This is a genomic window from Stenotrophomonas sp. 86156_Sma (genome assembly GCF_056481625.1).
This window is the reverse complement of the sequence record NZ_CM151157.1, coordinates 114,035-171,057: the sequence shown is the minus strand read 5'-3', so window position 1 is coordinate 171,057 and position 57,023 is coordinate 114,035. Positions and strand designations below refer to the sequence as shown.

48 protein-coding genes (2 of these 48 running past the window's edge) are annotated in these 57,023 nt (G+C 67.5%); 21 read left to right on the top strand and 27 right to left on the bottom strand.

Annotated elements, in window-relative coordinates; genetic code table 11:
• Window positions 1–605: the 5' portion of a two-component system sensor histidine kinase NtrB gene (locus tag ACZK33_RS00705; protein ID WP_279913420.1), read on the bottom strand. It extends 457 nt beyond the left edge of the window; 605 of the gene's 1,062 nt are visible here — the first part of the coding sequence; it begins with the start codon at window positions 603–605; its stop codon lies off the left edge, out of view.
• A gap of 169 nt (window positions 606–774) precedes the next feature.
• Between ACZK33_RS00705 and ACZK33_RS00700 the strand changes: the two genes are divergently transcribed.
• Window positions 775–978: a HigA family addiction module antitoxin gene (locus ACZK33_RS00700; RefSeq protein WP_414578382.1), complete on the top strand. Its 204-nt coding sequence runs from the start codon at window positions 775–777 to the stop codon at window positions 976–978.
• 156 nt (window positions 979–1,134) lie between these two features.
• Here ACZK33_RS00700 and ACZK33_RS00695 read toward each other — a convergent pair whose 3' ends face one another.
• The 4 genes from ACZK33_RS00695 to ACZK33_RS00680 all read right to left on the bottom strand — a co-directional run bounded on the left by ACZK33_RS00695 (window position 1,135) and on the right by ACZK33_RS00680 (window position 4,838).
• Window positions 1,135–1,449, bottom strand: coding sequence for a hypothetical protein (locus ACZK33_RS00695; protein ID WP_049435403.1), 315 nt, complete (start codon window positions 1,447–1,449; stop codon window positions 1,135–1,137).
• A gap of 183 nt (window positions 1,450–1,632) precedes the next feature.
• Entirely contained in the window at window positions 1,633–2,046 is a 414-nt protein-coding gene (locus ACZK33_RS00690) for a cysteine peptidase family C39 domain-containing protein (protein ID WP_423175368.1), read from the bottom strand.
• 39 nt (window positions 2,047–2,085) lie between these two features.
• Complete coding sequence (mltA, locus tag ACZK33_RS00685) at window positions 2,086–3,261, bottom strand: murein transglycosylase A (protein ID WP_423175369.1); 1,176 nt, start codon at window positions 3,259–3,261, stop codon at window positions 2,086–2,088.
• 65 nt (window positions 3,262–3,326) lie between these two features.
• The gene (locus ACZK33_RS00680) at window positions 3,327–4,838 is read right to left on the bottom strand and encodes an alpha/beta hydrolase (RefSeq protein ID WP_423175370.1); all 1,512 of its coding nucleotides are present in this window, start codon (window positions 4,836–4,838) and stop codon (window positions 3,327–3,329) included.
• Window positions 4,839–4,965: 127 nt separating this feature from the next.
• On the opposite strand from ACZK33_RS00680, the gene ACZK33_RS00675 reads away from it, so the two are divergent.
• On the top strand, window positions 4,966–6,675 hold the full coding sequence (locus tag ACZK33_RS00675; RefSeq protein ID WP_423175371.1) for a histidine kinase: 1,710 nt from the start codon (window positions 4,966–4,968) through the stop codon (window positions 6,673–6,675).
• Complete coding sequence (locus ACZK33_RS00670) at window positions 6,663–7,364, top strand: LytR/AlgR family response regulator transcription factor (protein ID WP_164080640.1); 702 nt, start codon at window positions 6,663–6,665, stop codon at window positions 7,362–7,364. The genes ACZK33_RS00675 and ACZK33_RS00670 overlap by 13 nt, the downstream gene beginning before the upstream one ends.
• Before the next feature lie 76 nt (window positions 7,365–7,440).
• Here the strand turns inward: ACZK33_RS00670 and ACZK33_RS00665 are convergent, their stop codons facing one another.
• The 4 genes from ACZK33_RS00665 to glnA form a co-directional block, all read right to left on the bottom strand.
• A complete protein-coding gene (locus tag ACZK33_RS00665) occupies window positions 7,441–8,187 on the bottom strand; it encodes an N-acetylmuramoyl-L-alanine amidase (protein WP_423175373.1) in 747 nt (248 codons plus the stop codon).
• A 229-nt stretch (window positions 8,188–8,416) separates the two neighbouring features.
• The gene (locus tag ACZK33_RS00660) at window positions 8,417–9,847 is read right to left on the bottom strand and encodes an ammonium transporter (RefSeq protein WP_423175374.1); all 1,431 of its coding nucleotides are present in this window, start codon (window positions 9,845–9,847) and stop codon (window positions 8,417–8,419) included.
• Between the two features lie 21 nt (window positions 9,848–9,868).
• A complete protein-coding gene (locus ACZK33_RS00655) occupies window positions 9,869–10,207 on the bottom strand; it encodes a P-II family nitrogen regulator (protein ID WP_004134334.1) in 339 nt (112 codons plus the stop codon).
• Window positions 10,208–10,550: 343 nt separating this feature from the next.
• A complete protein-coding gene (gene glnA / locus ACZK33_RS00650) occupies window positions 10,551–11,960 on the bottom strand; it encodes a type I glutamate--ammonia ligase (protein ID WP_004153533.1) in 1,410 nt (469 codons plus the stop codon).
• A 224-nt stretch (window positions 11,961–12,184) separates the two neighbouring features.
• Between glnA and ACZK33_RS00645 the strand changes: the two genes are divergently transcribed.
• Window positions 12,185–12,979, top strand: a complete 795-nt coding sequence (locus tag ACZK33_RS00645; RefSeq protein WP_012509682.1) for an undecaprenyl-diphosphate phosphatase — start codon at window positions 12,185–12,187, stop codon at window positions 12,977–12,979.
• Between the two features lie 73 nt (window positions 12,980–13,052).
• Complete coding sequence (locus ACZK33_RS00640) at window positions 13,053–13,880, top strand: META and DUF4377 domain-containing protein (protein ID WP_281056005.1); 828 nt, start codon at window positions 13,053–13,055, stop codon at window positions 13,878–13,880.
• A 137-nt stretch (window positions 13,881–14,017) separates the two neighbouring features.
• Here the strand turns inward: ACZK33_RS00640 and ACZK33_RS00635 are convergent, their stop codons facing one another.
• The 9 genes from ACZK33_RS00635 to ACZK33_RS00595 form a co-directional block, all read right to left on the bottom strand.
• Entirely contained in the window at window positions 14,018–14,629 is a 612-nt protein-coding gene (locus ACZK33_RS00635) for a YbhB/YbcL family Raf kinase inhibitor-like protein (protein ID WP_049423164.1), read from the bottom strand.
• Window positions 14,630–14,639: 10 nt separating this feature from the next.
• Entirely contained in the window at window positions 14,640–16,709 is a 2,070-nt protein-coding gene (locus tag ACZK33_RS00630) for a tetratricopeptide repeat protein (RefSeq protein ID WP_049398186.1), read from the bottom strand.
• Window positions 16,710–16,765: 56 nt separating this feature from the next.
• A complete protein-coding gene (locus tag ACZK33_RS00625) occupies window positions 16,766–17,755 on the bottom strand; it encodes a YheT family hydrolase (protein ID WP_050509830.1) in 990 nt (329 codons plus the stop codon).
• A gap of 52 nt (window positions 17,756–17,807) precedes the next feature.
• The gene (locus ACZK33_RS00620) at window positions 17,808–18,599 is read right to left on the bottom strand and encodes a lysophospholipid acyltransferase family protein (protein ID WP_049398187.1); all 792 of its coding nucleotides are present in this window, start codon (window positions 18,597–18,599) and stop codon (window positions 17,808–17,810) included.
• Window positions 18,600–18,719: 120 nt separating this feature from the next.
• A complete protein-coding gene (locus ACZK33_RS00615; protein ID WP_032128719.1) occupies window positions 18,720–19,154 on the bottom strand; it encodes a hotdog fold thioesterase in 435 nt (144 codons plus the stop codon).
• A gap of 10 nt (window positions 19,155–19,164) precedes the next feature.
• Window positions 19,165–21,216, bottom strand: a complete 2,052-nt coding sequence (locus ACZK33_RS00610; RefSeq protein WP_071228820.1) for a phospholipase D family protein — start codon at window positions 21,214–21,216, stop codon at window positions 19,165–19,167.
• Window positions 21,213–21,830 carry a YceI family protein gene (locus ACZK33_RS00605; protein ID WP_032128717.1) on the bottom strand — a complete coding sequence of 206 codons (618 nt, stop codon included), beginning with the start codon at window positions 21,828–21,830 and terminating at the stop codon, window positions 21,213–21,215. The genes ACZK33_RS00610 and ACZK33_RS00605 overlap by 4 nt, the downstream gene beginning before the upstream one ends.
• Before the next feature lie 4 nt (window positions 21,831–21,834).
• Complete coding sequence (locus ACZK33_RS00600; RefSeq protein WP_005407539.1) at window positions 21,835–22,311, bottom strand: SixA phosphatase family protein; 477 nt, start codon at window positions 22,309–22,311, stop codon at window positions 21,835–21,837.
• A 49-nt stretch (window positions 22,312–22,360) separates the two neighbouring features.
• A complete protein-coding gene (locus ACZK33_RS00595) occupies window positions 22,361–22,990 on the bottom strand; it encodes a ParA family protein (protein ID WP_010487235.1) in 630 nt (209 codons plus the stop codon).
• A gap of 123 nt (window positions 22,991–23,113) precedes the next feature.
• Between ACZK33_RS00595 and ACZK33_RS00590 the strand changes: the two genes are divergently transcribed.
• Window positions 23,114–24,598: an AAA family ATPase gene (locus ACZK33_RS00590; RefSeq protein ID WP_423175377.1), complete on the top strand. Its 1,485-nt coding sequence runs from the start codon at window positions 23,114–23,116 to the stop codon at window positions 24,596–24,598.
• A gap of 741 nt (window positions 24,599–25,339) precedes the next feature.
• Here the strand turns inward: ACZK33_RS00590 and ACZK33_RS00585 are convergent.
• Window positions 25,340–25,975, bottom strand: coding sequence for a tetratricopeptide repeat protein (locus ACZK33_RS00585; protein WP_032128715.1), 636 nt, complete (start codon window positions 25,973–25,975; stop codon window positions 25,340–25,342).
• 168 nt (window positions 25,976–26,143) lie between these two features.
• On the opposite strand from ACZK33_RS00585, the gene ACZK33_RS00580 reads away from it, so the two are divergent.
• The 3 genes from ACZK33_RS00580 (at window position 26,144) to ACZK33_RS00570 (ending at window position 31,571) form a co-directional block, all read left to right on the top strand.
• A complete protein-coding gene (locus ACZK33_RS00580) occupies window positions 26,144–29,830 on the top strand; it encodes an indolepyruvate ferredoxin oxidoreductase family protein (RefSeq protein ID WP_049421094.1) in 3,687 nt (1,228 codons plus the stop codon).
• A 157-nt stretch (window positions 29,831–29,987) separates the two neighbouring features.
• The gene (locus tag ACZK33_RS00575) at window positions 29,988–30,245 is read left to right on the top strand and encodes a helix-turn-helix domain-containing protein (RefSeq protein ID WP_004134030.1); all 258 of its coding nucleotides are present in this window, start codon (window positions 29,988–29,990) and stop codon (window positions 30,243–30,245) included.
• A 3-nt stretch (window positions 30,246–30,248) separates the two neighbouring features.
• Window positions 30,249–31,571, top strand: a complete 1,323-nt coding sequence (locus ACZK33_RS00570) for a type II toxin-antitoxin system HipA family toxin (protein ID WP_107431360.1) — start codon at window positions 30,249–30,251, stop codon at window positions 31,569–31,571.
• On the opposite strand, the gene ACZK33_RS00565 is transcribed toward ACZK33_RS00570, so the two are convergent.
• On the bottom strand, window positions 31,572–32,186 hold the full coding sequence (locus ACZK33_RS00565; RefSeq protein WP_423175380.1) for a DUF938 domain-containing protein: 615 nt from the start codon (window positions 32,184–32,186) through the stop codon (window positions 31,572–31,574).
• A 692-nt stretch (window positions 32,187–32,878) separates the two neighbouring features.
• Here ACZK33_RS00565 and ACZK33_RS00560 point away from each other — a divergent pair.
• Genes ACZK33_RS00560 through ACZK33_RS00520 form a run of 9 tightly spaced genes read left to right on the top strand, consistent with a single transcriptional unit; the run spans window position 32,879 to window position 45,236 of the window.
• Window positions 32,879–34,510 carry a TldD/PmbA family protein gene (locus ACZK33_RS00560; protein WP_049422409.1) on the top strand — a complete coding sequence of 544 codons (1,632 nt, stop codon included), beginning with the start codon at window positions 32,879–32,881 and terminating at the stop codon, window positions 34,508–34,510.
• Between the two features lie 30 nt (window positions 34,511–34,540).
• Window positions 34,541–36,175 carry a TldD/PmbA family protein gene (locus ACZK33_RS00555; protein ID WP_423175320.1) on the top strand — a complete coding sequence of 545 codons (1,635 nt, stop codon included), beginning with the start codon at window positions 34,541–34,543 and terminating at the stop codon, window positions 36,173–36,175.
• Window positions 36,176–36,196: 21 nt separating this feature from the next.
• Window positions 36,197–37,531 carry a TldD/PmbA family protein gene (locus tag ACZK33_RS00550; protein WP_019336350.1) on the top strand — a complete coding sequence of 445 codons (1,335 nt, stop codon included), beginning with the start codon at window positions 36,197–36,199 and terminating at the stop codon, window positions 37,529–37,531.
• Window positions 37,531–38,238, top strand: coding sequence for a DUF4159 domain-containing protein (locus ACZK33_RS00545; RefSeq protein ID WP_049422407.1), 708 nt, complete (start codon window positions 37,531–37,533; stop codon window positions 38,236–38,238). The genes ACZK33_RS00550 and ACZK33_RS00545 overlap by 1 nt, the downstream gene beginning before the upstream one ends.
• Window positions 38,239–38,254: 16 nt before the next feature.
• A complete protein-coding gene (locus tag ACZK33_RS00540; protein WP_049461571.1) occupies window positions 38,255–39,238 on the top strand; it encodes an AAA family ATPase in 984 nt (327 codons plus the stop codon).
• Window positions 39,239–39,245: 7 nt separating this feature from the next.
• Window positions 39,246–40,142, top strand: coding sequence for a DUF58 domain-containing protein (locus tag ACZK33_RS00535; protein WP_423175321.1), 897 nt, complete (start codon window positions 39,246–39,248; stop codon window positions 40,140–40,142).
• Window positions 40,139–41,260 carry a BatA domain-containing protein gene (locus ACZK33_RS00530; RefSeq protein ID WP_423175322.1) on the top strand — a complete coding sequence of 374 codons (1,122 nt, stop codon included), beginning with the start codon at window positions 40,139–40,141 and terminating at the stop codon, window positions 41,258–41,260. The genes ACZK33_RS00535 and ACZK33_RS00530 overlap by 4 nt, the downstream gene beginning before the upstream one ends.
• On the top strand, window positions 41,257–43,431 hold the full coding sequence (locus ACZK33_RS00525) for a hypothetical protein (RefSeq protein ID WP_423175323.1): 2,175 nt from the start codon (window positions 41,257–41,259) through the stop codon (window positions 43,429–43,431). The genes ACZK33_RS00530 and ACZK33_RS00525 overlap by 4 nt, the downstream gene beginning before the upstream one ends.
• A complete protein-coding gene (locus tag ACZK33_RS00520; RefSeq protein WP_423175324.1) occupies window positions 43,428–45,236 on the top strand; it encodes a hypothetical protein in 1,809 nt (602 codons plus the stop codon). The genes ACZK33_RS00525 and ACZK33_RS00520 overlap by 4 nt, the downstream gene beginning before the upstream one ends.
• Window positions 45,237–45,335: 99 nt before the next feature.
• Here the strand turns inward: ACZK33_RS00520 and ACZK33_RS00515 are convergent, their stop codons facing one another.
• Window positions 45,336–46,010, bottom strand: a complete 675-nt coding sequence (locus ACZK33_RS00515) for a hypothetical protein (RefSeq protein ID WP_423175325.1) — start codon at window positions 46,008–46,010, stop codon at window positions 45,336–45,338.
• Window positions 46,011–46,049: 39 nt separating this feature from the next.
• A complete protein-coding gene (locus ACZK33_RS00510) occupies window positions 46,050–46,568 on the bottom strand; it encodes a hypothetical protein (RefSeq protein WP_423175326.1) in 519 nt (172 codons plus the stop codon).
• A 212-nt stretch (window positions 46,569–46,780) separates the two neighbouring features.
• Here ACZK33_RS00510 and ACZK33_RS00505 point away from each other — a divergent pair, with 212 nt between their 5' ends.
• From ACZK33_RS00505 to ACZK33_RS00495, 3 genes are all read left to right on the top strand, one after another.
• The gene (locus tag ACZK33_RS00505) at window positions 46,781–49,270 is read left to right on the top strand and encodes a DEAD/DEAH box helicase (RefSeq protein ID WP_049461564.1); all 2,490 of its coding nucleotides are present in this window, start codon (window positions 46,781–46,783) and stop codon (window positions 49,268–49,270) included.
• Window positions 49,267–50,292: a ribonuclease H-like domain-containing protein gene (locus ACZK33_RS00500; protein ID WP_423175327.1), complete on the top strand. Its 1,026-nt coding sequence runs from the start codon at window positions 49,267–49,269 to the stop codon at window positions 50,290–50,292. The genes ACZK33_RS00505 and ACZK33_RS00500 overlap by 4 nt, the downstream gene beginning before the upstream one ends.
• Before the next feature lie 66 nt (window positions 50,293–50,358).
• Window positions 50,359–50,673 carry an I78 family peptidase inhibitor gene (locus ACZK33_RS00495; RefSeq protein WP_414577272.1) on the top strand — a complete coding sequence of 105 codons (315 nt, stop codon included), beginning with the start codon at window positions 50,359–50,361 and terminating at the stop codon, window positions 50,671–50,673.
• Window positions 50,674–50,740: 67 nt separating this feature from the next.
• On the opposite strand, the gene ACZK33_RS00490 is transcribed toward ACZK33_RS00495, so the two are convergent.
• The 5 genes from ACZK33_RS00490 to ACZK33_RS00470 all read right to left on the bottom strand — a co-directional run.
• Complete coding sequence (locus ACZK33_RS00490) at window positions 50,741–52,735, bottom strand: M56 family metallopeptidase (RefSeq protein ID WP_423175328.1); 1,995 nt, start codon at window positions 52,733–52,735, stop codon at window positions 50,741–50,743.
• Window positions 52,736–52,738: 3 nt separating this feature from the next.
• Window positions 52,739–53,125 carry a BlaI/MecI/CopY family transcriptional regulator gene (locus ACZK33_RS00485; RefSeq protein WP_004133922.1) on the bottom strand — a complete coding sequence of 129 codons (387 nt, stop codon included), beginning with the start codon at window positions 53,123–53,125 and terminating at the stop codon, window positions 52,739–52,741.
• A 104-nt stretch (window positions 53,126–53,229) separates the two neighbouring features.
• Window positions 53,230–55,485, bottom strand: a complete 2,256-nt coding sequence (locus ACZK33_RS00480; protein ID WP_423175329.1) for a TonB-dependent receptor — start codon at window positions 55,483–55,485, stop codon at window positions 53,230–53,232.
• A gap of 17 nt (window positions 55,486–55,502) precedes the next feature.
• Window positions 55,503–56,723: an MFS transporter gene (locus tag ACZK33_RS00475; protein ID WP_423175330.1), complete on the bottom strand. Its 1,221-nt coding sequence runs from the start codon at window positions 56,721–56,723 to the stop codon at window positions 55,503–55,505.
• A protein-coding gene (locus ACZK33_RS00470; protein ID WP_232528179.1) for a hypothetical protein crosses the window boundary here: on the bottom strand, window positions 56,713–57,023 show its 3' portion. 82 nt of this gene lie beyond the right edge of the window; 311 of the gene's 393 nt are visible here — the last part of the coding sequence; the start codon falls outside the window, past its right edge; its stop codon occupies window positions 56,713–56,715. Before ACZK33_RS00470 ends, ACZK33_RS00475 begins: the two co-directional genes overlap by 11 nt.

Sequence of the window (57,023 nt, the reverse complement as noted above, 5' to 3'; positions counted from 1 at the left end):
AGCACGCGTTCCAGCGCGGCGTGGATGTTCAGCTCGGCATGCGGTGCAGCCGGGGCCGGCGACAGCAGCTGGTCGAGCAGGCCGTTGAGGCGCTCGATCTCGGACCCGATTAATTCGATCAGCTCACGTTCGCTGGCATCGCGTTGGGCCGCGCGGCGGGCCAGCAGCTGGGCCGCGCCCTTCAGCCCGGCCAGTGGGTTGCGCAACTCGTGGGCCAGTCCCTTCAGCGCCGCACTGAGCGCACTGGGCAGGGCCTGGGTCGGGTCGAGCCCGGGGAATTCATCGACCGGATGCGCCTCCAGCAGCCAACCGCCATCGTCGCGGCGGCTCATCCAGCCCTCGGCGAAGCGCGGGGCCTCGCCGGGCACCGCCAGCGCCAACCGGTTCAGGCGCAGGCTGTCGCGCTCATCGCGGGCCAGGAAATGGGCCAGTGCCTCGCCCTGCACTTCCAGTGCGGCCAGCGGCCGCCCCAGCAGGCGCCGGACGCTGACGCCCAGCCAGCGGGCGAAGGCCGGGTTGCAGCCGGCGATGCAGCCATCGGCCCCGGCCCAGGCCAACGGCGTGCCCAGGGCATCGAGGGACGGCGGGGGTGCGGGGTCGGACATTGCACCAATGTAGTGCAAAACGCGGGTCCAGGGTCGGATCCCTTTCCGTCAGGAAAGGGCCCTGACCCCTCAGGCCGAATGCGTCGTACGTGGTCGCATAACCCAATTTCCGCAGGCACACGGGATTGCCACACTGCTCCCAGCGTCAATCTTCTGAGCGATCCACCCCATGCGAACCGCCCCCTACCCCGCTCCCGGCGAGATCCTGTTGCATGAATTCCTGGAGCCTCTGGGCATCACCCAATACCGGCTGGCCAAGGCAATTGGCGTCTCACAACGCCATATCGGCGAGATCGTCTCCGGCGATCGCGCAGTCACTGCGGACACCGGGCTTCGCCTATCCCGCTACTTTGGCGTTTCCGACAAGTTCTGAATCGGCCTGCAGGCCGACTTCGATGCCGCGATGACCAAGGAAAAGCTGGCCGACGTACTTGCCCGGATCGAACCCTACAACGCGGCTGCCTGAGCCTTGGCCCGGGGTCAGAGCCTTTTCCCTGTGGAAAGGGAACCGCCCCCGGGCCGGGCAGCGTTACACCGGGTAGCCGGTGGCTTCCCGGGCCTTCTTCCAGGCACTTTCGAATTCGCGCGCGGAGATTTCGTCGTCTTCGTCGAAATCCAGGAACGACACCGGCTGGTCGGCCAGCAGGAAGCGGTCATCGCTGTGGGCATGTTCGTCGGCCCAGACCATCTTGGTGCCGTAGATTTCCACCTGGCGCACGATCTTCTCGCCACGGGCTTCCATCAGCACGTTGCCCTTGCCCAGGCCCGATTCGGCCCAGTGCTTGTAGTACTTCTTCGCGGCGGATTTCGCGCCGGATTTTGCGTTGTGCTTTGCGTAGGTCATTGCAGGGGTCCTGGCCGCAGGCGCGGCCGGAAAGTTCGAAAAGGCCGCCGCGATGTGGTTCGCGGCACTGCCACAATTATCACCCAGTACGACGACCACCGCACTTTGAAGTGGCCATTTCCAAAACTCAGCTGGCTTTGGTCTCGGCCGCTAACCGACGAACAGAGGCGGCAGCCGCAGACACTAGTCCGCAACTGCAATGAAGTGGCCACTTCCCTTTAGCCCACGAAAGTCTCGGATCAAGTGCGTCTTGCCCGGCGTCGGATCGTGAACGACGAGCTCGTCCCTGCCTGCATCGAGGACAACCCAATGCCATCTCCGGCCCGACTGATAAGGATTAACTTTTACAATTGCATGTCGATCAATGGCCCGCCATGATCTGAAGCTCACGCGCTTGGTCGCGATACTGAACTGCGCCAGCATCTGCGCGATGTCAGTATGCGTAGTGAAGAAGCTGGTGCCTTTTGCCTTTCCCGGTAGCGTCCTGAATGCCTCAAGCGCTTCCTCATAGGAAACGCGCGCCAGCATGGCAACACACGCTATGCCGCAATCACCGTTGTTCCAGTCACGTTGGTGTACACGCCTCAGTGCGCTCATTGCTTGAGCTCCAATGGATGAGTAATGATCGATCAGGCATCACGGTCTCTGAGCCGGCAAGGCCACGCCCTTCGGCCACAGCATCCAGATGTTGCCCTTCTGCTTCATGTCGCCGGCCAGCTTGCCGGCGGCATCGCCGCTGCCCCAGTACAGGTCCGCGCGCACTTCGCCGGCAATGGCGCCGCCGGTGTCCTGCGCGGCCACCGGGCGCACCACCGGGGTGCCGTCCGGGCGCGTGGTGGACAGCCACAGCAGGCTGCCCAGCGGCACCACGCTGCGATCCACTGCGACGCTGTAGCCGGCGGTGAGCGGCACGTTCAGTGAACCACGCGGGCCTTCCGGGCTGTCCGGGTTGCGCACGAAGAACACGTAGCTGGGGTTGCTGCGCAGCAGTTCCGGCACGCGCGCGGGATTGGCCCGCGCCCAGGCGCGGATCGCATCCATGGTGACGTCTTCCTTCTTCAGCTGGCCCTGGTCGACCAGCCAGCGACCGATCGCGCGGTAGGGGTGGCCGTTCTGTTCCGCATAGGCCAGCCTCACCTGCGTGCCATCGGGCAGGCGCACCCGGCCCGACCCCTGGATCTGCAGCAGCTGCAGGTCCATCGGGTCGGTCAGCCAGGCCAGTACCGGCGCCTTGGCGCCCTTGGCCGCGATGGTGCCGGCGTCGTCATAGGGCTTGAGCACCTTGCCCTCGACGCGCCCGCGCAGGCGCTTGCCCTTCAATTCCGGGTAGACGCTGTCCAGCTGCACCACGATCAGATCATTCGGCGTGCCGTAAACCGGTACGGTGGCAGCAGCCGTGCGGGTGAGGCTGCCGGGGTAGATCGGCTCGTAGTAGCCGGTAATCAGCCCGTCGGCCTGGTGGCCGCCGGCACGCAATGCATAGACATCCAAATCGCGCTGCAGGAACTGGCGGATCGCCGCCGGGTCCTTGTCCGAAACCGTCGCGGCGGTGGCGCAGGGTTTGGCCCAGACCGCATCGTTCTTCAGGCGGGTGCAGCTGCTGCGCCAGGCGACGAAACCGGCCTGCAGGTCGCTGTCGGAGACCGGTGGCAGTGCACTCCATGCGGCCTTGGCATAGGTGGCCGCGGGCGGCGTGACCGGCGTCGGCACTTCGGTTCCGGTGCGGGGAGCGGTGGTGGAGCAGCCGGCGAGCACAGCCAGCGCAACAAGGCCCAAGCTCGTGCGGTTCAGGGGGGCAATGATGTCTTTCATTGCCCCAATGTAGAGGAAACAGCACGGTGCCGGACGCGCCGGGTGCCCGGCACCACGCTCTCCCTTCAGCGTCCGCCACTGCCGAGCAGGCCACTGTTGCTGGTGGCGAACACCGGCGGCGGTACGTCCAGCTCGGCATCGTTCACGATGCGACCGGCCAGGAAGTCGACGATGCTGCGGGCAATGGCAGGATTGCCGGTCCACAGCTCGTGGTGATGGCTGGCGTTGCGCACCAGCAGCGAGCGGCCATGGCTGAAGCCTGGACGCAGCGCATCGGCGTTGGCCGGTGGCGTGCGCCCATCCAGCGTGCCGCTGATGAACAGCACCGGCACGTCGCTGCGCAGCGGCCCGCGGAAGGATTCGCCCAGATCGGCCAGGCCCAGGCCGTTGCCGATGGCGGGGAACGGGAAGTTCAGGGCGTCGCCGAACAGGCTTTCGCGTGCCTGCGCTTCCACCCGCGCCAGGCGCTGCGGGCTCTGCCCGGAAGCCACGTCCATGGCCAGCCCCATCGCCGGGTACTGGGCGAACTGTGCGCGCACGATCAGCACCAGATCGGCCAGCGGGTCGTAGTTGCCGCGCTCGGCCTCGCGGAGTATCAACGGCAGCCACTGCTGGGTATGTCGCTGGCCAAGAGCATTGGCAATCAGGATCTGCGCATCGAATTCACCGATGGTCACCTGGCGACCGTCATGCATGCGGCTGCGACCCTGTCGCGGCTGCTCACGCAATGCCTGCAGCACGCGCTTTGCCGATCCGGCCAGATCATCGAAGCCGTCCCTGCGGGCCAGTGGCGTCAGTTCCTGTTGCAGCGCATCGCTGCTGAGCGGCAGCTTCAGTGTGTCATCGGGGCCTTCGGTGCCCATCAGCACGACGCGTTCCAGATCTTTGCCGTGCAGGCGCACCGTCGCAAGCGCCAGGTGGGTGCCGTAGCTCATGCCCCACAAGCTGATCCTGGGCACACCCAGTGCGCGCCGCAGATCATCCAGGTCATCGGCACTCTCGGCGGTCGTATAGGCGCCCAGATCGACGCCAGCCTGACGCCAGAATTCCACGCACTTGGCAGCCGTCGCCTGCAATGCGGCCAGGGCCGCATCGCGCTGCAGTGGTTGGCCATCGTCGAAGCGGGTTTCATGCGGACACTCCGGCGGTGGTTCAGACAGACCGGCACCTCGCTGGTCGAGCAGCAGCACGTCGGCTTCGCGTCGGACCTGGTCGAACACCGGCCAGCGCGGGCCGCGCGCGGTATCGATGCCGGAACCACCCGGGCCACCGGCCAGATAAACCACGGGGGCGCTGCGGCCATTGCCACCGGTTGCACGCAGGCGTACCACCTTCAGCCCCATGCGCGGTCCGTCTGGCTCGCTGTGTCGGCGCGGCACCTCCAGCACGGCGATCTCTGCAGGGATGGCGCCATGTGCTTTGGTCTGCAGCGTGTACGGCTCGAACACCAATGCCCTAGGCGTGGCCTGCGCCGGCATGGCCGCAGCGAGCGCCAGGCAGAACGTAGCCACCGTGGCGACCAGGGCAGAGCGACGAGGATGGAGACTGCTGGACGATGTGCTGGCGTTGCGGCTCATGGTGGGCTCCAAAGGAGGGACGTGCGCGGTCAGCATCGGCTCGATCACAGGGCTGTGGGGACACCCGCCTGCCGAACGTCTCCAAAAGGCGGTCCAATGGCTCCACGCAACCGATACGATGGCCGCCATGCAGATCCCACGTACCCTGGCTGTTCTTGCTCTGCTGCTTGCGGCGGTGGCCGCATGGCTGGTCGTGTCGACGCCACCCGCCGGCGTGGTGTTCGTGCAGGGGGCGCAGATGGCACCTGCGGACGCCGGGGCATCCAGCCCCCTGCCTGCGCGGCCGCCGCAGGACCTGGCCTGGCGTCCGCTGGATCAGCAGCTGCTGGCGCAGTGGCGCGGCCCGTACTGGCTGCGCTGGCAGGTGCCGGCGCCAACCGGCACCGACGATCATGACCGCACGTTGCGGCTGTCGCTGCGCGCTGCCAGCCAGCTGTACTGGAACGGCACGCCCTGGATCAGCAATGGCGTCGTGGGCCGCACCGCTGAAGAAGAACAACCAGGACGCATCGACCTTGTCCACGTGCTTCCCCCCGCTTCTGGCAATGCCACCGATGAGCTGGTCGTGCTTGCATCCAGCCAGCGACAACATTTCACCCTGCATGGCGCCGACGCGATGGCACTGATCGCGCCCGCAGCTGTGCTGTATGGCCAGATCATCCTGCCATGGCTGGTTGCGGCCTTCGCCATCGGCGCACTGGCGGCAGCCAGCCTGTATTTCCTGGCGGTACTGCGTGGCCAGACCCGCACGCCCGGCGCTCGCCTTCTGCTGGCACTGGGCGTGGTGGGACTGGCGTTGCCTGCAGTGGAAGCGTGGCGCTCCCTGCTGGGGTATGACTACCCGTGGCATGTCCCGCGCCTGATTGCACTGCTGGCATTGCACGTAGCCGCGGCCATGTTCCTGCCAGCCTATCTGGCGCGGCGATTCCAGGTGGCGGTTCCGCGTGCCGGGTGCTTCGTCTATCTGTCCGTGATCGCGGTGCTCGCCATCGTCCTGCCTGGCTTTGACACCCGCTCGGCGGCAGTGCTCTTGTTGAGCCTGCTCGCTTCGGCATTGCTGCTGCTGCGTGCGCGCGGCGACACAGAGGATCGATGGCCGATCCTGGCATTGCTGCTAGCCGGCCTGCTGGCGTTGCTGGTCGCGCGCGGCGCCTTCCTTGATGGGCCGTACTTCCTGCTGCTGGCGGTGCTGATGGTGTTCCTGCTGCTGCGTCATGCGGCACAGCTGCAGGCACTGGACCGGCACAATGCGTTGCTGCGTGAAGAGCGCGCACGGCTTTCATTGCAGCTGTTGCAGCGAGGCATCCAGCCACATTGGCTCATGAACACCCTCACAAGTCTGCAGGAACTGATCGAGCAGGCACCTTCACGTGCCAGCCGCCTGGTGGAGTCGTTGGCCGATCAGTTCGATCGGCTGCGTGACAGCAGCAGCCGGCAGAGCATTCCGTTGCAGGACGAGCTGGCCCTGTGCCGCAGCCACCTGGACATCGTTGGCCAGGCACTGGGCCAGCCCCTGGTGCTGGACGTGGATGGCGAGGATGCGCCGCTGTTGCTGCCGCCCGGCATCCTGCATGCACAGGTGGAAAACGCGCTGACGCATGCCGGTGCGCTGGCATGCGCGCAGCACCCGTTCCGTCTGCGCGTGCAGCGCGGCGGTGGACGTTGGGTGCTGGAACTGCACAGCGCGCACGGCTCATCCTCGCATCGCGGTCGCGGCACGGGCACGCGCTACATCGAAGCCAGTCTGGCGGCCGCCAGCCCCGGCGGATGGAGCTTCGTGCAAGGCATCGACGGCAACCAATGGTGCGGACGGATCGAACTGACATGCGCATCCTGATCGTTGAAGACGAACCGCTGGTACGCCAACGTCTGCAGCGGCTGTGCGCCGAGCTGGCAGGAACGCGCGCACGCTTCGATGCCGTGGCCGATCTGGAGGCAGCCGGCGACCGCCTGCAGCGCAATGTCTACGACGGCCTGCTGCTGGACCTCAACCTTGGGGGCGAGGACGGTTTCGAACTGCTGCGGCGTGCGGTAGCCGGCCGCTACCAGTGCGTAGTGGTGTCGGCCCACCGTGATCGTGCGCTGCAGGCATTTGAACACGGCGTGCTCGACTTCGTTCCCAAGCCCTTTTCGCGCGAACGCCTTGGTCAGGCGCTGGAACGCTTGTTCGATACCGGCGGTATGCGTTCAGGCCGGGCACGCTACCTGGGCATCTGGCGTGCGCAGGGAACGGCAACCGTCGAGCTCTCGGAAGTGATGTGGATCGCGGCAGATGGCGACTACAGCCAGGTGCGCATGCGCGATGGCCGCAGCGAACTGCATGACAAATCCCTGACTGCACTGGCCTCAGTACTGCCTCAGGATTTCGTGCGCTGCCATCGCTCGCACCTGGTCAACCTGCGGCACGTGCGTACGTTGCATGCTGGTTCCGGCAGCCGCTACTGGCTGGTGCTGAGCGACGGTAGCGAGCTGGTTGTTGGCCGCGCGCACATCGTGGCGCTACGCGATGCGCTGGGACTGGGGTGATCGCCAGAGGATGCCAGGCATGGTCTGGCACTACCGGGGAGCGGGAACGGCATGGAGCGAACGCGCCAGGCATGGTTCACGGCGTCTGCAGCAGCAGGGAATGCAGGATGCGGGCGTCTTCGGCATCCAGTGTCTTCGGCAGGTCGTCGCGGCCACGGAAACGGCGGTGGAAGGCTGCGACGGTGGCGTCCCGGTTGTCGAGCGGATAGCCGAAGCGGGCCAGCGCACTCCACGCGTCAAAGCCTTCCGGTGCCGCACCGTCGGCCGCGCGCGGCCAGACGCCGAAACCGGCCTCGGCCAGCTGCTGCCACGGGAAGAACCGGCTCGGATCCTGCTTGCGTGTCGGCGCCAGGTCGGCATGGCCGATCACCTGCCGCGGCGGAATGTTCAGGCGGGTGGTGAGATCGCGCAGCAGCACGATCAGCGATTCGATCTGCGCCGCACTGAACGGGCTGCGGCCGTCGTTGTCGAGCTCGATGCCGATCGATGCCGAGTTGAGGTCGGTGATGGTGCCCCAACGCCCGGCGCCGGCGTGCCAGGCGCGGCGCTCATCGGCAACCAGCTGATAGCGATGGCCATCGGCACCGATCAGGTAGTGCGCGCTGACCGGTCCACCGCTGTTGGCCGTGCGCAACGTACGCAGGCTCTGCTGGACTGACTTCTGCTCGGTGTGATGGATGACGATGATGACGGGCGTGCGCGCGTTCTGGTTCGGCGACGGCACCCAGGTGGCGAGCGGGTTGCGGGTTTCCTGCGGCGCGGAGGCACAGGCGGCCAGCAGCAGGCAGGCCGAGAGCATCAGGGCGGTGCGGATCGGGTGCATGGCCTGATTGTGCGCGATCAGGCGCGATGATGCATGTCACAAGGAGATTCTGTAGGTCCACGCCAGGCGTGGATGCGCCACTCCGGCTGTGCCGACCAACGGTCGGCACCCACCAGAGCAGACCCAGACCCCGTGCCAAGCAAGCTTGGCACCTACCAGAACGAGGACAGTGGAAGTGCCGACCAATGGTCGGCACCCACAACATCAATGCAATAGCTCTGCCGCTACTTCAGGCGTCGTAGGCGGATTCGCCGTGCGAAGTCACATCCAGGCCGGTGCGCTCTGCTTCCTCGGTCACGCGCAGGCCAACCACGCTGCGCACCACCAGCAGGATCAGCGTGGTCACCACCGCCGACCACACCACGGTGAGGCCGACGCTGACCACCTGCACCCAGACCTGATGGGCGATATCCAGATCGGCCTTGGTGCCGCCCAGCGACTGCGCACTGAACACACCGGTGAGAATCGCACCGACGATGCCGCCGACACCATGCACACCGAACACGTCGGCGGTGTCGTCCACCTTCAGCAGGCGCTTCAAGCCGGTCACACCCCACACGCAGACCACGCCGGCGACGAAGCCGATGATGATCGCGCCGAGCGGGCCGACGGTGCCGCAGGCCGGGGTGATGCCGACCAGGCCGGCCACGGCGCCCGAGGCCGCGCCCAGTGCCGACGGCTTGCCCTTGCTGATCGCTTCCACCAGCGTCCAACCGAGTACGGCAGCGGCCGTGGCCAGCACGGTATTGAGGAAGGCCAGCGAGGCGACGGTATCGGCGGCAGCGGCGGAACCCGCGTTGAAGCCGAACCAGCCGACCCACAGCAGCATCGCGCCGATATAGGTAAACGGCACGTTGTGCGGCTTCAGCGCGGTCTGGCCATAGCCCAGGCGCTTGCCGACGAACCACGCGGCGACCAGACCGGCCACACCTGCGTTGATGTGGACCACGGTGCCACCGGCGAAATCGATCGCGCCCATCTCACCCAGGTAGCCGCCACCCCAGACGATGTGCGCCATCGGGATGTAGCTGAGAGTGAACCACAGCGCCGAGAACAGCAGCACCGCACGGAACTTGATGCGCTCGGCGAACGCGCCGACGATCAGCGCGGTGGTGATGCCAGCAAAGGTCGACTGGAAGGCGACGAACAGGTAGTCCGGCAGGCCCTTGATCGGGGTGTTGCCGACCGACTCCTGAGTGAAGCCCTTGAGGAAGGCGAATTCGGTGAACGAGCCGAAGAATGGGTTGCCCGCGCTGAACACCGCGCTGTAGCCATAGGCCACCCACAGCAGCAGCACCAGCGAGAACACCACCAGGATCTGGCTGAGCACCGACAGCACGTTCTTCGAACGCACCAGGCCGCCATAGAACAACGCCAGGCCCGGCACCACCATCAGCAACACCAGCAGGGTGGACGTCAGCATCCAGGCCACGTCGCCATGGTCGTAGGTCGCGGCGGCTTCAGCCGCGGCCGGTGCGGCGGCCGCAGCGACCGGATCCTGCAGCGGTTCGACCGCCACGCTTTCGCTCGGCAGCGGCGAGATCTGGGCCTGAGCGTGGGCACTGCCCGGCCACGCACCGGCGGCCAGCGCGCTGAGCAGCATCAACAGGCACACGAAGTGGAACCGGGCTTGCCACCCGGTGAGAAGGCGCATCTTCATGGGGGAGTCTCCGGAAAGGGGTTACAGCGCGTCGGCACCGATTTCGCCGGTGCGGATGCGGATGACCTGTTCGACGGCGGTGACGAAGATCTTGCCGTCACCGATCTTGCCGGTGCCTGCCGACGACTGGATCGCTTCGATCACCGCGTCGGCACGCTCGTCGGTGACCACGGTTTCGATCTTGATCTTGGGCAGGAAGTCGACGACGTACTCGGCGCCGCGATACAGCTCGGTGTGGCCCTTCTGGCGGCCGAAGCCTTTCACTTCGGTCACGGTGATGCCCGACACGCCTGCGTCGGAGAGGGCCTCGCGGACCTCGTCGAGCTTGAACGGCCGGATGATGGCGGAGATCAGTTTCATGCGCATGTCCCGAGGGTGGATGGGGCCAGCGCGCCAGCGCGCGTTGGCATCAGGCAACCAGCGGCCATCAGGATGATGGCCGTGGCTGTTGCACCGGACACGTACAGGGCCGGGACGGCCGTGCCTCTCTCCTTGCACGACCGACGCGGGAGGGAGGGCGGCCCTGGTCGCGTATCCGGTCTCTCTTGCCCCTGTTTCAGCGGACCAACAGTCCGCTCTACTGCAGCGGGCCAGCGGCCCGCTCTACCACGGCGGGTCGGGGCCCGCCCTGCGGCTCCCCAGCCGCGAAGACGGAAGCGATGGCGGCGGGTGGGAGGGGGAAGCCCACCGCCATCGCCACCGGTCAGCTGGCGTAGTACAGCTGGTATTCCAGCGGGTGGGTGGCCGCGCGGAACTTGGTCACTTCCTGCATCTTCAGCGCGATGTAGCCGTCGATGAAGTCATCGCTCATCACGCCGCCGGCCTTCAGGAACTCGCGGTCCTTGTCCAGCGCTTCCAGCGCCTGGTCCAGCGAGGAGCAGACCTGCGGGATCAGCTTCTCTTCTTCCGGCGGCAGGTCGTACAGGTCCTTGTCGCTCGGTGCGCCCGGGTCGATCTGGTTCTTGATGCCGTCCAGGCCGGCCATCATCAGCGCGGTGAAGGTGAGGTAGCCGGACTGGATCGGATCCGGGAAGCGCATTTCGATGCGGCGTGCCTTCGGGTTGGACACCCACGGAATGCGGCACGAAGCCGAACGGTTGCGGGCCGAGTAGGCCAGCATCACCGGTGCTTCGTAGCCCGGCACCAGGCGCTTGTAGCTGTTGGTGCCCGAGTTGGCGAAGGCGTTGATGGCCTTGGCATGCTTGAAGATGCCGCCGATGTACCACAGCGCCAGCTGGCTCAGGCCACCGTAGCCGTCACCGGAGAACAGGTTGGTGCCGCCCTTGGACAGCGACTGATGCACGTGCATGCCGCTGCCGTTGTCGCCGACGATCGGCTTGGGCATGAAGGTGACGGTCTTGCCGTTGCGGTGCGCGACGTTCTTGATCACGTACTTCATGCGCAGCAGTTCGTCGGCCTTCTGCACCAGGGTGCTGAACTTGGTGCCGATCTCGCACTGGCCGGCGGTGGCCACTTCGTGGTGCTGCACTTCCACTTCGATGCCGACCTGTTCCAGGGTCTTGCACATCTCGGCGCGCAGGTCGTGCAGGGTGTCGGTCGGCGGCACCGGGAAGTAGCCGCCCTTCACGCCCGGACGGTAGCCGCTGTTGGCGCCGTCGTACTTGGCGCCGCTGTTCCACGCCGCTTCTTCCGAGTCGACCTGGAAGAAGGTGTGGCCCATTTCATTGGCGAAGCGGACCGAATCGAAGATGAAGAATTCCGGCTCCGGGCCGAAGAACGCGGTTTCGGCGATGCCGGAGGACTTCAGGTAGGCCTCGGCGCGCTTGGCGATGCCGCGCGGGCAACGGCCATACGGCTGCATGGTGGCCGGATCGAGGATGTCGCAGCTGATCACGATGGTCGGATCGGCGTAGAACGGATCGACGTAGGCGCTGGCGGTATCCGGCAGCAGCACCATGTCCGATTCGGCGATTCCCTTCCAGCCGGCGATCGAGCTGCCATCGAACATCTTGCCTTCTTCGAACAGCGACGGCTCGACGATGCTGACCGGGAAGGTCACGTGCTGCTCGACACCACGCATGTCGACAAAGCGCAGGTCGACGAACTCGATCTGGTTGTCCTTGATCAGCTTCTCAACGTTTTCCACGGACATCGGTACGACCTCGGATGGGGATGAATGCCTGCTGAGGTACAGCAACGACCGTGCCAACTTTTCGCAGTCTGCAAGTCATTGATTTCAAAAAGGCCGCCCCGCAGCGGTGCAGAACCGTGCGCACCAAATGGGTGCAGCCGACAGCGGACGCACCCGTTTGGTGCGGCAGTGATCGTCTATCCTCTCGACCTTCTTCCTTCCTGCCGCGCGTGCCCGCACCGTCCATGTCCGACCTGCTCTCCGCCCTGTTGCTGGGCATCCTCGAAGGCTTGACTGAGTTCCTGCCGATCTCCAGCACCGGCCACCTGCTCATCGCCCAGCACTGGCTGGGTGCCCGTTCGGACTTCTTCAACATCGTCATCCAGGCCGGCGCGATCGTGGCGGTGGTACTGGTGTTCCGCCAGCGCCTGCTGCAGTTGGCCACCGGCTTCGGGCAGCGCGAGAACCGCGAGTACGTATTCAAGCTGGGCGCGGCCTTCCTGGTCACCGCCGTGGTCGGCCTGGTGGTGCGCAAAGCCGGCTGGTCGCTGCCCGAGACGGTCAGCCCGGTGGCCTGGGCACTGATCATCGGTGGCATCTGGATGCTGCTGGTGGAGGCCTACACCGCGCGCCTGCCCGACCGCGACCAGGTGACCTGGACCGTGGCGATCGGCGTCGGCCTGGCGCAGGTGGTGGCCGGCGTGTTCCCCGGCACCTCGCGTTCGGCCTCGGCGATCTTCCTGGCCATGCTGCTGGGCCTGAGCCGCCGCGCGGCGGCTGCCGAGTTCGTGTTCCTGGTTGGCATTCCCACCATGTTCGCCGCCAGCGCCTACACCTTCCTGGAAATGGCCAAGGCCGGACAGCTGGGCAGCGAGAACTGGACCGAGGTGGGCGTGGCCTTCCTTGCCGCGGCCGTCACCGGCTTCGTCGTAGTGAAGTGGCTGATGGGCTACATCAAATCGCACAAGTTCACCGCGTTCGCGCTTTACCGCATCGCGCTGGGCGCCGCGCTGCTGCTGTGGTTGCCGTCCGGCAGCTGAACAGCGCCGGGGCACGGTAACCCCGTTGCCGGCCCCACCCCGTTTCCCCCACGGTTCCCCAAGGAGAATCACCATGAACCGCAAGCTCACCCTGCTCCTCCCGCTGGCCCTGATGGCCGCCTGCAGCCAGACCCCGGCCCCGGCCGGCACCGGCGGCGACGACGTGGCCCCGGCCGCGGCCAAGGCAGCAGACCAGCAGACGCTGGCGCACCTGGACGCGCAGCGCCTGCAGAGCCAGCACTGGCTGCTGCAGCAGGCCACCGCCGCCGACGGCAAGCGCATCGACGCGCTGTTCGCCCGCGAAGACAAGCCGGTCACCCTGGACTTCGCGGATGGCCGCCTGTCGGTCAGCAACGCCTGCAACCACATGGGTGGCGGCTACACCCTGGCCGACGGCAAGCTGACGGTCAGTGCGATGGCCTCGACCATGATGGCCTGCACTGACAAGGCGCTGATGGCGCTGGACGAGGCCGTGTCGAGCCGCCTGCAGGGCGAGCTGAAGGCCGAGCAGGATGCCGATGGCAAGCTGACCCTGACCAACGCGAAGGGCGATGTGCTGGTGTTCAACCCGGAACCGACCGCTGAAACCCGCTACGGCGGCGCCGGCGAAACCGTATTCCTGGAAGTGGCCGCCAAGACCGAGAAGTGCTCGCACCCGCTGATCCCGGACTACCAGTGCCTGCAGGTGCGTGAAGTGAAGTTCGACGACAAGGGCCTGAAGCAGGGTGAGCCGGGCAAGTTCGAGAACTTCTACGGCAACATCGAGGGTTACACCCACGAGGACGGCGTGCGCAACGTGGTGCGCGTGAAGCGCTACGAAGTGAAGAACCCGCCGGCCGATGCGCCGTCGCAGGCGTACGTGCTGGACATGGTGGTCGAGTCGGCCATCGAGAAGAAGTAAGACGACAGAAGGGCGGCCGCGAGGTCGCCCTTCTTCGTGGTGGGTGGAGCCGGCCGCTGGCCGGCCGCCCCTTTTCATGGTGGCTCGACTCTACGGAAGCAAAGCCGGCCAGCGGCCGGCTCTCCCCATCGTGCCGCTCAGCCCAGCGCCGGGTTCAACGTGTAGGTGCCATGCAGTGCGGCTTCGGCCAGCACGTGGCCGTGCATGGCGCGATATGCGTCGGCGGCGGTGAAGCGCGCCGGAAGCTCCAGCGAGGCCACATCCAGCGCGAACACGCGGAAGAAATAGCGGTGCACGCGTTCGTCGTTGAACGGCGGATAGGGGCCGTCATAGCCCAGGTAATCGCCGGCCATGTCCGGGTTGCCCGCAAACCAGCCGGTGAAGTCGTTCAGGCCCTGGCGGCTGCCCGCCGGGCCAGCCGGTGCGGTCTTGCCCTTCACCACGAAGCCATCGCTGCAGCTGCCGGCGGCGATCTCCTGCACCGAGGCCGGAATATCGGCCATCACCCAGTGCACGAAGTCGCAGCGCGGCTGGTCGCGCGGCACGGTCATGTCGCTGCGGCCGACCGTTTCCGCAACGGTCGGCACATCCGGGTCCACGCACACCAGCAGGAACGAACGCGTGCCTTCCGGTGCGCCGTTCCAGGCCAGGTGCGGATTGCGGTCCGGCGCGAAGCCGGTGGCATCGCCGGCGGCGAACGCGCGGTCGATCGGCGCGCCGTTGGTCAGGCTGTGGCTGCTCAGTTGCATCGGCTTCTCCTTACTCTTCCGGGTAACCCAGGCGCACCGCAATCGGGGTGAGCTTGGCAAAGGCGGCGCTCATCACGTCGCGGTAGTTGCGCCAGTGGCCCGGCGGGAAGCGCGGTGCGCCCAGCTGTGCGGCCGGCGGCATCTGCCGCTCGAACAGGCGTCCCAGCAGCTCGGCCATCGCGTGCGGATCATTGCCGATCTGGTCGATGCGCAGCAGCACGTGCGGATACAGTTCTTCCTCATGCAGGGTGGCAACCTGCGCCAGCCCGCGCGCCAGCCATTCGCTGGCTTCAGCCAGCGAGGTCATCGCCAGCGGAGCGGCAGCGCCGTAGGCCACCCAGTCCAGCAGCATGTCGCGCGGATCACGCAGCACGAGCACCAGTCGTCCCTGCGGCAGCTGCGGGCGCAGCGCCCACAGCAGGGCGTTGTCCCACCACAGCAGCCAGTCGATGACGGCATCGCCCTGCAGGCCACGCGCCGGCAGCTGCTCGCGCCAGCGCTGCACCAGCCGCTCCGGGGTCAGCACGCCGGAGGCGAGGTCCTGCAGCGTGTGGTAGTTCTGGAATGCATCATCCGGCGGATTGCTGGTGTAGCGGTCGCTGCGCAGCACCGGGCTGGCGGCCGCCAGGCCGGTCGCAACCCGCTCCACGCCCGAACCCGGCGCACCCCACAGGAAGATCGGCGCGGAGCTGGCATCACTGTCGATCTCGCCCTTCTCCGGCCAGCTCGGCGGCGCCTTGGCCTGCGGCGGAAGCGGCAGGCGCTGCGGTGCCTGGTCGGCCTGCAGCGCCATCCACGTCTGCAGCGCCTGTTCCGGCTGGCCAGCGCGGTCCTGGATTTCACCCAGCCAGGTACGCAGGTCGGCGCGATGGCCGTCCGGCGCCCTGTCGATCAGCGCCTGCACGCGCGCGATCGCGGCGACCGGATCACGCTGCAGCAGGCCTTCGACCAGGCGTGTTTCGCCACTGACGCGGCCCGGTTCGAGGCTGACGATACGTTCGGCGATGGCTTCGGCCTGTTCGTGTTCGCCCACCATGTCATGCAGGCGCAGGCGTGCTTCCAGTGCCGGCAGATGACCCGGCATCGCGTCCATCCAGCGCTCCACGGTCGCCGCGGCGGTCGGGCTGCCGACTTCTTCCACGGCCAGGCGTGCCAGCCACAGGTCATGCAGCTGCGGATGCTGTTCCAGGGCCGCGTCCAGGCGCGCGCGGGCCTCGTCTTCGCGGCCCAGGCGCTGCCAGGACATCAGCAGCAGCTGCAGCACCTGGCGATCGTCGGGGATCGATTCCAGCAACGGCAGCAGATGGTCCAGCGCCTGCAGCGGCTGGCCGCCGCGCAGCGACAGTTCACCGGCCAGGCGACGCATCGACGGCGTATCCATGCCTTCCTGCTGAAGCGCGATCTGCATCGCTTCGGCAGCCGCCTCCAGGTTGCCCTGGCGCAGCGCCAACTGCACTACCAGGCCATGCAGCGAGCTGATGGCCGGGTTCAGTTCCAGCACGCGGCGGAACGCCTGCTCGGCGAAGGCCAGCATGTCCTTGCCCAGGTAGGCGAAGCCCAGTGCGTACAGCACGCGGGTGTCGTTGGGCTGCGCCTGGTTGGCCGCCGACAGCAGCGTCAGCGCACGATCCGGGTCGTCGCGGCGCAGCGCGATCATGCCGTCGATGGTCAGCAGTTCCGGGTGGTCCGGCTCAACGCGCGAGGCCAGCGTGGACAGGCGCTGGGCTTCATCGAAGTCGTTGCGGCCGATCGCCAGGTGCGCCTGCATCAGATAGGCGGCGAATGAGTTCGGGTCAAGCCCGGTGGTACGTGCCAGCGCTTCGTCAGCGCCCTGGTACTGGCGCAGGGCGAGCAGCAGGCCAGCGTGCTGCAGGTGCAGCTGGGCATCATCGGGGGCCAGCTGCAACGCCTGCTGCAGCGCCTCCATCGCATCCTCGGCCTTGCCCTGCTGCTGCAGCGCAAGCGCCAGCCAGCGGTGGGCTTCGGCCTGGCCGGGTTCATCACGGGTCCACGCCTGGGCCAGCTGCACGGCCTGGTCGGCCTGGTTCTGGCGCAACGCTTGGATGATCTGGTCTTGCATGGCGGTCCGGTTCAAGTGCAAACCCGCATTGTAGCGGTCCACGCACCGGTGCCGGTTCAGCCCGCCAGCACCCGCTGCAGGCGCTGCGCCACCCAGCGCTCGGAGAAGCCGTCACCCCGCCAGTTTTCCAGGAAGCCGCAGTGGCCTCCCCAGCAGGCGGTTTCCAGGTGCGCCTGGCGCGGCAGCTGCCAATCGCTGAAAGTCGCGTACGGGATCACCGGGTCGTCCTGCGCCATCAGGATGTCGGCCGGCACCTGCAGGGTGGACAGGCGGTCACCGGCAATCGAATAGCCATCGAAATAGGCCTGCAGCGAGCCGAAGGTGGTGTGCCGTTCGACCAGCCAGGCAGTCAGTGCACGGATGTCCAGCTTCAGCACGCGGTCGTCGCAGTCGCTCAGCTCGGGAAACAGATCGCGCTTGCGGCGCAGCGAGCCGGCCCATTTGCGGCGGAAGTACCAGTCGTACATCGCCGGGCCGTTTTCGATGCTCTCCATCGTCAGCCCCGGGTCCAGCACCGGGCACACCGAGGCCACCCGCAGCAGCGGCACGCCGGCAGCCGGCGCGCGCAGGGCCAGGCGCAGCACGAAGTTGCCACCCAGCGAATAGCCGGCGGCCACCAGCGGCAGCTGCGGCCAGCGCTGGGCGATGTCACCCGCGGCATGCACCACTTCATCGATCAGGTTGGAGTGGAAGATGCCGGGGTTCAGATGGTGGGTGTTGCCATGGTCGCGGAAGTTCAGCCGCACCACATCGAAACCCTGTTCGATCATGCGCGCGGCAGCCATGCGCATGTAACTGGATTCGGCACTGCCCTCCCAGCCATGCAGCAGCAGGGCCATGCCCTTCGGTTCGCGGCCTTCGACATGGCTGTGCCAGCCCTGCAGGCGCACGCCATCACCGCCGTCGAGGATCAGCTCTTCGCTGACCGCACCGGTGGCGGCCAGCAGCAGCAGGCCGCGCTGCAGGCGCATGCGGCTGGAGCTGAGCATCGACTGCAGGTGCGGATTGCGCAGCCAGCGCGGCGGCTGGTAGTCAGTCGCATGCAACGTCGGTGTACCGGCGTCCAGGACGGGTGGCGGGACCAGGGCCACCGTGCCCTCAGCCGGTGCTCATGGCCGCCACGATGCGCGCGCGCGAGGTTTCCGCGATGCGTCGACGGCCTTCCAGGTCCTGGGTACCGATCGGCTCCAGGAAATGCACTTCGGTATGCCGCGCCGGCTCACCCAGCAGGCGCAGGAAATTGGCGGCGAAACTCTCGCCCGGGCCGAATGCCACGATGGTCTGTGCGTCACCCTTGAACCCATAGACCAGCGCCACAGGCTGCACCGGAACACCGGTTTCGACCGCGGCCTGGAAGATGCGGGCATGGAACGGCCCCACTTCATGGCCACCGCGGGTGCGCCCTTCCGGGAACACGCCTACTGCCTTGCCGGCACGCAGGCGATCGGCCATCACCTGCATCACGCCACCGAGCGATTCGGTGTTGCCGCGCTGGTGGAAGATGGTCTGCCCGCGCGCGGCGAGCCAACCGACCAGCGGCCAGCTGGCGATTTCGCGCTTGGCGACGAAGCCCATCATGCGCTGGCTGTGCAGGATGGAGATGTCGACCCAGCTGACGTGGTTGGCGACGAACAGCACGGCACCGGGCAAGGGCTGGCCCACCCGTGACAGGCGGAAGCCGAAGATCCACATCAGGCCGCCCTGCCACCAGTTCACCACCTTCGCCCCGAAGGTATCCTCGCCCACGCGCAGCTCGCCCCACGGCGGGAGCATGCCGATCAGGATCAGCGGCAGGAACACGATGATGTGGACCAACAGCAGCGGTACGCGGTACAGGTAACGGCACACACGCGCCACGCCGCCACGGGGGGCCGGAGTGGGGGAAGTCATCCGCGCACGATACCGGAGCGCCGCAGCAGCTGCCAGCCGATTTAGGCCATAACCGCCATTGACCGGGGCAATCGGCAGGGAACGCTGGGTTCTGCCGCCGTCAACACGCCCGCCGGGGGCTCAACCGTGGCCGGCGGCCACCACCGCCAGGGTCAGCCGAGAGATGCACACCAGCCGGCCCTGCTCGTCTTCGATGCGGATCTCCCACAGCTGGGTGCTGCGGCCCACGTGCAGCGCGCGGGCGGTGCCGGTGACCGTGCCCGAGCGCACGGCGCGCACGTGGTTGGCGTTGATTTCCAGGCCCACGCAGATCTGCTTGCCGGTATCCACGCACAGGTTGCCGGCGCTGCTGCCCAGGGTCTCGGCCAGCACCACCGAGGCACCGCCGTGCAGGATGCCGTACGGCTGCCGGGTGCGCTCGTCCACCGGCATGGTGGCCTGCAGCCAGTCTTCGCCCGCAGCACTGAAGACGATGCCGAGGGATTCGATCGCCGTGTTGCGGCTGAGCGCGTTGAGCTGCTCGATGGAAACGGCTTCGCGGAATACCTGGGTCATGCGGGCACCTTCAGAGGATGGGAACGAGGCCGGCGCCGAATGCAGTCAGCATGCGCACCAGCAGCCACTTCGGGCCGACGTTGACTTCGGGGAAGTCGCCGACGGCGACGTAGCAGTTGTGGAACGCCGGGTCCTGCCGTGGCAGCGGCTGCGGGCAGTCCGGACCGGGCTTGAACTCGTAGTCGGTGGCGTAGCGCCACGGCCAGAAGTCGAGGATCGGCAGCGCTTCGGAGGCTTTTCCGACGCTGTAGTTCAGGCCCGACAGCACTGGCGGCTTGGCCCGCGGCGCCACTGTCCACGAGTTCTGCGGATGGGTATCGCGCAGGATGCTCTCGGCCAGCTGCTCGGCAAACACCGGATCGTCGATGATCACCGCGCCTTCGGTGTTGTAGTTCTCGCTGCGCGGATCGAAGTTGTGGGTGCCGACCACGCCGATGCGGCGATCGACCACCAGCGACTTGGCGTGCAGGCCCATGCGGGCGCCCTTGCGGGTGACCGGCAACGGCTTGTTGACCGCCTTGCTGCCCAGGAACGACGGACGCGTCTCGGTGCGCAGCAGGCGCGTTTCCACCTCGCTGCCGGCGGCGCGGCGACGTTCGCGCGCGTTCTGGTAGGCACTGCCGGTACGCGGATGATGCACCGCCACCTGCTTGCGGGGCGCGGCCAGATCCCCGTCGCTGCCACCACCGGCATTGCTGCCAGCGGCGCTGCCGCCGATCAGCGGATTGCGCCCACCGTCGTCGTCGCCTCCGGGCGCGGCGATCGGGTCGGGCAGCAGATTGCGGTAGTCGACCGGTGCATCCAGCGGGAACGGCTTGTATTCGAAGATGTTGAAGCCCAGTTCGCGCATGTTGCGCCGCTTGTACTTGTACGACAGCGCATACACGATCGGGTTGTCGGTGGCCGCCAGGCTGTTGCTGGACACCACCACGCGCGGCGGCTGCGGGCGCTTGCGCAGCTCGCGGAACAGCTTCTGCGCCGGCTTGGACAGCACCAGGTACGGCGTCTGCAGGATCACTTCCTTCTGCGCGCCGGCGATCAGTGCATCCAGCTGCGGCTCGGTCACGTGCTGGCCGGCCAGCGGGGCATCGGCCTTCTCGCGGCGGTGCTTGCGCGGCAGGTCGGCGACGTAGCGCACCGAGGCCACCGGCAGCGCTGTATCCACGAAGGAACGGGTGACGAACTCCATGTCATTGGCTTCAGCGCTGACCCGCTGCACCCGCTCCGGGCGGCGGAACGTGGCGGGCGGCAGCACCGGCACGCCTTCGCGCAGCAGGGTGCGGCCCACGTCATTCAGGCGCTCGGCCGGCACGCTGCGCTTGGCGCGCCAGAACGCATCGAAGTTGGCCGCCATCGCCCGTGCTTCCGGGCCGGCGATCATGACGTCGCGATCGCGGAAGTTGTACTCGCGATCCCAGTCGTAATAGTCGTCCTGGTAGTTGCGGCCGCCGACCACGCCGATCGCATCGTCGATCACCAGCAGCTTGTTGTGCATGCGCTGGTTGAAGCGACGGAAGCAGCACAGCACGCTGCCGGCGTAATCGAAGTAGTTCAGCCGGGCCTTGCCGAAGGTCGGGTTGTAGACCCGCAGCTGGAAATTCTGGTGGGCACCGGACAGCGCGCCGAGGATCTCCAGGTCGGAGATCGCCGAGAGCTGGTCGATCAGCACCCGCACCTTCACCCCGCGCCGCGACGCGGCCAGCAGTTCGTCGATGACCAGCCGCGCGCTGTCGTCCTTGTCGAAGATGTAGGTCTGCAGGTCGATGCTGCGGGTGGCACTGCGCAGCAGGTTCAGGCGCGCCACCAGGGCGCCCTCCCCCTCGTCCAGCAGGGTGGCGTAGTGGCGCGGCTGCTCCGGGGTGGATTCGGTGAACGCCCGGCCGGCCAACGCCCGCAGCGGCGAATCCTGTGCGCAGCGGTCGGCGCGCTGACAGTCGACCTGGATCGAGCGCGCCTGCACGGCGATCGCTTCGGCGCGGTCGCGCTCGGCATTGGACAGCGATGCACAACCGCTGCCCAGCAACACGGTTGCCAGCGCCAGTACACGCAGCAGGAGGTTCACGGTTTCGGCGCCTCGCTCAGGCGCGCTCGCAATACGAAGGTCACTCGGTCACTCAAGGCAAGCTGCCAGCTGTCCATTCCATACCGGCCTCGCTGCACGGTACCGCGGCTGACGACGTCGCAATCATAGCCGGGTCGGGCGCAATCCGCCTTCTCGACCTTCAGTGTCTCGGGGTGGCTGATCCCGCGCAGGGTCAGCCGCCCGTTGATGTCGCCCCCGTCTTCCACGGTCTCCGGCCAGTACGGCAGCGAGTCGAACTCGACCACCGGGTGGCGGCCTGCGTCGAAGAACTCCTCGCCGCGCATCCAGCCGGTGTAGCGCGCCTTGCCGGGGATCTCGACCGAACGCGTGAACATCTTCAGGTGCACCTGATGGCGGCCGTCGGAGAGGATCTCGATGCGACCCTCGAAGTGCGGGAACAGGCCTTCGATGCGTTGCCCGAAGCGGGTCCGCACCTCGAAACCGATCTGCGAGCGCTGGGTATCCAGGTGCAGGACCCGGTGCGCTTCAGCGACCACCGGCGGCAAGGGCGTTGGCGGTGGCGCGGCAGCCCAGGCCGCGCCGGAAGCCAGCAGCACGGGCAGCAGGAAGCGGCTGCGCCGCGCCAGGCTCATTGGATCACGGCCACCAGAACGCGTTCAGGCTGGCCACGCCCGGCTCGATCGAGGCCTCGCGCGGGAAGCCGAGCACGGCAATGCCGGCCGGCGGCATGCCGCGATAGTCGCTGCTGGTGCCTTCCGTCATCAACGCCACCAGGCGCTCCAGGCCGGGGTTATGGCCGACGATCAGCACCCGGTCGAGGTCACGGCGGTCGTCCACCAGCGCCGCCAGGGTGCCGGGGGTAGCCTCGTAGATGCGGTCTTCCAGGCGCTTCTCGACATAGCCGATGGTGCCGAGCACGGCTTCCAGGGTCTCCCGGGTGCGCCGCGCCGGTGAGCACAGCACACAGTCCGGCAGCAGGTTGTTCTCCTTCAGCCACTTGCCGGCGGCTTCGGCTTCGGCGAGCCCCACCGGCGACAACGGCCGGTCGAGGTCGGCCTGGCCGGGGGTAGCCGGTTCGGCATGGGCATGGCGCAGCAGGATCAGTTCACGCATCGCGGGTTTCCATGAAGAAGAGGATGCAGCAGAAAGAGTGACGCAGGCATCAAAGCTTCAGCCAGGACAGCAGCGGCTCCCAGTCGGCCTGGTGCTCGCGCACCTGGGCCGAGCGGTAGTCGAACAGGCTGCGGCCCAGGCCGGTCATGACCACATAGCTCTGGCTGTCGCGCAGCTGCGCGACCACCGGGTACGGCCATTCACCCAGCATCTGCAGCGCCTGCTGCGAGGTCTGGGTCCATGGTTTGGTACGGTTGAGCACCAGCCCCACCGGCAGCTTGCGGCTGTGCACGCGCGGGTTCTGGGCCAGGCTGTTGAGGAAGCCGACGATCGCTTCGATGTCCAGCGCCGAGGGCAGCACCGGTACCACCACCGCGTCGGCTGCGTCGAGGAAATGGGGAATATCGTCAGCCAGGGCACCGGCCGGCGCATCGATGATGACGGTGTCGGTGCCGTCGGGCAGCTTCTGCGCCCACTGCTTCTTCCGATACACGTCGATGGGGAGCACCGCGCTTTCCAGCCCGGCACGGCGTTGTGCCCAGCGGGTGCTGGAACCCTGCGGGTCGGCATCGGCAATCACCGTGGCCTTGCCCTGCAATGCCGCGTACGCGGCCAGGTGGGTGGCGACGGTGGTCTTGCCCACCCCGCCCTTGGAACCGGCCACCAGGATCGTCTTCATGCCAGCCTCGCTTCCGGGTACGTGCCCCGAGCGTACACCGGTGATGGTGACGGGAGGTAGCGTCGTGCTGAACCAGCGGCCATCGCCTTTGCTATCGTGGCGCCCCCGAAGGATCGAACCGGCATGAGCGAACTGCAGGATCTGAGCGCGTTGATCCGCGCCAATACCCCACTGATCGTCATCGAGACCCAGGACGAGGGTCGCATCGTCGAGCTGTTCCGGCAGACGCTGATGCACGTCTGGCGGGCCCTGCACCGCTGGTCGATCACCGAGGGCCTGCGCCGGATCGACCTGGACAGCGAAGACCCGCCGGTCGGGCCGCCCGATGCCAGCGCGGCCCTGCAGATGATCCGCCAGGCCGACCAGCGCGGCGTCTACCTGCTGCTCGATTTCCATCCCTACCTGGGCTATGCCAGCCACCAGCGCGCCCTGCGCGACCTGATCCAGCGCCGCCACAGCGAGCCGCATGTGCTGGTGCTGATCGGTGCCAAAGTGGAGCTGCCGGCCGAGCTGGAAGCGCTGGCGGTGCGCTTCAACCCGCGCCTGCCCGATGCCAATGCCCTGCTGAAGATGCTGCGCGAGGAGGCCGACGCCTATGCGCGCGAGCATGGCGGCCGCCGGGTTGAAGTCGACAGCGAGGCGGTGAAGAAAATCCTGAAGAACCTGCAGGGCCTGAGCCTGGTCGATGCCCGGCGCATCGCGCGCCAGCTGATCTACGCCGACGGCGCACTGCGCGACGACGACCTGCCACAGCTGGCGCGGCTGAAATTCGAGCTGCTCAACCGCAGCGGCCACCTGTTCTTCGAACATGACAGCGCGCGCTTCGGCGATGTGGCCGGCGCCAACCGGCTCAAGCGCTGGATCAACCAGCGGCGGGTGGCGTTCATTGCCGGCTCCGCCCCGGCCGGGCTGGACCCGCCGCGCGGCATGCTGCTGCTGGGCGTACAGGGCTGTGGCAAGTCGATGCTGGCCAAAGCCACCGCCGCCGGCTTCGGCGTGCCCCTGCTGCGCCTGGACGTGGGCGCGCTGTACAACAAGTACCACGGCGAGACCGAAGCCAACCTGCGCCAGGCACTGGCCTCGGCCGAACAACTCGCGCCCTGCGTGTTGTGGATGGACGAGATCGAGAAGGGCCTGGCCAGCGGTGGCGAGGACGGTGGCGTATCGCGCCGCGTGCTCGGCTACCTGCTGACCTGGATGGCCGAGCGCAAGGCGCCGGTCTTCATCGTCGCCACCGCCAACCAGGTGCACGAGCTGCCCGCCGAGCTGCTGCGCAAGGGCCGTTTCGACGAGATCTTCTTCGTCGACCTGCCCACGCCCGAAGTGCGCGTGGAACTGCTGCGGCTGCACCTGGGGCGACGCCAGCTCAATGGTGACGACTTCGCGCTGCCGGCGCTGGCGGCGGCAGCCAACGGCTTCTCCGGCGCCGAGATCGAGCAGGCGATCGTGGCTGGCCTGTATGCGGCGCATGCCGAGGGCCGGCCGCTGGACACCGAGCTGCTGATGAACGAGATCCGTGCCACGCGGCCGCTGTCGGTGCTGATGGCCGAGCAGGTAGAAGCACTGCGTGCGTGGGCGTCGGGGCGGACGGTTTCCGCGGACGACTGAGGGGTTTCCAGCGAACGGCGCAGCCCCTCGTGGCGGCTGGTTGACTGTGAACATCAAAAGCCGCGCTTGGCCGGGCGGGATGGATTCGCGGGGGACGCCGTCAACCCGTCCATGGGGGCTTGGCCGCGGCATCCATGCCGCGGACACCCCCGCGAACCCATCCCGCCCGGCCTCTGACAATTTCCGAGTGCGTCCGCCACGGAAAAGAAAAAAGAAGAGCAGAAGCAAAGGCAAAAGCGCTTGGCCGGCCGCTCTTTGTAGAGCCGAGCCCACACTCGGCTGCATTTCGATCAGATATCGAATACTCGATTCCGATGTGGATTCATTCGCGCATGGCGTGGACATCGTGTCGACCAAGGCCGACACCTACCAGCAGCTGGGAACTGTCGGAGGCGGGGCGGTGTGGGTTGGCAGGACCGTTGGCGCCATGGGCCCGAGGCATGCCTCGGGCGGGTTGGGCAGGACGCCCAACCCCGGTCTTGCCGTGTGCGCAGGACAGCGCACACGAGCAAGGCACCATCGAGCCCCCATGGGTGAGGGCGCTTTGCCTGCAAGGCATGCCTCGCAAGCGCCCGAACGCCCAGCCGCCACCGGCTGGGCCGGACCCCGGAGGGGGGTTTACGGCGTGTCCTGCCAACCCACACCGCCCCGCCATCCCACAGATTGCCCGCTGTTGCTGTTGCTTTGGCTTTGGCTGTTGCCTCTGCGGGTGCCGGGTGCAACCCGGCCGAACCCCTTCCCTCAGGGCCAGGCAGGTGGTGCGGCCGCCCAGGCCTGCTGCACCTCGGCCAGCGACGCGCGCTCATCCTCACGCCACTGCGGCAGCAGCTGCCCATAGTTGGCCGTGGTACTCCACTGCGTCGGCTCGGTGCGTACCGCAGCCGCATACCACTGCACCGCCTCCTGCTTCTGCCCCATCCGCCACAATGCCAACGCATAGGTCGGTGGCACCCAGGTGGGCTTCGTACGGGCGTTGCTGGCCGATACCAGCCACTGTTCCAGCGCCGCCTCCGGCTTGCCCTGGCGCAGCAGGTCCCAACCGTAGTTCCAGCGCACGCTGCGGCCGCTGCTGCTCTGTGCCGGCGCCTCTTTCATCGCCTCGCCATACAGCTGCTCGGCCAGCTCGCCACGGCCCTGCGCGCCGGCCACCGATGCCAGCTGCACCGTCGCTTCCACCGCGCGGCGGCCGCGCTCACGCAGCTTGACCAGCTGGGCCACCAGCTCATCGCCCTCGCCCTGCACCGCCACCATCGGCGTTGCCGCCAGGTCGTTGTCGAAGTAGAACTCCTGTGGTGCCGGCACGGCCGGCGCGGCCCACGCAGTGGCCACTCCCGAGGCCAGCAGCACGCTGGCCAGGATCTTTCCTGGAACTGACATCCCTTCTCCCCAGGCCGCAACTGCAGCCTCCCTCTCTCTCCCCGATCCTAACCCCAGCACCGCCGCGGGCGCGAGTGCCGGGGCCTCGCGGCCCCGCTGCTACAATTCGCGCCTTTCCCGCCGCGTGCCTGCACGCGGCCGGTGCCAGCCGATCCTACCGGGCCAGCCATGACCAGTACCGCGCAACTCACTTCGCCCTCGTCCGCCGACCTGCTCGACCGTGATTACACGCTCGACCACAAGTACACCCGCAGCGAGGGGCGGATCTATCTGAGTGGCGTGCAGGCGCTGGTGCGGCTGCCGCTGATGCAGCGGCTGCGCGACGCCGCCGAAGGCATCGACAGCGCCGGCTTTGTCAGCGGCTACCGTGGCAGCCCGCTGGGGGGCTTCGACCTGGAGCTGTGGCGCGCGCGCAAGCACCTTGAAGCAGCCAAGGTGAAGTTCACCCCGGGCCTGAACGAGGACCTGGGCGCCACCATGGTGTGGGGCACGCAGCAGACCAACCTGTTCCCCGGCGCCAACGTGCAGGGCGTGTTCGGCATGTGGTACGGCAAGGGCCCGGGCGTGGACCGCTGCGGCGACGTGTTCAAGCACGCCAATGCCGCCGGCACCTCGCGCTACGGTGGCGTGCTGGCACTGGCCGCCGATGACCATGCCTGCCGCAGTTCGACGCTGCCGCACGGCAGCGAGGACGAGTTCGTCAGCGCGATGATGCCGGTGCTGAACCCGGCCGGCGTGCAGGACATCCTCGACATGGGCCTGCTGGGCTGGGCGATGAGCCGCTATACCGGCCGCTGGGTCGGCTTCAAGACGATCGCCGAGACGGTGGAATCGTCGGCGTCGGTGCAGGTCGATCCGATGGCGCGCCGCATCGTGCTGCCGGAAGACTTCGAGATGCCGTCGGGTGGCCTCAACATCCGCTGGCCAGACCCGCCGCTGGACCAGGAAATGCGCCTGCACCGCTATGCGGTGAAGGCCGCACAGGCCTTTGCCCGCGCCAACGGCATCGACAAGGTGGTGATGGATGCGCCGCGCGCGCGGCTGGGCATCGTCACCACCGGCAAGAGCTACCTGGACGTGCTGCAGGCGCTGGAGTACCTGGGCCTGGACGAAGCCGCGTGCGCCGACATCGGCATCCGCGTGTACAAGGTCGGCATGACCTGGCCGCTGGAACCGCAGGGCATCGCGCGCTTCGCGCAGGGCCTGGAAGACATCATCGTGGTGGAGGAGAAGCGTGCCTTCATCGAGCGCCAGATGAAGGAACAGTTCTTCAACTGGCCGGCCAGCTGGGGCCAGCGCCCGTCGATCGTCGGCAAGTACGACGAGAGCGGCGAATGGATCCTGCCGTCCACCGGTGAGCTGACGCCGGCCACCATCGCCGGCGTGATCGGCCGCCGCATCCAGAAGTTCTTCAACAACGAATCGATCGAGCAGCGCCTGCAGTGGATGCAGGAGAAGGAAGCCGAGCTTGCGTTGCCGCGCGCCAGCTTCCCGCGCGTACCGCACTACTGCTCGGGCTGCCCGCACAACACCTCCACCCAGGTGCCGGAAGGCTCGCGGGCGCTGGCCGGCATCGGTTGCCACTACATGGTGACCTGGATGGACCGCAGCACCGACACCTTCACCCACATGGGCGGCGAAGGCGTGACCTGGGCCGGGCAGGCGCCGTTCACCGACACCCCGCACGTATTCCAGAATCTGGGCGACGGCACCTATTTCCACAGTGGCTCGCTGGCGATCCGCCAGGCGGTCGCCGCCGGCGTCAACATCACCTACAAGATCCTCTACAACGACGCGGTGGCGATGACCGGCGGCCAGCCGGTGGACGGCCCGCTGAGCGTGCCCGACATCGCAAAGCAGATGCGCGCCGAAGGCATCCACACCATCGTGGTGCTGTCGGACAACATCGGCAAGTGGACCGGCCAGCGCGAGCACTTCCCCAGCGACGTCGAGTTCCACGACCGCAGCGAGCTGGATGAGGTGCAGAAGCGCCTGCGCGAGGTGAAGGGTGTTTCGATCCTGATCTACGAACAGACCTGCGCCACCGAGAAGCGCCGCCGCCGCAAGCGCGGCAAGCTGGAAGATCCGCAGAAGCGCGTGCTGATCAATTCGCTGGTCTGTGAAGGCTGTGGCGACTGCGGCAAGAAGAGCTTCTGCGTGTCGGTACTGCCGAAGGAAACCGAGTTCGGGCGCAAGCGCGAGATCGATCAGTCCAACTGCAACAAGGACTATTCCTGCGTGAACGGTTTCTGCCCGAGCTTCGTCACCGTGCACGGTGGCCAGCCGCGCAAGGGCAGCAAGCGCGATGCTTCCACCCTGCTGGACAACCTGCCGGCACCGGCCATCCGCGGCACCCTCGAACAGCCCTGGAACATCCTGATCACCGGCGTCGGCGGTACCGGCGTGGTGACCATCGGCGCGCTGCTGGGCATGGCCGGCCACCTGGAAGGCAAGGGTGCGACCGTGCTCGACCAGACCGGCCTGGCACAGAAGGGCGGCGCGGTGACCACGCACATCCGCATTGCCCGTCGCCCTGAAGACATCCACGCCGTGCGCATCGCCGCCGGTGAGGCTGACCTGGTGGTGGGCTGCGACATGGTGGTGGTCAACGACTACTGGGCCCTGTCGAAGGTGCGTGCCGGCCGTTCGCAGGTGGTGCTGAACACCTACGAAGCGATGCCCGGTACCTTCACCACCCGCCCGGACATGCAGTTCCCCGCCGCCGACATCGTGGCCGGTGTGCGCGTGGCGCTGGGCGGCCAGGAGCCGTTGCTGCTGGATGCCACCCAGCTGGCCACCGCGCTGCTGGGCGATGCGATCGCCGCCAACCTGTTCATCCTCGGCTATGCGTGGCAGCAGGGCCTGGTGCCGCTGTCGTTCGAGTCGCTGATGCGCGCCATCGAGCTCAACGGTGCGGCCGTGGCGATGAACCAGCAGGCCTTCGCCTGGGGCCGCCTGGCCGTGGTCGACCCGCAGGCTGTGCAGCAGGCTGCCGGCCTGGTGCGCAACCGCCACACCGATACCGAATCCACCCCGGGCCCGCTGCATCCGCTGCCGCCGGGCGAGTGGGAGGGCAACGAATGGGGCGCCACCGCCGCACCGCGCAACACCGGCGACGAACGCGAACTGCGTGGCCTGCCCTCGCACGGTGGCGACGTGGCATTCCTGCCGCTGGACGACGCGCGCCTGTCGCGCTCGCTGGATGAAATGATCGAGCGCCGCGCCGCGTTCCTGGTCGAGTACCAGGACGCTGCCTACGCCAACCGCTACCGCAGCCTGGTCGAGCGCGTGCGCGCCGCCGAAGCCGACCGCATCGGCGGTTCCACCGCGCTGACCGAGACCGTAGCCCGTTACCTGTTCAAGCTGATGGCCTACAAGGACGAGTACGAAGTGGCCCGCCTGTATACCAGCGGCGACTTCCAGCGCCGCCTGCAGCAGCAGTTCGAGGGCGATTACCAGCTGCGTTTCCACCTGGCACCGCCGCTGTTCGCCAGGAAGGACGAGCAGGGCCGGTTGCTGAAGAAGGAATACGGCCCGTGGATGTTCAAGGCCTTCGGCCTGCTGGCCAAGCTGAAGTTCCTTCGCGGCGGCCGGCTTGATGTGTTCGGTCGTACCGAGGAACGCCGCATGGAGCGCAAGCTGATCGGCGATTATGAGGCCACCGTGCAGCTGCTGCTGGACGGCCTGGATGACGACCGCCTGGCGCTGGCGGTGGAGATCGCCAGCGTGCCCGAGCACATCCGCGGCTTCGGCCACGTCAAGGAAGCGCATTTCGAGCAGGCCAAGGCGCGCGAAGCCGCCCTGCTGGCGCAGTGGCGGAACCCAAAGGCGCTGCACATCGTGCAGGTGGCTTGAGCACCGCTGACGGCACGAAAGCAACCTATTGATTGCATATTGAGATAGCAATCGATAGGTTGCCTCCAGCGAAGGAAAGAGATAGGTTGCTTGTCGTAATGCAACCTATCCTTTGCGTACACGTTCGCGTACGGCCACTTTCTAGGGGACTGCCGATATGGACAGGCCGCTGCACACGGTGAGGACACCTCAACAACTGGCACCGCTGATGCGTGCGTTCAGGCGCCAGGCGGGCCTGAGCCAGGCGCAGTTGGCGGCACAGCTCGGCATAAGCCGCCAGGCAGTAGGCGCATTGGAGCGCGACCCGGCATCGGCAAGCTTCGAACGGCTGATGCGGGTCTGGGCAGTGCTGGGTCTGGAAGTCAGATTGCAGCAGCGAAGCCCCCCGGAGACAACGTCAACGTTGGAGTGGTGAGCCATGGGTACGCTGCGGGTCTGGATGAATGGTGTCGAGGTCGCGCTCTGGGATGATGCCCGGAGCGGCTCTTCCCGGCTTTCGTACGTCGACTCGTGGATCAGCTCCGCCCAGTCCCGGCCGTTGTCACTCTCACTGCCCCTGCTCCCGGAGGGTGAGAGCCATCGGGGCGATGTCGTCAACAACTACTTCGACAACCTTCTTCCCGACAACGCCGTCATCCGCAACCGGATCCGCGACAGGTTCTCCACGCGCAGCAGCGACACGTTCGATCTTCTCGAAGCCATTGGCCGGGATTGCGTCGGCGCAGTGCAACTGCTGCCGCTTTCGCATACACCGGGGGACATCCAGCAGATTACGTGCGAAGCGTTGGACGAATCAGGCGTCGCTGCGATCCTGCGTCAGGTGACGGCAGGGAATCTACCTGGCGCACCCACCAGTGATGATGCGTTCCGCATATCCATCGCCGGTGCGCAGGAGAAGACGGGACTTCTGCTGCATGCTGGCCAGTGGTGCATTCCTACCGGCAGTACCCCATCCACCCATATCTTCAAGCTGCCGCTTGGCATTGTGGGCAACATGCGGGCGGACATGCACCAATCCGTCGAGAACGAATGGCTGTGCATGCAACTGCTTTCCGCCTTTGGAATCCCCGTTGCGAATACGCAGATGGGACGCTTCAAGGACGAACGCGCGCTTATTGTGGAGCGATTCGACCGCCGCCTTTCTGCGGATCGCCGGTGGTGGCTGCGGCTGCCGCAGGAAGACATGTGCCAGGTCTTCGGTCTACCCGCTGCCAGGAAGTATGAATCCGATGGCGGCCCAGGCATCGTGACCATCATGGATCTGCTTCGACAATCCGAGCATTTCGAGGATCGGGCGACCTTCTTCAAGACGCAGATTCTTTTCTGGATGTTGGCTGCAACCGATGGACATGCCAAGAACTTCAGTGTTTACCTCGAAGCCGGTGGACGCTTCCGCCTGACACCCGTCTACGACGTATTGTCGGTGCATCCCATCCTGGGCAGGGGGCCAAACCAGCTCGACCCGCGGAATGCACAGCTCGCCATGTCCGTACAGGGCAAGAATCGCCACCGGAAGCTGCACCTTGTGCGACGACGCCATTGGAACGAAACCGCACGCGCCTGTGGTGTCGCTGATGGTGCGGAGCCGTGGATCGAAGCGCTGATCGCAGCCGTCGAACCCGCCATCGAGCAGGTCACGCGTCAGCTCCCAAGTGATTTCCCCGTAAACGTGTCCGAACCCATTTTCAACGGGCTGCGCGCTGCGGCGGCACGCCTTTCCAGCATGTCGCCGGACGCCTGATCACCCCAGCCGCCACAGCAGCAACCGGTTGTTGGCCGGCATCGCCACATCACCCAGGCGGGTGAAGCCGTTGTCCGCCGCCAGCGCCTGCACCGCTTCCACATCGCGGATGCCGCTGCGTGGATCACGCGCCTTCAGCCAGGCATCGAACTGCGCGTTGCTGTCGCTGGTGTAGCGGCCGCCGTAGTTGAACGGGCCGTACGCCGCCAGCAGCGCACCATGCCGCAGCACCGATGGCAGCGCGGCGAACAGCGCCTGCACATGCTCCCAGCCCATGATGTGCAACGTGTTGGCACTGAATGCGGCATCGAACGTGCTGCCCTCGGGCAACGACAGGCCCGACGCCGGAGGTAGTTCCACCTGCAGCGCCACCGGCGGCAGCAGATTGAGCAGCGCGGCCTCCGCACGCCAGGCCTCGATGCCGGGCAGATGGTCCGGATGATCGCTGGGCTGCCAGCGCAGCCAGGGCCAGCGCTCGGCGAAGAAGGCCGCGTGCTGGCCGGTGCCACTGCCGATCTCCAGCACCCGATGACGGTCGCCCATCCACGGGTCGAGTGCGGTGGCGATGGGTTCGCGGTTGCGCTCGCAGGCTTCTGAATACGGCTTGCTCGACATCAGGGACGGTGTCCAGGCGGGGTCGACCCCATTGTGCACGAGGGGGTGTTGCTCGGCAGGGCTTGCAGCCCTGCACCTGCTTCAGGCCAGGACAACGTCAACGTCAGAAGCGGGCATTCCGTGGGATGGCGGGGCGGTGTGGGTGGTCAGGACACGCCGTAAACCCATCCATGGGGGCTCGATGGCGCCATCCATGGCGCCAACGGTCCTGCCCACCCACACCGCCCCGCCTCTGACAGATTTCGTGTGCTGTTGGTAGGTGTCGACCGTTGGTCGACACATCTGTCAGATATCAATTTTTAAGACGTGATCCGACCGCGTGCCGACCAACGGTCGGCACCCACCAACAGCAGCAGGTTCCAACAGCTCGCAGAAAACCGTCGAAGGCGGGGTGGGTCCGGTTGCGGGGGCGTGAGCGCCATGGATGGCGCGACCGAGCCTCCATGGACGGATTTACGGCGTCCCCCGCAACCGGACCCACCCCGCCAACCCACGGATGGCCAGCTTTCGACGTTGACCTTGACGTTGCCTTGGCTTGTAGCCTCTGCGGGTGCAGGGCGCAGCCCTGCCGAAACCCACCCAACCATGACTGCAGTCACTTGCCCGGACGCGCCGCGCTGGCGAAAGTCGAGGAGTTGACGTGATCGGTCCGGCCCGTTGCCAACCGCACGCAAGCGAGAGAGAGAAACGCTGTGCAACGACGTGAGTTCCTGGCTTTTTCCGGTCTGGGCCTGGCGGGCCTGCTGCTGCCGCATTCCCGTGCCATCGCCGCCGAGCAGCTGCTCGCCCCGGTCGATACCGCCCAGCGCAGACGCCTGGCGGACGTTGCGCTCGCCGCCGCACGCACCGCCAAGGCCAGCTACTGCGACGTGCGCATCGGCCGCTATCTCAACCAGTCGGTCATCACGCGCGAGCACCAGGTCGGCAATGTGACCAACCGCGAATCGTCCGGTGTCGGCGTGCGGGTGATCGTCAACGGCGCCTGGGGCTTTGCCGCTACCCATCAGCAGACCGAGGCTGCCGTGCGCGCAGCGGTCGAGCAGGCCGCGGCGATCGCCCGTGCCAACGCCAGCATCCAGACCCGGCCGGTGCAGCTGGCGCCGACGCCCTCGGTCGGTGAGGTGCGCTGGCAGACCCCAGTGCGCAGGAACGCGATGGCGGTGCCGATCCAGGACAAGGTCGAGCTGCTGCTGGCGCTCAACGCCGCCGCGCTGAATGCGGGCGCCGACTACATCAATTCCACCCTGTTCCTGGTCAATGAACAGAAGTACTTCGCCTCCAGCGACGGCTCGTTCATCGACCAGGACATCCATCGCATCTGGCTGCCGTTCACTGCCACCGCCATCGACAAGGCCAGCGGCAGGTTCCGCACTCGTGCCGGGCTGTCCTCGCCGATGGGCATGGGCTACGAGTTCCTCGATGGCGATGCGCGCGGCAAGGTGCAGCTGCCCGGTGGCATCACCGCCTACCGCGATTCCTACGACCCGGTCGAGGACGCCATCGCCGCCGCCCGCCACGCGCGCGAGAAACTGAAGGCGCCGTCGGTGAAGCCGGGCAAGTACGACCTGGTGCTGGACCCGTCCAACCTGTTCCTGACCATCCACGAGAACGTTGGCCACCCGTTGGAGCTGGACCGCGTGCTCGGCTACGAAGCCAACTACGCCGGCACCAGCTTCGCCACGCTGGACAAGCGCGATGCCGGTTTCCGCTGGGGCAGCGACATCGTCACCTTCTTCGCCGACAAGACCCAACCGGGCAGCCTCGGTGCGGTCGGCTACGACGACGAAGGCGTCAAGACCCAGCGCTGGGATCTGGTGCGCGACGGCATCCTGGTCGATTACCAGGCCACCCGCGATGAGGCCCACATCCTCGGCCGCGATGCCTCGCATGGCTGCAGTTACGCCGATTCCTGGTCCAGCGTGCAGTTCCAGCGCATGGCCAATGTCTCGCTGGCGCCGGGCAAAAAGCCGCTCAGCGTCGAGGACATGATCAAGGACGTGGAGAACGGCATCTACATCCACGGCCGTGGGTCGTATTCGATCGACCAGCAGCGCTACAACGCGCAGTTCGGCGGCCAGCTGTACTACCAGATCAAGGACGGAAAGATCGCCGGCATGGTCGAGGATGCGGCCTACCAGATCCGCACGCCGGAATTCTGGAATGCCTGCACCGCCATCTGCGATGAACGCGACTTCCGCCTGGGCGGTTCGTTCTTCGACGGCAAGGGCCAGCCCGGCCAGGTCTCGGCGGTCTCGCACGGTTCGTCCACCACCCGCTTCAACGGCATCAACATCATCAACACCGCGCGCAGTCTCGGCGCTTGAGCCACCCATCCTTCGACATGGAGAGCAGCCTTGCAAAGACGTGACTTCCTGGCCCTGACCGGGCTTACCGCGGGCGGGCTGATCGTGCCTTCCTTCTTCGGCAAGGCGATTGCCGCCGAACAACTGCAGAGCACGCTGGACCTGGGGCTGAAGAAGCGCCTGGCCGATGCGGCGCTGGCCGCTGCCCGCCAGGCCGGTGCCACCTACTGCGACGTGCGCATCGGCCGCTACCTGCGGCAGTTCGTGATCACCCGCGAGGACAAGGTGCAGAACGTGGTGAACACCGAGTCCACCGGCGTGGGCATCCGCGTGATCGTCAACGGTGCCTGGGGCTTCGCCGCCACCAATGCGCTGGGTACGGCCGATGTAGCCAAAGCCGCGCAGCAGGCAGCAGCAATCGCCAAGGCCAATGCCGGCGTGCAGACCGCACCGGTACAGCTGGCCAAGGCGCCGGGCGTGGGTGAGGTGAGCTGGCGCACGCCGATCCGCAAGAATGCGATGGAAGTGCCGATCAAGGACAAGGTCGGCCTGCTGCTGGACGTCAACGCTGCGGCGATGGGCGCCGGCGCCAGCTTCGTCAATTCGATGCTGTTCCTGGTCAACGAGCAGAAGTACTTCGCCTCCACCGATGGTTCCTATATCGACCAGGACGTGCACCGCATCTGGGCACCGATGACGATCACCGCCATCGACAAGTCCAGCGGCAAGTTCCGTACCCGCGAAGGCCTGTCCTCGCCGATGGGCCTGGGCTACGAGTATCTGGACGGCGCGGCTGCCGGCAAGGTGGTCAGCCCGAATGGCGTGGTCAACTACAGCTCTTCCTACAACATGAAGGAAGATGCCATCGCCGCCGCCAAGCAGGCGCAGGATAAGCTGAAGGCCCCGTCGGTGAAGCCGGGCAAGTACGATCTGGTGCTCGACCCGTCGCACACCTGGCTGACCATCCACGAATCGATCGGCCACCCGCTGGAGCTGGACCGCGTGCTCGGCTACGAAGCCAACTACGCCGGCACCAGCTTCGCCACCCTGGACAAGCGCGAACAGCATTTCCAGTACGGCAGCGAGCTGGTCAACATCTTCGCCGACAAGACCCAGCCGGGCAGCCTCGGTGCGGTGGCGTACGACGATGAAGGCGTGAAGTGCAAGCGCTGGGACCTGATCAGCAACGGCAAGCTGGTGGATTACCAGACCATCCGCGACCAGGCCCACATCCTCGGCAAGACCGAGTCCGACGGCTGCTGCTACGCCGACTCGTGGTCCAGCGTGCAGTTCCAGCGCATGGCCAACGTGTCGATGGCACCGGGCAAGAAGCCGCTGAGCGTGCCGGACCTGATCAAGGACGTGGAGAACGGCATCTACATCATCGGTGATGGTTCGTTCTCGATCGACCAGCAGCGCTACAACGCGCAGTTCGGCGGCCAGCTGTTCTACGAGATCAAGAACGGCCAGATCACCCGCATGCTGGAAGACGTGGCCTACCAGATCCGCACACCGGAGTTCTGGAACGCCTGCACCGCCGTGGCCGACGAGCGCGACTACCGCCTGGGCGGTTCGTTCTTCGACGGCAAGGGCCAGCCGGGCCAGGTCTCGGCGGTCTCGCACGGTTCGTCGACCGCGCGCTTCAACGGCATCAATGTCATCAACACCGCACGCAGCCTCGGCTGATCGGTCAGGAGCCCTTACACCATGAGTATCTTCACCGAAGCCCAGGCCAAGGCCATCCTCGACAAGGTCATCGCCCTGTCCAAGGCCGACGAGTGCACCGCCGTGCTGGCCGGCGCGATCAGCGGCAACATCCGTTTCGCACTGAACAACGTCTCCACCAGCGGCATCGTCGACAACACTGAGCTGGCGGTCACCGTTGCCTTCGGCAAGCGCGTCGGTACCGCCTCGATCAACGAGTTCGACGATGCCGCGCTGGAACGCGTGGTGCGCCGTGCCGAAGACCTGGCGCGCCTGGCGCCGGAGAACCCGGAGTTCATGCCGGCCATCGGCAAGCAGAGCTATCGCGCCAGCCCGACCTTCAGCGAATCCACTGCAGCGATCGATCCAGCCTTCCGCGCCAAGGTCGCCGCCGATTCGATCGCCCCGTGCCGTGGCCACGGCCTGATCGCCGCCGGCTTCCTCGAGGACGGCCAGGGCTTCCAGGCCACCGCCAACAGCAACGGCAACTTCGCCTACCAGCGCACCACCAACTTCGATTACACCTGCACCGTGCGTACCGAAGATGGCCGCGGTTCGGGCTGGGTCGGCCGCAACCTGAAGGATGCCGCCGACTTCAAGGCCGACCAGGACATCCGCATCGCCATGCGCAAGGCCACCGAATCGGCCGAAGCCAAGGCGCTGGAGCCGGGCAAGTACACGGTGATCCTGGAACCGGCCGCGGCCGCAGGCCTGATCAGCTTCATGATGAACTTCTTCAGCGCACGCTCGGCCGATGAGGGCCGCAGCTTCCTGTCGAAGAAAGGCGGCGGCAACAAGCTGGGCGAGCAGGTCTACGACCCGCGCGTGACCATGATTGCCGATCCGTGGCATCCGGACGCACCGGTGCTGCCGTGGGACGGCGAAGGCATGCCACGCGAGCGCATGGCCATCATCGAGAACGGCAAGATCGCCAACCTGGACTACTCGCGCTTCTGGGCGCAGAAGCAGGGCAAGACCGCCAAGGCAACGCCGGGCAACCTGCTGATGAGCGGTGGCGACAAGAGCACCGCCGAGCTGGTGCGCGGCACCCAGAAGGGCATCCTGGTCACCCGTACCTGGTACATCCGCATGGTCGATCCGCAGACCGTGCTGCTGACCGGCCTCACCCGCGACGGCACCTTCTACATCGAGAACGGCCAGATCAAGCACCCGGTGAAGAACTTCCGCTTCAACGAATCGCCGGTGATCATGCTCAACAACATCGAAGAGCTGGGCAAGCCGGTGCGCGTGGCCGGTGATGAATCCAGCTACGTGATGATGATCCCGCCGATGAAGCTGCGCGATTTCACCTTCACCTCGCTGTCCGACGCGGTCTGATGGATCGCCGGGCCTGCCTGCGCTGGTTGGCCGCTGCCGCTTCGGCGGCGGCGCTGCCGGCCTTGGCGCAGTCAGGCCCGCGCAGTTCGCGCTACGACTTCTGGTTCACCCGCCTGCAGTACGACTCCGGCGACTGGGATGTGGACGCGCGCATGCCGTCCAACCTGATCACCTCGCTGATCGACTACACCTCGCTGCGCGTGGATCCGCAGGAGCATGTGGTGGCGCTGGCCGACCCACGCATGCTGGAAGCGCCGTTCTGCTACCTGGCCGGGCACACGCTGGTGGAGTTCAACGCCGCCGAGCGGCAGAACTTCGTGCGCTATGTGCGCAATGGCGGCTTCGTCTTCGTCGACGACTGCAACCACGATATCGACGGCCTGTTCGCCACCTCGTTCGAGTCGCAGATGGGTCGCCTGTTTGGTCCCAAGGCACTGCAGAAGCTGCCCAACAGCCACCCGCTGTACCGCAGCTTCTTCCGCTTCCCCGATGGCCCGCCCGCCACCAGCTTCGAACTCAACGGCTGGGGCGACGACCTGGTGCACGACTATCTGAAGGGCATCGAGGTCGATGGCCGCCTGGGCCTGCTCTACAGCAACAAGGACTACGGCTGCGAGTGGGACTACGACTGGCGCAACAAGCGCTTCCTGGCCGAAGACAACACCCGCTTCGGCGTCAACATCGTGATGTACGCGTTGAACAATTGATAGGACCTGCACGCCCATGACCACCGCTGACCTCGACTCCCTGCTGCCGCGCCTGCACGATCTGCGCGCTGCGCTCGCACGCGCGGTGGTGGGCCAGAACACCGTGGTCGAGCAGCTGCTGATCGGCCTGCTGGCCGGCGGCCACTGCCTGCTGGAAGGCGCCCCGGGGCTGGGCAAGACCCTGCTGGTGCGCTCGCTCGGGCAGGCGCTGGAGCTGCAGTTCCGGCGCGTGCAGTTCACCCCGGACCTGATGCCCAGCGACATCCTCGGTACCGAGTTGCTGGAGGAAGATCACGGCACCGGCCATCGCCATTTCCGCTTCCAGCAGGGCCCGATCTTCACCCACCTGCTGCTCGCAGACGAACTCAACCGCACCCCGCCCAAGACCCAGGCCGCGCTGCTGGAAGCGATGCAGGAACGCACGGTCAGCTACGCCGGCACCACCTACGCATTGCCCGCGCCATTCTTCGTGCTGGCCACGCAGAATCCGATCGAGCAGGCCGGTACCTACCCGCTGCCGGAAGCACAGCTGGATCGTTTCCTGCTGCACGTGCTGGTGGATTACCCGAGCGAGGACGAAGAGCGGCAGATCCTGGAACAGACCACCGGCGGTGCCACCGACGCGGTGCCGAAGGTGATGGATGCCGAAGCGGTGATCGCGCTGCAGGCCGCAGTACGCCAGGTGCATGTCAGCCCTGATGTGCTGGCCTGGATCACCCGCCTGGTGCGCGCCAGCCGCCCAGGCGAAGGCGCACCGGCGGCGATCAACCAGTGGGTGAAATGGGGTGCCGGCCCGCGCGCCGGGCAGTCGCTGGTGCTGGCGGCGAAGGCACGCGCACTGCTGCAGGGCCGCTTCGCCGCCACCCGCGAGGATGTGCAGGCACTGGCCGCACCGGTGATGCGCCATCGCCTGCTGCTGTCGTTCGCCGCCGAGGCCGAGCAGAAGCGTGCCGACGACGTGGTCGCCGCCCTGCTGCAGGCCGTGCCGTTCCCGGGTTGAGCCACGCGTGAACGCAGGTGCCCCGCTGACGTTGCCACCGGAACTGCGTGCGCGCCTGCGCCTGCTGCGGTTACGGCCGCGCCTGGCGAGCGGCGCAAGCGGCATCGGCCAGCACGCCAGCCGCAGCCGCGGTGCGGGCCTCGAATTCGCCCAGTACCGGGCCTACGAACCAGGCGACGAGCTGCGCCAGATCGACTGGAAGCTGTATGCACGCTCGGACCGCTTCTTCGTGCGCGAATCCGAACGCGAAAGCCCGATCACGGTCTGGCTGCTGCTCGATGCCACCGCCTCGGCCGGCCAGGCCGATCGCGCGGCACCACAGCGCACGCGCCTGGACCACATGCGCGGCGTGGCCGCCTGCGTGGTCGAACTGGCCCTGCAGCAGGGCGACCGTTTCGGCCTGCTGGCGATCAACGGCGATGGACTGCAACTGGTGCCCGCAGCGAACGGCGCACGCCAGCGTGACCGCGTGCATCTGCAACTTCATGCGCTGCAGGCGCGCGGTGGCTGGCCTGCGGCGGATCGCCTGCGCCCGCTGTGGGAACGCGTGCGTCCGGGCGACCTGCTGCTGGCAGTTGGCGACGGCTTCGACGAAGCCTGCATCGTGCTGCTGGAACAACTGGCCAGCGCGCGCCGCGAAGTGGCCCTGCTGCAGATCCTGACTGCCGACGAACGCGACTTCCCGTTCGACGCCGGCCATCGCTTCCGCGATCCGGAGACCGGCGAGGAACTGCTGGGCGATGGCGCGGCGATCCGCACCGACTACCTGCAGCGCTTCGCTGACGCACGCAGCGCATTGCAGTCGCGCCTGCAGGCCAGCGGCATCGCCAATGCCACCGGCTGGCTCGACCAGCCGCTGGACCAACCACTGCAGGCGCTGTTTGGCCGTGGGGGCGGTGCATGACCCTGCTGTTCCCGCTGGGGCTGGCAGCGCTGGCCGCGTGGCTGCTGCCGCTGCTGATTCACCTCGCCCGCCGCCATCCGTATACGCCGCTGGATTTTGCCGCGCTGCGCTGGCTTCGCGCACAGATCCGGCCACGCCAGCGCATCCGCTTCGATGACTGGCCGTTGCTGCTGGTGCGCCTGCTGTTGCTGGCCGCGCTGGCCTTGTTGCTGGCACGGCCTGCGTTGACCGGCCCCGTGCCGGCCCCCAGTGCATGGACGGTGGTGGCCCCGGGGCTGGATGCCGCTGCACTGCGCGGTACCGCTGCGGATCGCAACTGGCACTGGCTGGCGCCCGGCTTCCCGGCCATTGATCAGGCGCCACCTGCAGCCAGCGCATCCCTGCCCAGCCTGCTGCGCGAACTGGACGCGCAGCTGCCCGTTGGCACCGCATTGACCGTGCACGTTCCCGATCCCCTGCCCGGCCTGGATGGCGCCCGCCTGCAGCTGTCGCGTGAGGTGCAATGGCACACGCAGCCGATGCCGGTCACTGCGCAACCGCGTGCCGCAACGTCGCCGCGCCTGCGCGTGCACAGCGATGCTTCGGCCGCTGCCCAGCACTGGTTGAATGCACTGCAGCGCGCGTGGGGCGTGCAGGCGCCGCTCGCTCCTCTGGTGGCGGATGCCCTGCCCGAACGCGGCGAGATCGGCGTATGGAGCCGCAACGACGCACTGCCGGCGAACTGGCAGGCGTGGCTGCAAGATGGCGGACATGTAGTGACTGCCGGCAAGCCTGCCGCCGAGGCCAGCATCCTGCTGCGCAACACCGAGGGCACCCCGCTGCTGTGGCAGCAACGCATCGGCCACGGTGTCCTGCTGTCTCTGCCCGGTGACTGGGACGCCTCAGGCAACACTGCGCTGCGCGATCCGCAGTTGCCGCGTGCCCTGCTGCTGGCCCTGCAACCGCCTCCGCTGCCACGCCTCGGCGATGCCCAGGATCAGGCACCTCACCATGCAGCACTGCCTGCGGCAACGCCGCCACTGCGCGAGCTCACACCATGGTTGCTGCTGGCCATCGTGCTGCTGTTCGCGCTGGAGCGCTGGATGGCCAGCAATAGCCGACGCAGGGTGGCCGCATGAACACCCTCCAGCACGCCTGGCAACGCGCGCGTCGCCGTCGTGCACTCATCACCCTGCTGCTGGGCCTGCCGTGGGCGCTGGCCGCGACGACGCTGGCGCTGCGCCTGGCGGGCTTCGACATCGCCTGCGTGGTTGGCACGGTCAGTCTGCTCGCGTGTGCGGCCTTCGCCACTGCGCGTGCCCGCCAACTCGACCAGCAGTGGCTGCAGCGCCAACTCGATGACAGTGGTGCCAGCGAGGACAGTGCCGATCTGCTGTTCGCCGATACGCTCACCCTCAATCCGCTGCAGCAGCGCCAGCGTGCGCATGTGCTGGCCACGCTGGAACGCGCGCTGCCGGAACTGCGTCCGCGCTGGCCGCGTGGGGCATTGGCGCTGTGCTGGATCGCAGGCCTGGCCATTGTTGTGCTGGCACTCGGCTGGCCACGTTCGGACCCCGGTCCCGCGCCTGCTCGCACGTCGGCGCCTGGCAGTACGGCTGCCGCAGGCCCACTGCACCTGCAGTCCACCCGCCTGCGCATCGACGCACCGGCTTATACCGGCCAGTCCACGCTCACCCAGAACGCACTGGATGCCAAGGTCGCCGCCGACAGCCGGCTGTCGTGGTCCCTGCGCTTCGACCACGCACCGGACAAGGCATGGCTGCAGTTCCATGATGGTCGCCGGTTGCCGCTGAGCGAGCACGAAGGTCAGTGGCAGGCGCAGGATGTGGCACGCACGCCAGTGCTGTACCGCGTGGTGAGCGAACCGGCACTGGCAGAGACCCGCCTGTACCGGCTGGATGTTGTGGCCGACCGCGCGCCCAGCGTGCGCGTGCTGGAGCCGGCCGCCAGCCTGGTGCTGGGCACGCCGGGGCAACGCCGGTGGGCGCTGCGCTTCGAGGCCAGCGACGATTACGGTGTCGCGGCGCAGGCAACGCTGTCGATCACCACCACCCAGGGCAGCGGCGAGAACATCACCTTCGTGAAGCGCAGCGTCACGCTTGCCGGCAGCGGCGAAGCCACCGCGCGGCGTTTCGCCCACACCCTTGATCTGGCTGCGCTGGGCGCACAACCGGGCAACGATGTCATCGCCCAGCTGGAGGTGCGCGACAATCATGCGCCCACGCCGCAGACCGGACGCAGCAGCAGCGTGATCCTGCGCCTGCCCAGCGCCGAAGTCGCACTCGGTGCAGAGCTGGAAGGCCGCATCAAGAAGACCCTGCCGGCCTACTTCCGCAGCCAGCGGCAGATCATCATCGATGCCGAAGCGCTGATCCGGCAACGACGCAGCCTGGCCGCCGAGGATTTCGTGAAGCGCAGCGATGCGATCGGTGTCGACCAGCGCATCCTGCGCCTGCGCTACGGCCAGTTCCTGGGTGAGGAAAGCGAAGGTGCGCCGAAGCCACCGCCGACCAGCGACCTGCCCACCAGCGATACGCCCGCCGCAGACGACCACGATCACGACGACGATCACGATCACGACCATGGCGCCGAGGCCGGAGCGCACGATGAGCATGGCCACGATCACGGTGGCAAGGCGACCAATGCCGATACGCCGCCGGTGTTCGGTAGCGCCACCGACGTGCTCTCCGAGTACGGCCACACCCATGACCATGCCGAGGCGGCCACTCTGCTCGATCCGCAGACCCGTGCCACGCTGAAGGCGGCGCTTGACCAGATGTGGTCGGCCGAAGGCGAGCTGCGCCAGGGCCGACCGGAGCAGGCATTACCCTTCGCCTACAAGGCATTGGGCTTCATCAAGCAGGTGCAGCAGGCCGAGCGCATCTATCTGGCCCGGGTCGGACCGGAGCTGCCACCGATCGATGAAGGCCGCCGCCTCGGCGGTGACCGTGCCGGGCTGGCCAGTCGTGAACTGCCGCTGGCCGCCCGCACCCCGCCCGATCCGGCCATCGTCGAAGCCTGGCAGCGTCTCGGCGACGACACCGGCGCGCCGGATCTGGATGCGCTCGCGACCTGGCAGCAGCGCAACGCGGCCTACCTGCCCGATGCACTCGATCTGGCTGCGGCCATCGAGCAGCTGCGCATCGAGCCCGGTTGCCACGACTGTCGCCAGCGACTGCGCGCACAGTTGTGGCGGGCGCTGCAGCGTCCGCTGCCGCAGGCGATGCGGCGCAGTGCCGCCGATGCGATGGGCCAGCGCTACCTCGACGCGCTGGAGGCGCAGCCATGAACGCCTCCGCTGTGAACCTGTGGATTGCGCTGGCACTCGCCCTGATCGTGGTCATCGCCAGCGTGCGCCAGCTGCGTGGAGACACCGCGCACCCTGGCCGCCGGTGGATCGTGATCGCACTGCAGATCATCGTCGCCGCGCTGCTGTATTTCTGCCTGGTACCGCCCACCCGCCAGCAACCCGCAGGCGGGCTGGTCGTGCTCGGAACCGATGCCGGCAAGGCCGGCGCGCTCCCGGCCAGCGAAGGCCCGCTGTTGCTGTTGCCGGAAGCTGCCGATATACCCGGCGCACAGCGCGTACCCGACCTGGCCACCGCGCTGCGCCAGCATCCGGCCGCCACGCTGACGCTGGTCGGTGCTGGCCTGGCCGCACGTGACCGTGACGCGGTGTTGCCGCCGGATGTACGTTGGCAGGCCGCACCGGAGCCGCGCGGCTGGATCGCACTGCAACCACCGGCCGATGTCGCTCCCGGTGCTCGTTTTGACGTCCAGGCACAGGCGCGTGGCGCGGCCAAAGCGAAAGCAGAGCTGCTTGACCCCGCCGACAGCGTGGTTGATCGCACGGACGTTGCCGAGGACGGGCGCGTGAAGCTCAGCGGCATCGCCCGCGCCGAGGGCCGCAGCGTGTTCCAGCTGCGCCTGCTCGATGCCGACGGCCATGTGGTGGACAGCGTACCGGTACCGCAGCAGACCCTGCCGGCCGCACCGCTGCGCCTGCTGGTGCGCGCCAGTGCGCCGGGTCCAGAGCTGAAGTACCTGCGGCGTTGGGCGGCCGATGCCGGCATCCGCGTGCAGGTGCAGGCCGATACCGGGGCGGGTGTCAGCGTGGGAGATGGCGCGGTCGCGCTGGATGCGGCGTCACTCGCGCGCAGCGATCTGCTGTTGCTGGACGAGCGCAGCCTGGCCGCATTGAGTGCTGGCCAGCTGGCTGCCGTGCGGCAGGCGTTGCGCGAGGGACTGGGCGTGCTGGTACGCAGTGCGGGCGCACCTTCGGCCAGCGCGCGCCAGCGCCTCCGCGATCTGGGCCTGCCGGTGCAGGGCGATGGAAGCAGCCGCACCCTCGAACTTCCCGGCGACGGCGACAGCGCGGTCCTCGCTGCACGGCGTGGCCCGCTCGCCGCGGGTACGCTGCCGACCGGCTACGGCGAAGAGGCTGACCGCAGCTCGCACAATGCTCCCCTGCCTGCGCTGGAAGCACTCGCGCTGCAGGCACCGGGCAGCACCGCCCTGCTGCAGGATGGCACGGGCAAGGCTGTCGGTGGCTGGCGCGCTGCCGGCAAGGGCCGCATCGGCCTGCTGCCGCTGACCGACAGCTGGCGCTGGGTACTGGCCGGGCGCGACGACCGCCACGGCGAACTGTGGAGCGGCGTGGTGGCCACGCTGGCACGTGCACAGGGCAGCGCTGATGCGCTGTGGTCACCGCAACCGATCGGCTGGGCAGGCGAACGACAAGCGCTGTGCGGTGTGCAGGCGCCGCTGCAGGTCTTCAACAAGCGTGGCGACGATGTACCCCTGATCGTCGATGGCGCGACGTCGGCGCTGCGCTGCGTCGGCTGGTGGCCCCGTGAGGCAGGCTGGCAGCGCCTGCAGCATGGCGACAGCGTTGTCTGGCGCTATGTGTTCGATCCGAAGGATGCACCGACGCTGCATCGGCAGGCGATGATCGATGCGACCACACGTGCACTGGCTGCCAGCACGCCGGCAGACGCGTCAGTGATGCAACCCGTGGCAGGCCTACGCTGGCCGTGGTGGCTGGCGTTCGTGTTGTGCGCATCGCTGCTGTGGTGGCTGGAACGGCGACGCTGAGCCCATCGATTGGATCGCGGACAGCATCCACGCATGGCGTGGATCTACTGGCCGGTTGCCCTGGTAGATGCCAACCTTGGTTGGCGCCTTTCCGCGGGGTCAACGCGTGCCGGCGCGCCGGTACACGCCGTTGAAGCGCACGTTCATGCCACCGCATTCGCTGTTGTCGGCCACGATCAGCACCTCCCCCAGCGAATGCACGCGCACCTTGCAGGTGTCCTCTGCAAACTCGACATCGGCACCACGCGGCGCCGCGCGCGCTTCCACCTGGCCCATGTTCGGCCCGTAGGGACGCTGCTCCGGCGTGGGGTTGGCGGAGGGCCAGTAGGCGTCACCCTCCACATGCAGCTGCCCGCCCTGCACGGTGATGCGCAGGCCGTTGTCGCCGTCCTTCCAGTGGCCCGCCCAATCCTGCAGCGACGGCACGACCACCGGCAACGCCTGCAGCTTGCTGCGGTCCACCCAGCCAGCACTGCCACCCACCTTGTTCGGAAAGAACGCGCAGCGGTAGCGGCCAAGATCACGCCCGGTCACCACGGTATCGCCATTGACCACATAGCTGCGCTGTCGGCAGGCCGGTTCGCCCTTCGCCGGGCAGCCGTCCATGTCGCCAAGTAGGTACAGACGGGGCGCATCGACCACCCGCGCCAGGGCGAACCGGCTCTGTTCAGAGGGAAACGCGCCATTGCGGCAGGCGCCATCATCGGCGATGCCATCGGCGAAGGCGGACGCCGGCAGCAATGCGGCCAGCAGGCAGATCGAACGCAGGAACATGGCAGCACTAGCGGTGGGGAGCCGGCAGGATATACCGGCCTACTTCACCGGCGGTGCATCGCCGGCATCCTGTCCCTGGGAGAACCGCAGCGCACGCTGCTGCTGTTCGGCACTGAGCTCCGGCGGTGGCCGCGCCACGGCGGCCTGGATCTGCGCCGGTCCGCCGGTGAGTTTGTTGATCCCCTTGGCCGCCGCCATCACACCCTTGACCACGCCCATCATGATGTAGCCACCGCCCATGCTGACCTGCTCCGGCGACGGCGGTTCGCTCCAGTCGCGACTGAAGCGGTTGTCGCCGAACTTCACCGGGTTCTTGAAACGGTACAGATCCAGCGGCTCGTCTTCGGGCTTGAGCGCACGCACTTCGCCAAGGGTGGTGACGTTGTCCTGCGGCAGGGTGGTGGAGATCGGCGCGGTGGTTGCCGCCGGCGCATCTGCAGGAGGTTCGGGCGCTGGGTCGGGCACCGCTACCGGCGTGGCCTGCTGCGCCTGCGCGATACCGGCCAGCAGCATGCTGGCCAGGACGGCTCCCTGCGTTCCACGTCGTGCCACAGCCATCCACCCTGTTGGTTGCGTCCAGCGCCCAAGGATACGGATACCGGCTTCAGATTTCGTTGCTGCACGGGCAGCTGTTCAGCCAGGGGAGATGCGGCGACGCCACGGGACGCGAGCACTGAACGGTTCATGCCCTTGGTGTGCGGTGTCTCACATCCTGAGACGTGAGTGTGGTGCCATGTGACCCCTCGCAATCCGTCCCGGCTCCACTTTCCATGGCTTACGAACTCGCCAAGCGCACCGCCGATGCCGAGCAGAAGCTCGCCACCCGCGATGGCCTGCCCGCCCGCGACGGCGCACTGCTCAGCGCGCGCCTGCAGCGCCGCTACCAGGACCGCATCACCGGCAGCTTTGCCATTCCCGGCCGCGAAGGCCGCTATGCGCCCATTCCCGATTCGGTTCCGCCGGCCCTGGCTGCCGCCCTGAAGGCGCGTGGCATCGAACAGCTCTACAGCCACCAGGCCGAGGCCTGGAACGCCAGCCAGCGCGGCGAGCACGTGGCCATCGTCACCCCCACCGCCAGCGGCAAGTCGCTGTGCTACACCCTGCCGGTGGTCAGCGCGGCGATGCAGGACAAGGCCAAGGCGCTGTACCTGTTTCCGACCAAGGCACTGGCCCAGGACCAGGTGGCCGAGCTGCTGGAACTCAACCGCGCCGGCGACCTCGGGGTGAAGGCCTTCACCTTCGATGGCGACACTCCCGGCGATGCGCGCCAGGCCATCCGCCTGCACGGCGACATCGTGGTGTCCAACCCGGACATGCTGCACCAGGCGATCCTCCCGCATCACACCAAGTGGGCGCAGTTCTTCGAGAACCTGCGCTACATCGTCATCGACGAAGTGCACACCTATCGTGGCGTGTTCGGCAGCCACGTCACCAACGTGCTGCGCCGGCTCAAGCGCATCTGCGCGTTCTACGGCGTGCAACCGCAGTTCATCCTGTGCTCGGCCACCATCGGCAACCCGCAGGCGCATGCCGAGGCGCTGATCGAGGCACCGGTCACCGCCATCACCGAATCCGGCGCGCCCAGCGGACCCAAGCAGGTGCTGCTGTGGAACCCGCCGGTGATCAATCCGGACCTGGGCCTGCGCGCCTCGGCACGCTCGCAGAGCAACCGCATCGCGCGCATCGCGATCAAGTCCGGGCTGAAGACCCTGGTGTTCGCGCAGACCCGCTTGATGGTCGAGGTGCTGACCAAGTACCTGAAGGACATCTTCGACCACGACCCGCGCAAGCCGCCGCGCATCCGCGCCTACCGTGGCGGCTACCTGCCCACCGAGCGCCGCGAGACCGAGCGTGCGATGCGCGCCGGCAACATCGACGGCATCGTCAGCACCTCGGCGCTGGAGCTGGGCGTGGATATCGGCAGCCTGGACGTGGTCATCCTCAACGGCTACCCCGGCAGCGTGGCCGCCACCTGGCAGCGCTTCGGTCGCGCCGGCCGCCGCCAGCAGCCGGCACTGGGAGTGATGGTGGCCAGCTCGCAGCCGCTGGACCAGTACGTGGTGCGGCATCCGGACTTCTTCGCCGAGGCCTCGCCCGAGCACGCGCGCATCGCGCCGGACCAGCCGCTGATCCTGTTCGACCACATCCGCTGCGCAGCCTTCGAGCTGCCGTTCCGGGTCGGCGATGGCTTCGGCCCGATCGATCCGGAAGTGTTCCTGGAAGCGCTGGCAGAGACAGAAGTGATCCACCGCGAAGGCGAGCGCTGGGAATGGATCGCCGACAGTTACCCGGCCAACGCGGTGAGCCTGCGTGCGGTGGCCGATGGCAACTTCGTGGTGGTCGACCGCAGCGATGGCCGCCAGCAGATCATCGCCGAAGTGGATTACTCCGCCGCCGCGCTCACCCTGTACGAGGGCGCGATCCACATGGTGCAGTCCACGCCCTACCAGGTGGAGACGCTCGACTGGGACGGCCGCAAGGCCTATGTCACCCGCACGCATGTGGATTACTACACCGACAGCATCGACTTCACCAAGCTCAAGGTGCTGGACCGCTTCGACGGCGGCGTGGCCGGCCGGGGGGATTCGCATCATGGCGAAGTGCACGTGGTGCGCCGCGTGGCCGGCTACAAGAAGATCCGCTACTACACCCACGAGAACATCGGCTACGGCCCGGTGAACCTGCCCGACCAGGAACTGCATACCACCGCGGTGTGGTGGCAGCTGCCGCAGGCGCTGTTGCTGCGCGCGTTCGCCAGCAAGCAGGATGCGCTCGATGGTTTCCTCGGCGCGGCGTATGCGCTGCACATCGTCGCCACCGTGGCGGTGATGGCCGATGCGCGCGACCTGCAGAAGTCGGTCGGCAACGGCGATGGTTCCTGGTTCGCGATCGCCGACCAGAGCGGCCGTGGCCAGCTGCGCGGCAGCGAGGGCGATCCCGGTGTGGTGGAACTGCTGCAGGAGTTCGTGCCCACCGTGTATCTGTACGACAACTTCCCCGGCGGCGTCGGCCTCAGCGAACCGCTGTGGCAGCGCCAGGCCGAGCTGGTGCAGCGCGCGCGCGAACTGGTGCAGCGCTGCGACTGCAAGGCCGGCTGCCCGGCCTGTGTCGGCCCGGTGCTGGCCGCGCAGGAAGAGGATGACACCTCGCCGCGCGCGCTGGCGCTGCGTGTGCTGGACCTGTTCGATGCCGAGGCCTGCCAGCACGTGCCCGACGTGGTGGTGACCACCCGCGACCCGATGGAGCTGCTGGCCCCGTGAGCCTGAGCCTGGACAAGCTGCGCCTGCTGCGGAAGCAGGCCGGTGACCCGAAGGCAGTCACGCCGGCTGCGCCCGAGCCGCCGCCCGCAGCACCTGCGGCACCGGTTGCCGCCAACGATGCGCGGCAACCACCGGCCGAGCGTTCGGTGTTCGCCTGGGTCGAACAGGAAATCCGCCACAAGCCGACCGGTGCAGCGGCCTCCACGCCGGCACCCGCACCGCTGCGTCGGCCGGAAGTGGGCAGCCTGCATCGCCTGCTCGGCCTGCGTTCGCGGGGTGGAGCCGCGCCGGCACGCGCCAGCGCGCAGGATCGCCAGCTGCCCGGCGAGGAAATCGCACCGGGCCTGTTCCTGATCGAATCGCTGCAGCCGCAGCCCATTCCGGCACAGCCGCTGTCACTGGATTTCGCCCGCCGCGAAGGCGAACACGTATCCCCGCTCGACCTGCTGTTCTTCGATACCGAAACCACCGGCCTGGCCGGCGGCACCGGCACCCGCGCCTTCATGATCGGTGCCGCCGACTGGCATGTGTGCCCGCAACGCGGCGAAGGCCTGCGCATCCGCCAGCTGCTGATGGCGACGATGGCCGCCGAGGACGCGATGCTGGCCACCTTCGCCCGCTGGCTGCAGCCGTCCACCGTGTTCTGCAGCTACAACGGCCGCAGCTACGATGCGCCGCTGCTGAAGGCGCGCTACCGGCTGGCCCGCCAGCGCTGCCCGATCAGCGCGCTGGATCACGTCGACCTGCTCTATCCCACCCGTCGCCGCTATCGCGGCACGTGGGAGAACTGCAAGCTGTCCACCATCGAGCGCCAGCTGCTGCGCGTGGTGCGCGAGGACGACCTGCCCGGTTCTGAAGCGCCCGGCGCATGGCTGCGTTTCCTGCGCGGCGGCGACGCGGTGAACCTGCGCCGGGTGGCCGACCACAACCACCAGGACGTGGTGACCTTGGCCCTGCTGCTGCAGCGGCTGATACGAGAAGAACAACGTGAGCGCGAAACCCTGGCGCTGGTCGGGCAGTAGGCGTTGACGCGGCCTGACGGTGGCAGCGGTGACACTGCCGCCACCATCCACGCCTGGAGCCCGACGATGCGCCTCAATCCCCTGGTCCTGCTCGCCATCCTGCCGTTGGCCGCCTGCAGTCACGCTGGCAGCAGCACCTCCCACGATCCCGCGCCAGCGCCCGTGGCCGATACCGCACACGAATGCAGGCCGGAGGCGCTGGAAGCCTTCACCGGCAAGACCGCCGACGAAGCCACGATCAAGAAACTGGTGGCTGACAGCGGCGCGCGCGGTGCACGGGTGGTCAAGCCGGGCATGGCGGTGACCATGGACTTCCGCCAGGACCGCGTGACCGTGCAGGTGGATGCGCAGAACCGCATCGAGCGCGCCAGCTGCGGTTGATCACCTCAGGGTAGTGCCGGCCGCTGGCCGGCACCCCACATTGCCGGCCAGCGGCCGGCACTACCGCTCAGAGGCGCTCGGCCTTGCCGCTGGCCAGTGCGCGCGCGATCACCTGCTGTGCCTGCTGCGATGCCTGCGCATGCACGCGTGCCTGACGCTCGCCCAACGCGGCCTGTTGGCTGCCCAGTGCCGCCTGTCGGCTGGCCAGTTCAGACTGCTGGCTGGCCAGGCGCTGCATGTCACGGGTGCGGCCGGATTGCGCGGCCTCGCTGCGGGCTTCCTGCATTGCACGACGTGCCTCAGCGGCGGCCTCGCGTGCAGCCTCACGTGCAACGGCCATATCGCTGGTCGCACCACGCGCCGCCTTCGCTGCTTCTGCGGCGGCCTCACGGTTGATGTCGTGGGCGGCCATCGCGCTGCGCGCTACCTCAGCGGCGGCCAGCGCAAGACGGCGTGACTCCTCGCCCTGCAGGCGGCCCATCTCACCCATCTGCCTGCCAAGTTCGCCCTGCTCGCGACCCAGCGCACTCTGCTGGCGGCCCAGTTCGCTCTGCTGGCGACCGAGGTCTGCGGCGCCGCTGTAGGCGCGCTGCAGGGTCTGGATCAGCATCGGGTCGCGCACCACATAGCGCTTGTCGCCCTGGCGGAACCACAGCGCCGGCCCCTTGCCGAGCTGCCTGCGGGCCACCGTTACATCGTCGATGCCGCCATTGGCGAAGGTCGAATCACCATCGACCAGCACGTAGGCTTGCAACGGCGACTTGCCGAGATCCAGGCGCCCGTAGGTGGTGATGGAGGTGGTGTGGGAAGTCGAATGCTCACTGTGCATGTCGGTATCCACATCGACATCCACGTCGACCGCCACATCGGCATCGTCCGGGCCTGACAGCGCCTCGACATCGGCCGGCTCGGCAGGCGGCGCGGGCGCCACCGGCACGGCCGGAACGCGCGCGGCCGAAGGCGCTGCGGGCGGCGCGTTCGGAGCCTTCGGCGGCGGCGGCACCACGGCCTTCGGTGCGGCCGGCGGCGCGGGCGGGGCCGGCGGCACCGGCGCAGCGACCAGTCGCATCGGCGCCACGCCCACCAGCACCACCACAGCGGTCAACGCCATCGCCAGGATGCGCGGGCAAGACCGGCGCGACTGCAGCGAGAGCAGGCGACGCTTGAGGCTGGTGGTGTTCGGCGCGGCGCTGGCCACGCCCAGGTGTGGCTGCGGTGCCACGCCAAGCTGCAACAGCAGGCGACCGTAGGCTTGACGGCTCGCGCCATGCTGGCCAACCACGGCCGCATCCACCGCTTCTTCGCGGGCCTGTGCGTATTCGCGCACCGACAGGCGCAGCAGCGGGTGGAAGAAGAACAGGTGCTGGGCCAGTGCGGGCAGCAGGCCCCACTGCAGGTCACGCCGCTGCAGGTGTTGCAGTTCGTGAGTCAGTGCCAGGTCCAGCGCATCACCCTGCAGGGCGTTGTCGCCGGCCGGCAGCAGCAGCACCGGGCGGAACGGCCCGACCAGCTGCGGTGCGTCCACCTGCGCGCTCATCCACAGCCGCGGCGCAGGGCGTACGCCGTGGGCATCGGAGGCCAGTTGCAGGGCCTGCACCAGCGCTTCGTCCTCGCAGGGATAGGCGGCGGCCAGCAGCGCCCGGCAGCGGCGCCACTCACCGAAGGTGCGCAGGGCCATCAGCAGCACACCGGATGCCCACAGCGCAGCCAGTGCAACGGCCCACCACGCCACTGCCGGCACGTCCGCTGCAGGCACCGGCATCGTCGCCAGCAGCTGCGCCGAGGCTTCCGGCGCCAGCGGGTAGACCAGATCTGCGGCAACGTCAGTGGCGGTCATCGCCACCGCCTGCGGTGCCGGCAGCCAGGCCAGCTGCAACGGCTGGCTCCAGAACAGGCCGAGCACGGCCTGCAGCGACACCAGCCACCACAGGCGGCAGCGGGTGGCCGCCGACAGCGACGGCAGCGCGCGGCACACGCCGTACACCAGGGCCACCAGCAGCACGGTCTGCAGGCTGGTCCAGCCCAGCCGTTCCAACAACGGGATCAGCATCGTGGTGTCCATGGCTCAGCCCTCGTGGCGGCGCGATTGGAGTTCGGCGACCAGCGCTTCCAGCTCGGCCAGCTCGTTGTCGCTGACCTGCTGGCGCTGCGACAGGTAGGCCACGAACGGTGACACCGAGCCCTGCAGGGTGTTGTCGACGAACTGGGCCACCGCACCCTGCAGCACGCTTTCCGGGCCACGCGTGGCCTGGTAGCGGTAGACGCCGTCCTGCTGCTGGCGACGAAGATACCCCTTCGCCCGCAGCCGCTCCATCATCGTCAGCACGGTGGACCGGGCCAGGCCACGGGCCTCGCCGTAGCCACTGGCGACCTCGCCGACGCTGGCCGGTGCATGTTCATCGATGTACTGCAGCAGGGCCAGTTCCTGGTCCCCGATCGTCTTGCCACGCATGACACCACTCCCTTGACTACACGTGTCGCCACTTTCAGTGTGACGACAACTGTAGTCAACCCCCCGGAAGTCATGGGCCGACGAACGGTAGGGGGGCGTGCCCCTCAGTACTCCACCCGATACCCGATCGAGAAGGTCCGCCCTGCCGCCGGCAGGCTGGACATCTTCCCGTAGGTCGCCTCGGCCTGCTGGCCATAGACCGTGCGGTAGTCACGATCGGCCAGGTTGTAGATGCCGACACTGAAGCGGCCGCCTGCCAGCGGCAGCTCGCCGATCAGGTCGAACACCGCATAGCCGTGGACCTTCGCCGCCGGGGTAGCGCGGATGCTGGGACTGATCGCTGCGAGTGGTGCATCGCGCCAGGCACGATCGGTCCCGCCCACCACTTGTCCCTGCAAGCGCAGCAGGCTGTCATTGGCGAAGCGCCACTGCCCATGCACACCCGCCTTCAAGGGTGAAACGCGGAACGCATTGAGCTCACGCCAACGTCCGGCAGCATCGCGGTACTGGCCCCGGGTGCTGGCAAGGCTTGCGCCCAGCTCCAGCTGCGCCGTCGGTGTGTAGCGCAGGTTGGCCTCCACGCCCCACACGCGCTCATCGGTGTCGGCCACCGACACGCTGTAGTCGCGGTTGAACTGCACGGTCTTGTCCGAGCGGTTGTAGAACGCGGTCACCGCGCTCTGCAGCGATGCATCGCTGCGGCGCCAGCCCAGCTCATAGCTGTCGACCTTGATCGGGCCGACGTTGCGGCTGTCGATGACGAAGCTTGCCGGTACATCGCGCAGCATGCGCTGGGTGTCCGGCAGGCTGAAGCCCTGCGAGACGTTGGCGAACAGCTGTTGCGATGCATCCAGCCGGTACACCACGCCGGCATTGAACAGGGTCTGCGAGTGGCGCACGCGGCCGCCCCGCAGCAGGTGCGGCTGATACCCGGCAATGGCATCGGCGGTGATCGCTTCGGTGTAGGGAAGCGAGTCTTCTACGCGGTTGCGCAGGATCTGGTGGCGCACGCCGGCCTGCACGCTGAAGCGCTCACTCAGCGAATGGTCGGCCTGCAGGAACAGGCCAGTGGTATCCACGCGCACGTCCGGCCCCATCGCGTACTGCGCGGTGGGCTGGTAATCGAGACCGTTGCTGGCGATGAAGCGGTTGATGTCATACATCTGCCCGCGCTGGCTGTCCTGCTCGCGCTCGTGGTCCACGCCGTACGACAGCTGCAGGCTGCGGCCCGCCACGTCGAAACCCTTGTGCAGCGCCGTGCGCAGGCCCCACACATCGATATCGGTATTGGACTGCATCGCCACATAGGCGAAGCCACCGCGCAGTGCCGGGTGCACCAGCGTCGACACCGACGGGAACCAGCGTCCCTGCTCGTTGCGGTAATAGGCTTCCACGCTCAGTTCCTGCCCGCCCAGTACATCGCGGTTGCGGTACTGCGCATTCACTCCCTGGTGCCGGGTACGCGGCTGCGCCTCCAGCAGCAGGCCGGGCAGCGCCTGGTGGCTGGGCGTGAATGCTGGGTTGAACAGCGCAGCCAGGCGCGGGCCATAGTCGGGGCCATGATCACTGTCCTGCTGATCGTCGAACCAGCGCACGCCCACGCTCAACTGCTGGCTGTCCGTCGGGGTCCAGTCGAAGCGCGCATTGAGTTCGCGGGTCTCGGTGTCCTGCCGATCGGTCTGCGCGATCTCCGGGCCGACACGGCGGCCATGCGCATCCAGCGATGCGCCCTGCCGGCCATAGGCGACGCCGAACGCGCCACTGAACTGATCGCCGCGCACGGTCATGGTCTGCGCGGCGTTCCAGGCCAGCGTGTCACTGGACAGATGCGAGGGGCTGCGCAGGCCGAACTGGCTGGCCAGCTGCACCGGCTGCTCACCGGGCTGCAGAGTGATGATGTTGATGATGCCGCCACTGGCACCGGCGCCATACAGCGCGGTGGCGCCGGAGATCACTTCGATGCGCTCGATCATGGTTGGCGAAATGCTGTTGAGCTGACGCGACCCATCGCGTGCGCCGGTCAACGGCACACCATCGATCATCACCTGCACACTGCGACCGCGCATGGTCATGCCGTAGTTGCTGGTGGTCCCGCTGGCCGGCGCCAGCGATGGCACCAGCTGGCCGAGGATGTCGGCGGTGCTGCGCCCGGCGGTGATCTGCTGGGCAATCTGCTCGCGCTCGATGGCATACACGGTGCCGGCGATCTCGGCCACGCTGCGTGCGCCTCGCACGGCGGTGACACTCACCGCATCCAGTTGCCGGGTACCAGCCGTAGCGGACGTATTCTGCGCCGCCAGCTGGCCACTGATGGCCAACGCCAGCATCGCCAGCGGAAAGGTTGCTGCGGTATGCCGCATGGTGTCCTCGTTGCGTATCAGGGGGAGTTCGTGGGTGCTGCGAAGCGGCGCATCAGCGGCCGGCACAGCAGCAACCCGAGCGCCGAAACTGCCGCCAGCGCGATGTAGTAGATGGGGTAGCCCAGGCCCTTGGCGAGGAAGCCGGACAATGCACCGCCGATGAAATTGACCAGCAGCTCGAAGCACACCAGCAGGGTGAAGTCAGTGCCGGCCTGGGCACGCGAACTGACCCGCATGAACAGGGCATACAGGCTGGTCATCGCCACATAGCGCAGCGCCAGCAGCGCGATCACCAGCGCGCCCAGGCCCCACCGTGACGTCGCCATCGCACCGCTGTAAAGCATCAACGCCAGCAGTACATAGAACACGGTGCGCCACCAGCCAGCGTGCATCAGCAACTGCTCGGCCCGGCGCTGCTTGAGCAGCCAGGCGGTGCCCACCGCAGCCAGCATGCCGGTACCGGCACCGCCCACCGAGATCAGCAATCCGATCTCGGTCAGGCTGAACTGCTGGTCGACCAGCAGCGGGTTGATCATCGCCATGGCCGGCGCTTCCACCAGCCGGTACAGCACGATCAGCAGCAGCGCCCAGCGCAGTTCGGGGCGACGCAGCGCACGCAGGATGCTCGGCCGCGGCGCGTCGGGCCTGGCCGGCGTTTCGTTGATCTGCTGCACTGCCAGCAGGGTCAGTGCGCTCATTGCCGCCAGGCTCAGCAGGGCCACGCCCCAGCCGCGGCTTTCATACAGCCACAGCACGCCGGCGCCACCGATCATGCTGCCCAAGGCCACGCCCACGCTCTGCGCCATGCTGCCCAGCCGGTGCTCGGCCGGCGCCAGCGCCTCCACGGTATAGCCGTCGATGGCGATGTCCTGGGTGGCGGCAATGGTCGAGATCCACATGCCGACCAGCACGAACACGACCAGGCCATGATCCAGGCCGGTGAACGCCAGCACCAGGATCCCGGCCAGCAGCAACAGCTGGGTCAGCCACAGCCAGCTGCGGCGGCGACCGAGGGCCGGCAGATTCCAGCGGTCGACCAGTGGTGCCCACAGGAACTTCAGCGCCCACGGCAGGTACAGCAGCGACAACATGCCGATCCAGCGCAGATCCACGCCCTGGCTGCGCAGGATGGCCGGTACCGCCACGTTGTAGAAATACAGGGGCAAGGCATGCGCCATGTACAGCGCGACGATCACACCTAGGCCAAAGGGCGACGCGGCAGAACGATCAGTGCGCATCGGCCTGCTCCAGCCGTTCGCCGATCCAGCGCATTCCGGCGCCGGCATCGGTAGTGACGAAGTACGGCACGGCCCAGGCCGCGTGCAGCGCCGGAGTGTCCAGCCGCTGCTGCTCGGCGGCATCGCTGGCGATGCGCACCAGGCCCCGGCAGTACTGCCGGAAGGCGGCCTTGTACTGCTTGTACCAGACCGCCTGCAGGGCACGGTAATCGTCGCAGAAGGTGGCACCGGGCGCGGTGCTGGCAACGAAGTAGAAGGGGCGGTGGGCATCGATCAGCGCCTGCACGCGGTCCAGCCAGT

What these genes read in the sequence shown, in the direction of transcription:
- ACZK33_RS00700 (WP_414578382.1), top strand. Translation starts at nt 775, where the DNA reads ATGCGAACCGCCCCCTACCCCGCTCCCGGCGAGATCCTGTTGCATGAA.
- ACZK33_RS00695 (WP_049435403.1), bottom strand. Translation starts at nt 1,449, where the DNA reads ATGACCTACGCAAAGCACAACGCAAAATCCGGCGCGAAATCCGCCGCG.
- ACZK33_RS00690 (WP_423175368.1), bottom strand. Translation starts at nt 2,046, where the DNA reads ATGAGCGCACTGAGGCGTGTACACCAACGTGACTGGAACAACGGTGAT.
- mltA (WP_423175369.1), bottom strand. Translation starts at nt 3,261, where the DNA reads ATGAAAGACATCATTGCCCCCCTGAACCGCACGAGCTTGGGCCTTGTT.
- ACZK33_RS00680 (WP_423175370.1), bottom strand. Translation starts at nt 4,838, where the DNA reads ATGAGCCGCAACGCCAGCACATCGTCCAGCAGTCTCCATCCTCGTCGC.
- ACZK33_RS00675 (WP_423175371.1), top strand. Translation starts at nt 4,966, where the DNA reads ATGCAGATCCCACGTACCCTGGCTGTTCTTGCTCTGCTGCTTGCGGCG.
- ACZK33_RS00670 (WP_164080640.1), top strand. Translation starts at nt 6,663, where the DNA reads ATGCGCATCCTGATCGTTGAAGACGAACCGCTGGTACGCCAACGTCTG.
- ACZK33_RS00665 (WP_423175373.1), bottom strand. Translation starts at nt 8,187, where the DNA reads ATGCACCCGATCCGCACCGCCCTGATGCTCTCGGCCTGCCTGCTGCTG.
- ACZK33_RS00660 (WP_423175374.1), bottom strand. Translation starts at nt 9,847, where the DNA reads ATGAAGATGCGCCTTCTCACCGGGTGGCAAGCCCGGTTCCACTTCGTG.
- ACZK33_RS00655 (WP_004134334.1), bottom strand. Translation starts at nt 10,207, where the DNA reads ATGAAACTGATCTCCGCCATCATCCGGCCGTTCAAGCTCGACGAGGTC.
- glnA (WP_004153533.1), bottom strand. Translation starts at nt 11,960, where the DNA reads ATGTCCGTGGAAAACGTTGAGAAGCTGATCAAGGACAACCAGATCGAG.
- ACZK33_RS00645 (WP_012509682.1), top strand. Translation starts at nt 12,185, where the DNA reads ATGTCCGACCTGCTCTCCGCCCTGTTGCTGGGCATCCTCGAAGGCTTG.
- ACZK33_RS00640 (WP_281056005.1), top strand. Translation starts at nt 13,053, where the DNA reads ATGAACCGCAAGCTCACCCTGCTCCTCCCGCTGGCCCTGATGGCCGCC.
- ACZK33_RS00635 (WP_049423164.1), bottom strand. Translation starts at nt 14,629, where the DNA reads ATGCAACTGAGCAGCCACAGCCTGACCAACGGCGCGCCGATCGACCGC.
- ACZK33_RS00630 (WP_049398186.1), bottom strand. Translation starts at nt 16,709, where the DNA reads ATGCAAGACCAGATCATCCAAGCGTTGCGCCAGAACCAGGCCGACCAG.
- ACZK33_RS00620 (WP_049398187.1), bottom strand. Translation starts at nt 18,599, where the DNA reads ATGACTTCCCCCACTCCGGCCCCCCGTGGCGGCGTGGCGCGTGTGTGC.
- ACZK33_RS00615 (WP_032128719.1), bottom strand. Translation starts at nt 19,154, where the DNA reads ATGACCCAGGTATTCCGCGAAGCCGTTTCCATCGAGCAGCTCAACGCG.
- ACZK33_RS00605 (WP_032128717.1), bottom strand. Translation starts at nt 21,830, where the DNA reads ATGAGCCTGGCGCGGCGCAGCCGCTTCCTGCTGCCCGTGCTGCTGGCT.
- ACZK33_RS00600 (WP_005407539.1), bottom strand. Translation starts at nt 22,311, where the DNA reads ATGCGTGAACTGATCCTGCTGCGCCATGCCCATGCCGAACCGGCTACC.
- ACZK33_RS00595 (WP_010487235.1), bottom strand. Translation starts at nt 22,990, where the DNA reads ATGAAGACGATCCTGGTGGCCGGTTCCAAGGGCGGGGTGGGCAAGACC.
- ACZK33_RS00590 (WP_423175377.1), top strand. Translation starts at nt 23,114, where the DNA reads ATGAGCGAACTGCAGGATCTGAGCGCGTTGATCCGCGCCAATACCCCA.
- ACZK33_RS00585 (WP_032128715.1), bottom strand. Translation starts at nt 25,975, where the DNA reads ATGTCAGTTCCAGGAAAGATCCTGGCCAGCGTGCTGCTGGCCTCGGGA.
- ACZK33_RS00580 (WP_049421094.1), top strand. Translation starts at nt 26,144, where the DNA reads ATGACCAGTACCGCGCAACTCACTTCGCCCTCGTCCGCCGACCTGCTC.
- ACZK33_RS00575 (WP_004134030.1), top strand. Translation starts at nt 29,988, where the DNA reads ATGGACAGGCCGCTGCACACGGTGAGGACACCTCAACAACTGGCACCG.
- ACZK33_RS00570 (WP_107431360.1), top strand. Translation starts at nt 30,249, where the DNA reads ATGGGTACGCTGCGGGTCTGGATGAATGGTGTCGAGGTCGCGCTCTGG.
- ACZK33_RS00565 (WP_423175380.1), bottom strand. Translation starts at nt 32,186, where the DNA reads ATGTCGAGCAAGCCGTATTCAGAAGCCTGCGAGCGCAACCGCGAACCC.
- ACZK33_RS00550 (WP_019336350.1), top strand. Translation starts at nt 36,197, where the DNA reads ATGAGTATCTTCACCGAAGCCCAGGCCAAGGCCATCCTCGACAAGGTC.
- ACZK33_RS00545 (WP_049422407.1), top strand. Translation starts at nt 37,531, where the DNA reads ATGGATCGCCGGGCCTGCCTGCGCTGGTTGGCCGCTGCCGCTTCGGCG.
- ACZK33_RS00540 (WP_049461571.1), top strand. Translation starts at nt 38,255, where the DNA reads ATGACCACCGCTGACCTCGACTCCCTGCTGCCGCGCCTGCACGATCTG.
- ACZK33_RS00530 (WP_423175322.1), top strand. Translation starts at nt 40,139, where the DNA reads ATGACCCTGCTGTTCCCGCTGGGGCTGGCAGCGCTGGCCGCGTGGCTG.
- ACZK33_RS00525 (WP_423175323.1), top strand. Translation starts at nt 41,257, where the DNA reads ATGAACACCCTCCAGCACGCCTGGCAACGCGCGCGTCGCCGTCGTGCA.
- ACZK33_RS00520 (WP_423175324.1), top strand. Translation starts at nt 43,428, where the DNA reads ATGAACGCCTCCGCTGTGAACCTGTGGATTGCGCTGGCACTCGCCCTG.
- ACZK33_RS00515 (WP_423175325.1), bottom strand. Translation starts at nt 46,010, where the DNA reads ATGTTCCTGCGTTCGATCTGCCTGCTGGCCGCATTGCTGCCGGCGTCC.
- ACZK33_RS00510 (WP_423175326.1), bottom strand. Translation starts at nt 46,568, where the DNA reads ATGGCTGTGGCACGACGTGGAACGCAGGGAGCCGTCCTGGCCAGCATG.
- ACZK33_RS00505 (WP_049461564.1), top strand. Translation starts at nt 46,781, where the DNA reads ATGGCTTACGAACTCGCCAAGCGCACCGCCGATGCCGAGCAGAAGCTC.
- ACZK33_RS00495 (WP_414577272.1), top strand. Translation starts at nt 50,359, where the DNA reads ATGCGCCTCAATCCCCTGGTCCTGCTCGCCATCCTGCCGTTGGCCGCC.
- ACZK33_RS00490 (WP_423175328.1), bottom strand. Translation starts at nt 52,735, where the DNA reads ATGGACACCACGATGCTGATCCCGTTGTTGGAACGGCTGGGCTGGACC.
- ACZK33_RS00485 (WP_004133922.1), bottom strand. Translation starts at nt 53,125, where the DNA reads ATGCGTGGCAAGACGATCGGGGACCAGGAACTGGCCCTGCTGCAGTAC.
- ACZK33_RS00480 (WP_423175329.1), bottom strand. Translation starts at nt 55,485, where the DNA reads ATGCGGCATACCGCAGCAACCTTTCCGCTGGCGATGCTGGCGTTGGCC.
- ACZK33_RS00475 (WP_423175330.1), bottom strand. Translation starts at nt 56,723, where the DNA reads ATGCGCACTGATCGTTCTGCCGCGTCGCCCTTTGGCCTAGGTGTGATC.